This window comes from Arthrobacter sp. NicSoilB11 (assembly GCF_019977375.1).
GTDB lineage: Bacteria > Actinomycetota > Actinomycetes > Actinomycetales > Micrococcaceae > Arthrobacter.
On sequence record NZ_AP024657.1, the window covers coordinates 4,046,939 to 4,103,721 of the forward strand.

Consider the following 56,783-nt stretch of genomic DNA (forward strand, 5'->3'; position numbering starts at 1 on the left):
CAGCACGGATCCTGTACAGCGGACTGCCGCAGAGCGCAGCCGGTTCAGCATCATGGCGGACGACGGCGGCACATTCGGCCAGTGCGTCACGCACCGTGGCGGTGTGAGCCGGATCAGCGCCGGCTCGTCCACTGCCAACGTTCCCGGCCCCTTCTTCCGCTGGCTCGACACCGTCTGGGGCCGCCGGGCGGTGCGGACCCCCGAGGGCTACCCCGGCGAATTCACCCTGGGCTGGCTGGGCTGCCTGGGGTATGAGCTGAAACGCGAAACCGGCGGCAGCGATCTTTCCGCGCCCACGCCGGACGCAGCCCTGATCTTCGCGGGCCGAGCGGTGGTCCTGGACCACGCCGAAGGCACGGCCTGGCTCCTGGCCCTGGAGGCACCGGACGCCGGCGGGTGGCTGGTGGAGGCGCGGGCAGCCGTGGAAACCGCCGCGGACCCAACGCAGGAAGCCGGCGGCAGCACCGGCGTCGTGCGTCCCACCACACCGCCCACTTTCCGCAGCCGGGACACCGGGGAACGGTACCGGGAGAAGATTGCCGCCGCACAGCATCAGATCGCCCAGGGAAACACCTACGAAGTGTGCCTGACCACCACCCTCGAAGCCACTGTCCCGGCCGGCTCGCTGGATCCATGGGCCACCTACCTGTCGCTCCGCAGCAGGAACCCGGCCCCGTTCGCCAGTTACCTCCGGCTGGGAAACGTTGCCGTGGCCAGCACCTCGCCCGAGCGGTTCCTGAAGATAGGGTCCGACGGCGGAATGCGCGCCGAACCGATCAAGGGCACCCGGCGCCGGGCTGCCGACCCGCAGGAGGACAGCCGCCTGCGGACGGACCTGGCCACCTCCGTCAAGGACAGGGCCGAGAACATCATGATCGTGGACCTGCTGCGCAACGACCTCAGCCACTTTGCCATGCCTGGCTCCGTTACGGTCAGCAGGCTTTGCGCCATCGAGAGCTACGCCACCGTCCACCAGATGGTCAGCACCATCGACGCCCACCTCCTGCCCGGAGCACCACGGGCAGAGGCGGTGGCGGCCTGCTTCCCGGCCGGCTCCATGACGGGGGCTCCGAAGATCAGCACCATGGCCATCCTTGACGACCTGGAGGCAGGGCCGCGGGGGCTCTATTCAGGTGCCATCGGCTACTTCTCGCTCAACGCGGCGGCGGATCTCGCCGTCGCCATCAGGACCCTGGTGGTCAGCACGGCTGGCGACGGAACCGCGGAACTGTCGCTCGGCGTCGGCGGTGCCATCACCTCGGACTCCGACCCGGACGACGAATATGAGGAGATCCGCACCAAGGCCTACGGGGTGCTCTCCACCCTGGGGGCGGAGTTTCCCGAAGACTGACCCGGGTTTAGGGAGGCACGGCCGTCCTACTGCACCGTGGCCGTCAGCCGTGCCACGTTGTCCACATAGCGCGCGGCGAGCGGCCGGTTCAGCCAGTCTGCCAGCTTCAGCTCATGGGAGATGTCCCGGTAGGTGTCCTCCACCGCCCGCATCTTGTTCACGATGTCCTCGCCCAGGAGCATCACGGAGACCTCGAGGTTCAGCGAGAAGGACCTCATGTCCATGTTGCTGGAACCCAGGACGGCCACCTCGTCGTCGATGGTGAAGTGCTTGGCGTGCAGCACGAACGGCGCCTTGTAGAGGTAGATCCGCACACCGGCCTCAAGGAGCGCCTCATAGTAGGAGCGCTGGGCGTGGTGGACCAGGAACTGGTCGCCCTTCTCGGACACGAACAGCTCCACGTCGACGCCGCGCTGCGCTGCCGTGGTGATGGCGTACAGCAGTGAATCGTCCGGAACGAAATAGGGGCTGCAAATGGAGATCCGGTGCTGCGCGGAGTAGATGAGCGTGTTGAAGAGCCGGAGGTTGTTTTCCGTGATGAACCCGGGACCGCTGGGCACCACCTGGGCCGTGACGTGGCCGGGCTCCGGATTCGCGGGGAGCTGCAACTGGTGTTCCAGGGATTCGTCGGTCTCGCTCAGCCAGTCGGTGGCGAAGACGACGTTCAGGGTGGTCACGATGGGCCCGCGCAGGCACGCCATCAGCTCCACCCACTCGCGGCCGGCCTTGCGGTGGCGCGGGTTGTTGTAGGACGGCTCGATCAGGTTCTGCGACCCCGTGAAGGCGATTTCGCCGTCGATCACCATGATCTTGCGGTGGTTGCGCAGGTCCGGCCGGCGCCACTGGCCATGGATGGGCAGGAGGGGAAGCATCCGCTTCCACTGGATCTTGCCGGCCCTCAGGCGCTTCAGCAGCTTCCGGTAGCCCTTGATGCGCAGCGTGCCGATGTGGTCGAACAGGAGCCGCACTTCCACGCCCCGCTCGGCGGCCTCTTCCATGGCCGTGAGCAGGTCGTTGGTGACGTGGTCGGAGCTCATGATGTAGAACTCGGCGTTGACGAACTTCTTCGCCTTCCGCACCGCGTGGGTCATGGCCAGGATGGAATCCGGGTAGCCGGGGATGAGGTCAACGGAGTTGTTGTCCACCATGGGCAGCGAACCCAGGGTGCGGTTGAGCTCGGCGGCGGACTTGACCCACTCGGGGCCGGGGTAGTCGCTGTCCACGTCCGAGAGGGCGGTGATGCCGGCCCGCACCCGGTCGTTGACCTGCTCCTGCTGGGCGCGGCGGCGGCTGGACAGCTGGAAGTTTCCAAACAGCAGGAACAGCGCGATGCCCACGAATGGGATAAAGAAGATGCCCAGGAGCCAGGCCATCGCCGTGGTGGGCCGCCTGTTGCCGGGAATGATGCCCAGTGCCAGGACCCTGATGACAAGGTCGGCGAAGCCCAGGAGCACCACAACCCACGTCGGCGCGGTGCCGGCAAGCGAAAAAGGCCACAACACGTCAATAACTCCCGGGGAGGTTGGGCCCCGGGGAACGGTTTCCGGCCGGGGCGCTCTGCCCAGCTTATCCGCGGTGCCGCACTAAGCTGGTGCCATGAGCTCTCCAGCCCCCGTGGTTCTCGTTTTCCTTGACCCCGCCTTCCCCGACGGCAGGGTGGCGGATGCCTCCCAGCCCCAGCTGCTGGTCACGGACCTTGGCGTCACGCGCGGTGACGGCGTGTTCGAAACCATGCTGGCCGTTGGGGGAACGGTGCGGAAGATGCAGGCCCACCTGGACCGGCTTGCCGGATCCGCCGCGGCGCTGGACCTGGACATCCCGGACCAGGATGTGTGGCGGCGCGCCATTGCCGCTGCCGTTGCCCGGCACCGTTCGGAGAACCCGCCGGCAGACCCGGCGGCAGATGAACTGGTGGTCAAACTGGTGGTGACCCGCGGCGTGGAAGGCGCGCCCGCCCCCACGGCCTGGGTCCAGGCCTCACCGGCCGGAGCTGCCGCCCGCCGCCAGCGGGAAACGGGCGTCGACGTCATCCTCCTTGACCGCGGCTACGACAGTGAGGTGGCCGAACGGGCACCCTGGCTGCTTCTGGGCGCCAAGACGCTCTCCTACGCCGTCAACATGGCAGCGCTGCGCCACGCGCATAAACAGGGCGCCGACGACGTCATCTTCACGTCCTCCGATGGCCGGGTCCTGGAAGGGCCCACCTCCACGGTGCTGCTGGCGCATGTGGAGAAGTCCGACGACGGCACAACAGTGAAGCGCCTCATCACACCACAGCTGGACAGCGGCATCCTGCCTGGAACGTCACAGGGGGCTCTCTTTGCTGCCGCCAAGGCGGCGGGCTGGGAACTGGGCTACGGGCCGCTGGTGCCACAGGACCTCCTGGACGCAGACGCGGTCTGGCTGATCTCCAGTGTCCGCCTGCTGGCGCCCGTGAACCGGATTGACGGCAGGGAGATCGGCACCCCGTCTGTGCAAAAGGAACTGACCACCGAACTGAGCGGACTTTTCGCCGGCATCCATTAGCCCGCAACAGGCAGGGCCGGCCCTTTTCCCGCCCCGGCATCACCCGTAAGGTGTGCACCATGGACTCGCACAAGCTGCCGATCGAAAAACTGTCCTTTGACGACTGCTGGGAACTCCTTGACACCGACACGGTGGGCAGGCTGGCCATCGTGGTGGACGGACATCCGGAAATCTTCCCCGTGAATTACGTTGTCCACCTGCGCAGCATCGTCTTCCGCACGGCACCCGGCTCAAAACTGTGGGACGCGAAAATGGAACGCCCTGCCGCGCTGGAGATCGACGGCTACGACCCCACCACCGAACTGGCCTGGAGCGTGGTGGCGCGGGGCAATACCGGGATCATCGAAGACCAGGCCGTCAAAGATGCGGTGGACAGCCTTGGCCTGGAGCCGTGGCAGCCCGGCGAAAAGGCAAACTACGTCAGGCTGAACGCCAAGGCGCTGACCGGACGCAGGTTCCAGGTGAACCGGCCGGACGTCTGGAACACCCGCCTCCAGGACCGGCGCCGGGCGTCATTCGAATAGCGGCCGCTCAACGACCACGCCTTTACACGGCCGCTCCGTCAGGCGCTGGAGCCTGACGCCTGCCGTGAAAGCTGGGCTTCCAGCCCGGACAGCAGGATGGTGAGCCCTTGGTCAAGCTCCTTGGCGCCGTCGTAGTCAGCCAACGCCGGCGCCAGCGCACGCAGCCGGGGGAATTCCTTCGCGGGCAGCCGGTGGAGCCCCAGCCGCAGCAGCACCTCGTTCTCTTCCGGGTCCACCACGTACTCCTGCAGTTCGTTCAGGAGGTGCCCGTAGAGGAAGCCGTAGTAGGCGCGGTAGACGTGCAGCGCATCAGCCGGCTCGAATCCTGCCGCCACCAGCAGGGTCAGGATCTGCTCCAATGGCCGCAACGTGCCCAGCGGACGCATGCCCAGCGGCGTGGAGAGGGGCCGCGTCACCAGCAGGGGGACAACGTTGGGATGCTTGAGCGCCAGCATCCGCAGGTTGTGGGCGATGCTCCGAAGCTGCGCTTTCCAATCCGGGTCCTCCGGATGAATCGGAAGCTGGTTGAGCACCAGCTCAGAAACCCCGTCCAGCAGCGCCGCGCGGTTCTCGGCGTAGCGGTACAGGCTCATCGGGTCCCGGCCAAGCTCCTGCCCCAGGCGGCGCATGGTCAGTGCATCCAGTCCTTCGGCATCAACCAGTTCCAGGGCCTTGGCCAGCACGACCTCCCTGCTCAGCCTGGCCTTGGCGGGGGTGCGGCCGGAAGCGTGCGGGGGATTCATGGTGTTGTCCTAGCGGTGGAAGTGGCGGCCCGGATTAATCGAGACGGTTGCCTTACTTGTAGTCTACGGGTAAAGTCTACATCGTAGACAGGCGCTGACGACGCTGAGGCCCCGGATGCTTTTCACGGGACCCAACCTATAGATTCGATGGCCATGTGCAGGGCATCAAATCTTGCTGCTGTAGCCGAACGGCGGCGCCGAGCACTTAGCGAAGGGAAGCCATCATGGCACATTCGCAGTTCGATACTTTTCTCCACGAAGCCACCTACCCCGACCACGCCGCTGGTTCCAGCATGGACCGCGACCGCCTCTACGGCCTGTACACCAGCTGGTGCTTCCTCAACCAGCAGCCGGCCGGCACCGAGTCCACCTTCTGGGCAGCCATGAAGCACCGGATCCCGCCGCGCCGCAACGGGCTGCGCATGAAGGGTCCTGCCGCTGCGGACTACATCATGACCAGCTACCCGGGCCTGGTCTGAGACCCCCGGATTCGTAAGAGGCCACCGGGCAGCCGGGTGGTACATGATCAAATGCTGTGGCACGCCCGTGCCGCAGCATTTTTCATGCCCCGGGCTAGGCAGGGATGATCCGGAAGAGGAACCTGGTGCGGACCATCACCCAGAGCATCCCAAGGACCACGGCGTAGGCCACGGTGTTGAGGAGGATGCTTTGCTGCTGCAGGGCCGGGATGTTGGCCACGACGGCGATCAGCACCACGTGCATGATGAAGACGTACAGCGTGGCCCGTCCCAGCGGGACCAGGAACCAGCCCAGGGCCCGGTCCACCGGTTTCCAGTAAGCACTGAGGAATGCGTACGCAGCCACCACCAGGACCAGGACGTTGAGCAGCCGGCCCGGGGCCAGGTATGTCCGGCCGAAGAAGGCGTCATACATTGCCCGGTAGGACGCATCCGGCAGCAGCGCCAGTCGGACGTCATAGGCGTTGGCCAGGTAGGGGTTGCCCCAGGACAGGAAGGCCAAAGCGAATGCTGCCGTGGTGCAGGCAACCACCACCCACGTGTGGCGCGACAGCCACGCTGTGATGCTGCGCCGATGGTAGCCCGCAACCAGCCCAAGCACGAAAAGCACCTGCCACACCAGCAGCGGGAAGGAGTCCTCAAACTGCGAGGGCAGGATCCGGAACCTGGTCATGGCACCTGCCGCATACACGGCAACCGACACCGCCACGACCCAGATGGCCTTTCCGCGGTTCAGCGCCGCGAGGATCAGCGGGCTGACCAGCAACAGCACCACATAGAGCCCCATGACATTGAACTGCCAGGGACCGAACTGCAGCAGCACGATGGCCGGAAGCACCTGGGGCGGGACGGGGAACTGGAACAGCGATGACATGCCCGCATAGAGGTCGTAGGTCCGGCCGGCCCCGTTGTGCCCGGCGCCACCGGTCCCCTGGTCCACGAACGTGGTCAGGGCCTCGGTGTGGAAGAACGGGAGCAGGGACAGAAGGAAGACGCCGATCAGCACGGCCAGCGCCGTCAGGTAGAGCTTGCCGGCGCGGCGGGTCGTGAGGTCGACCACCTGCCCGAAGTCCTCCCTGGCCTTGGGTCCGTACACCATGCCCACCACCAGTCCGGAGAACAGGACGAACAGTTCCGCACCCGACACGAAGCCCACGGCCTCCTGGGTGAGCAGCTGGAACAGCGATGCCATGCCCAGGTGGTTCACCACCACAAAGACGATGGCCATCCCGCGCAGCAGATCGATGCGCGAGTCCCTGGCGGAGGGATCCTGGTAGCCCCAGGCCGTGGCTGCGTTGATCCGGCGGGGTATCTGCCACAGGGCCACCAGGAGGATGGCCATGGCGGCGGCAACAGTCCAGGCGGCAGCCCCGGAGAGCGTGTTGGCCCGGACGTAGGTGCTCCCGGATGCCACGTCGGTGACCGGCCCGGTGACCATTGGCGATGCCTTCAGCCTGTCCAGGGCCGCTTTGGCGATGCCCGCCTGTCCCGTGAGCAGCCAGCTGATGCTCGCCACGCCGGTATCCCTGGTGCTGGTGCGCTCGTCCCAGACAACGGCGGCCGTCCCGGCAAAAGCTGGGGAAGTGGCAGTTCCCACCACCTGGTCCCACCAGCCCGCCTTGATGTCCGCCTCCTGCGCGCCGCCGGACGCGGGGCTGTAGAAAGCAGAGGTCTGGAGGAGGAACGGCTTGTTGCGCCCCTCGGAATAGGTGCCGTAGAAGTTTTCGCCGCCGGAGGCCGTCAGCATGTCCTGGAGCTCGCCGGCCCTCGGCTGGGAGTTGACGGCGGGGCCGCCGGCCGTGTCGTCGTGATAGGCGGCCAGCCCCGCCCAGTCCACTGCGTCGTCGCCCGGGTAGTAAGGGGCGTAGGCGCTGTCGCTTGAGTTCCAGGCCCCGTCGCCGTTCGTGTCCAGGAGGGAAAAGCCTTCGGTTCCGGGCTGCGGGGCATCCCGGTTGCGGTCAAAGGGGTAGTCCTTGCCCAGGTAAGGCGCCCACACCAAGGTGGCCCGGCCGCCGTCGTACTTCTTGAACGCTGCCGCCACAGCCCTGAAGGCCTGCCGGTACGCGGCGGGCTGCTGGCCCCAGGCCACCCAGCTTGCATTCATGTCCGGGGCGAACCGGATCAGCAGCTGCCCCTTGAACCCGGACGTAAGGTCGCGCACCTGCGCTGCGAATGCTTCCGCTTCCGCGGTGCCGAGCTGGTCCAGGGGCACTGACGGCTTCACCGTGAGCAGGGCGTGGGCGCCTAGGGACGCGGCCTGCTGAAGGAAGCCGTCAAGGTCGTTCCGTTCCGCATCGCGGTAGGGGATGGTGATGTCGTGGCCGAAGACGGCCGGACTGGCACCAAGCCGGCCGCTGAAACCTGCGGCGGTGTCCTCGCCCCACTCGAGCACCGCGCCCAGCCAGGGCTTTCCCTTTTCCGGCGCAACGTCCGCCGCATGCGCCGGCGCAGCCGCCAGCAGGGCCAGGAGGCTGACGAGGGCCGCGGCCAGGAACGCCCCGATGGACGGCCGGCGGGTCCCCCGGATGGCGGCCTGGTGGCGCGATGTGTTTGCCCGCATGCTGACAGGACCCCCGGTGCTCATTGCTGTGACGACGGGGCGGCGCCCCGGTAAGAACTTTATCGGCCCTGCGGCCCCGGGCGGCACGTGGCCGGCCGCCCACCTGCGGCGATGTCCGCCGTCGCGCTTTCCTTCAACCCCGCGCCTCCCTTCAGCGCTGCTCAATTACGGAACATGACGACGGCGGCGGTGCGGCTTGGCGCGGCAGATGTTACGTTTTTGGGGAGTAATGAGTACCGGTGTGAAGCCCTGACTGGCCGGTCGGCAACCCTCCCTTTCGCGGCGGGGTGCCTCAGGTGAATACTCGGCATATCGACCGATTCGAGCTGCAAGCGTGAAAGAAGGAGATCCGTCGTGTCTGACGCACCTGCCCCTGACGAAAAATTGTCCTACCGCCTGATCACCGGCCCGGATGACCGTTCATTCTGCGAGCGGATCTCCACGGCCCTGGCCGACGGCTATGTGCTGCACGGCAGCCCGGCAGCCACCTTCAACGGCACCAGCGTGATCGTGGCGCAGGCAGTGGTCCTTCCGGCGGCAATCGCCTCGGCCGATGCCGCGGTTGCCACCGCAGTGGATGAACTGGACGCCGAATTTGAAGGCGAGTTCGACGGCGAGGGCCACGCATGAGCTACGCGGGAGACCTCACGCCCCAGGAAGCATGGGAGAAGCTGGAACAGGGCGCCATCCTGGTGGACGTCCGCACCGAGGGCGAATGGGCCCACATCGGCATTCCGGACACCAAGGCCACGGACAACGACCCCCTCTTCATCCAGTGGACCTTCCCCGGCGGCATCCCCAACCCCGACTTCATCAACGACCTCAGCCAGCAGGCGCCCGAGGACCGTTCAACCGAACTGGTGTTCCTGTGCCGCTCCGGCCAGCGGTCCATCGCGGCAGCCATCGCGGCCACCCGGGCCGGCTTCACCTCCTACAACGTGCTGGAGGGCTTTGAAGGCGAGCCGGACCGCTATGGCGAACGCACCGTCAACGGCTGGAAAAACCGCGGCCTTCCCACCAACCTCGGAAAGAACTAAGTGACCTTCAACCAAGACGCCCCCGGCTGGAACCCCGACACCCAGGCTGTCCGTGGCGGGCTGGACCGCACCAACTTCCAGGAAACGTCCGAGGCCATCTTCCTGAACTCCGGCTTCGTCTACGAATCCGCGGCAGCAGCTGAACGCGCCTTCACCGGCGAGGACGAACGCTTTGTCTACTCCCGCTACGGAAACCCGTCCGTGGCCACCTTCCAGGAGCGGCTCCGGCTGCTGGAAGGCACCGAAGCCTGCTTCGCGACGGCGTCGGGCATGTCCGCGGTGTTCACCGCGCTTGGTGCCCTGCTGGCTGCCGGCGACCGGGTGGTGGCCGCCCGGTCGCTGTTCGGTTCGTGCTTCGTGATTTTGAACGAGATCCTTCCCCGGTGGGGCGTGGAGACCGTCTTCGTGGACGGGCCGGACCTGGACCAGTGGCGCGAGGCCCTCTCCAAGCCCACCACCGCCGTCTTCTTCGAATCCCCGTCCAACCCGATGCAGGAGATCGTGGACATCGCCGCGGTCAGCGAACTTGCGCATGCCGCCGGCGCCAAGGTGGTGGCGGACAACGTCTTCGCCACTCCCCTGCTGCAGCGCTGCGGTGACCTGGGCGCCGACGTCATCGTCTACTCCGGCACCAAGCACATCGACGGCCAGGGCAGGGTCATGGGCGGCGCCATCCTGGGCACCAAGGAGTTCATCGACGGTCCCGTAAAACAGCTCATGCGCCACACCGGGCCTGCACTCTCGGCGTTCAACGCCTGGGTCCTGACCAAGGGCCTGGAGACCATGAGCCTGCGCGTGAACCATTCCTCCGCCACGGCGCTCCGGCTCGCAGAGTGGCTGGAAGAACAGCCCGCCGTGAGCTGGGTGAAGTACCCGTTGCTCAAGTCCCACCCGCAGTACGACCTGGCGGCACGGCAGATGAGCGCCGGCGGTACGGTCCTCACGCTTGAGCTGGCTCCCTCCGGCGGGCGCTCCGGCAAGGAAGCGGCCTTCGCACTGCTGGACGGGCTGCGCATCATCGACATCTCCAACAACCTTGGTGATTCGAAGTCCCTGATCACGCACCCCGCCACCACCACGCACCGCGCCATGGGGCCGGAAGGGCGCGCCGCCATTGGGCTCAGTGACGGCGTGGTACGGCTCTCGGTAGGGCTCGAGGACCCGGAGGACCTCCTCCGCGACCTGGAACAGGCACTCAAGCAGATCTAGCCGCGCGGGAAGCCCTAGCTCCTCTGGGTCCGGGCGACGCGCTTCCTCACTCTCGATGCGCAGATTCCCTGGCGCGCACCAAATATGGGCCGCGAGGAGGAATCTGCGCGTCGGGAATGGATATGCGCGTCGAAGGTCAGCTCTGGCGGACCCGCAGCAGTTCGGGCGTGCCCTCCACGTCAGCTAGATCCAGGGCATCCCGCATGGTCACATTGACGGCCTGCCGCACCACGGCGCCGAACCCCATGTCCTCCGGGGGCGGTCCCGCCAGCGCCTTGTCCCGGGCGCGGCGCTGTTCGGCGGCTCCTGTTCCGCGGGCGATGATGTCCTCCACCCCCTGCCGTGCCAGTGCCAGCTCCCCCTGTTCGGACAGGACGGGAGCCAGGTAATCCACCAGGGACCGGACCACGTCCGCGGCCGGTGCGGGCCGGAAATTCCCAAAATCCAGGAGTTCACCGCTTAGCCCGGCGCTGCTGGCCTGCCACGAGGCCATCCGGAGGAGGACGGTGGGAACCGGCGCAGGATCCACGTCGGCCTGCCATTCCCTGCTGGCGGATTCCACCAGCGCCCGAACCAGCACGGCAATGAGCGCTGCATCCTCGGCACGAAGGCAGACGTCCGCCACGCGAACCTCGACGGTGGGGTGGTTGCGGGACAGCCGGGCGTCGAAGTACAGCATGCCCTCATCGAGCATGACGCCGCTTTCCAGCAGCCGCGTCACCACGCGCCGGTAGGCAGGGTACGTCCCGTAAATACCGGCCGGGCCCGCCGTGGGCCACCGGTTCCAGGCCTGGGTGCGGTAGCTTTCAAACCCGGTCGGAACGCCGTTCCAGAAGGGTGAATTGGCGCTCAGGGCCGTCAGCACTGCCAGCTTGTCGCGGATCCGGTCCAGGACCGCCACGCCCTCTTCGGGCGATTCGATGAACGTGTGCACATGGAAGCCGCAGGTCAGCTGCTCCTGGGCGGTGAGGCCGAAGCGCTCCAGCATTTTGGCGTACCGGGGGTCGGGCGTCGTGTGGGTGGTGGAGGCCAAGGGCGAGGTGGCGAGGGCCGCCACCCTGGCGCCATGCTTCCTGGCGGCCTGGTCCGCCAGGGCGCGGCCCGCGCGGATCTGTTCGAGCAGGCTCCCGTATTCGAGGCACGGACGGGTCTGGGTCTCGATCTGCTCAAGCTTCAGCTCGGCACTCAAGCCCATCTCGTCGTCGTAATCCGCCTGTTTTCCGGAGTGGTGGACCTCCGGGTCCACGGGAAGATCGTCAGCCGCAACGCGGTGGCCGGCCAGGAGGGCGTCGGCCAGGGCAAGGGGTTCCCCGGACTCCGGATCAACGATCAGGAGTTCCTCCTCTACGCCAAAAGTACGCATACGAACATTCTGCGATACTTGTCCGGCATTCGAGGGGCCCCGGCGATTCATGACGAACCGTGAATGCTAGTCCTGGAAGTACTCCACCTTGGCGCCGATGGTGTTCAGGCGTTCCGCCAGGTCCTCGTAGCCACGCTCGATCACGTAGATGTTCCGCAGTTCGGATACGCCCCGGGCGGCGAGCATGGCCAGCAGCAGGCAGGCGGCCGGACGAAGTGCAGGCGGGCAGCCCACCTCGGCGGCGCGCCACTTGGTGGGCCCGTTGACGTAGATCCGGTGCGGATCCAGCAACTGCACCTGCGCCCCAAGCCTGTTCAGCTCTGTCAGGTAAATGGCCCGGTTCTCGTAGACCCAGTCGTGGATCATGGTCTGGCCATCGGCGTTCGCGGCAATGACGGCAAAGAACGGCAGGTTGTCGATGTTCAGCCCGGGGAACGGCATCGGATGGATCTTGTCCTCCGGGGCATGCAGCTCGGAGGGCTTGGTGGTCACGTCCACCAGCCGGGTGCGGCCGTTGCGGGCCATGTACTCGCCCGAAATTTCCAGCTTCTGCCCCATCTGGCCCAAGGTGGCCAACTCGATTTCCATGAACTCGATGGGCACCCGCCGCACCGTGACCTCGGAATTGGTGACGATGCCGGCCGTGATGAGGCTCATCGCCTCGATGGGATCCTCGGAGGGGAAGTACTCGATCTCCGCGTCAATGTCGGCCCGGCCCGTGATCTTCAGGGTGGTGGTGCCCACGCCCTCGATGGTGACGCCCAGCATCTGCAGGTAGAAGCACAGGTCCTGCACCATGTAATTGGGGCTGGCGTTGCGGATCACGGTGGTTCCCGGCCGGTGCGCCGCGGCCATGATGGCGTTCTCGGTGACGGTGTCCCCGCGTTCGGTGAGGACGAAGGAGCGGTCCTGCGCGTCCGCCGGCGGAGCCTGGACCGTGTAGAAACCGGCCGTGGCTTCCACGGCAAGGCCAAACTGGCGCAACGCCTGCATGTGCGGTTCCACGGTGCGGGTGCCGAGGTCGCAGCCGCCGGCGTAGGGCAGCCGGTACTCCCGCGACTCATCCAGAAGGGGACCCAGCAGCATGATGACGCTGCGGGTCCTGCGCGCCGCGTCAACGTCCATGGCTTCCAGGTCCAGGACGGCGGGACGGCGAAGACGCAGGTCAGTGTCGTTGAGCCAGGTGCACTCGACGCCGATGCTGGTCAGCACTTCGACAATGCGGTTGACTTCCTCGATCCGTGCCAGCCGGCGGAGCACGGTGGTGCCACGGTTGATCAGGCTGGCGCACAGCAGGGCGACGCCGGCGTTCTTGCTGCTGTTGACATCCACGGCACCGGAGAGGGTACGGCCGCCCTCCACCCGCAGGTGCGTCATCTGCGGCTTGCCGACGTTGACGATGCTGCGGTCGAAGATCTTTTCCAGCCTCTGGATCATCTTCAGGCTCAGGTTCTGCTTGCCCTGCTCCATCCGGGCAACGGCGCTCTGGCTGGTGCCGAGCTCGGCGGCCAACTGGCCCTGGGTCCAGCCCTTCTCGCTCCGGGCATCCCTCAACATGGCGGCAACGTGCTCAGCGGTCTCCTGCGTCATATCCGCAAATATATCATAGATGAGTTACGCGGGCCCTGATCGGCCACTGGTATGGGGCATCGGGAAAGCCTCTACCCACTGCATGCGATAGGAATCACCTGGGCCGGACCGCCAACATCAACTGCCCAGCCACACCATGTTCCAGGTCCCGGCGGCCAGGGCAGCAAATAGCGCGAGGCCGGCCACCAGGACACCGCCGGCCACCACCCCAAGGTCCAGCGCGCTGAACGTGGATTCCCGGGCCCAGGTCCGGTTGCCGCCGCCGAAACCGCGGGCTTCCATGGTCACAGCAAGCCGGGACGCGCGGCGGATGGCCTGTACCAGCAGCCCGAAACTCTGGCCCAGCGTGGCCTTCACCCGCTGGGCCACGCTGCCGCGCGAACCCACGCCACGCGCACGCCGGGCCATCCCGATGGTCTGCCATTCTTCAGCCATGAGCCCCACCAGGCGCATCGCGGCGAGCGTTCCCAGGACAAAGCGGTGCGGCAGGCGCGCCTTCTGCGCCAGCGCGTCGGCAAGGTCCGTGGGATCGGTGCAGCTCATCAGGAGCACGGCCGGAAGGGCGATCGCAAAGCCGCGCAGGAGGAAGCCGATGCCCAGCTGCAGGGAACCTTCGCTCATGGACCAGATCCCGGCGTCGAGCAGGATCCGGCCGCTGTCCGGGGCCAGGATGGAGGTGCTCCAGCCACCCACGGCAGCGGCAAGGATCAGCGGCCAGCCGCGCTGCCACAGCAGGGACAGGGTGAGCCCGGCCAGGGGAAAGAGCAGAAGCTCAAAGACCAGGGCCACGGACGCCGAAACCCAGTCGATGGACAGCGCCAGGACGGCGGTGATCAGCAGGACGGCAGCGAACTTGCTTAGTGGATTGGCGCGGACCAGGAGGGCATGGTTGCCGCCCAGGGTGAGTTGCTGCCTCATGGCGCCACCGCTTCCGCCGCGGCCATCCGCAGTTCGGCCCCGCCCAAGGCCTGGGTGAATTCGGCGTCATGGGTCACGGACACCACGGCAGTGCCGGCATCCAGGAGCTCGGACAGGAAGGACGCCAGCTCGGCCCATGTGTTGGCGTCCTGCCCGAACGTGGGTTCATCCAGGACCAGGACCTGCGGGCTGGCGGCAAGGACGGTGGCCACGGACAGCCGCCGCTTCTCGCCACCGGAGAGCGTGTAGGGGTTGGCGTCCACCAGCGCGGTGAGCCGCAGCCGCTCCAGCAGTTCGTCCACCCGATCCCCGCCGTGGCCCAGGTGCCGGGGGCCGAACAGCAGTTCGTCAAGCACCCTGCCGGTCACGAACTGGTGCTCCGGCTCCTGGAACACCGTCCCCACTCGGGAAATCAGCTGATCCGCCTTCCACCGGTACGGGTCAATGCCGGCACCGCGGCTCAGGTCCATGGTGGCGGAGACCTTTCCGGACACCGGTTCCAGCAGCCCTGCCAGGGTCAGGGCGAAAGTGGACTTACCGGCGCCGTTGGGACCCGTCACGGCGAGCGCCTGCCCGGCGCGCACCTGCGCGGCCAGGCCTTCCTGGACCGGTGACGGCGGAATCTTCCTTAAGCCCTTGCGTCGGGGACGTTCGCGGGCGACTGCCAACTGTTCGGCTGCGAGCAGGAGGTTTCCCGTGCCGGGGGCCGGGACCACCGCCCGGGCACGGGTTGCCGGGACGTAGCCGGGGACCCACACACCGGCGGCGGCCAGCATGGCCCGCGCCTCCGTGAGCACCTGGTCCGGCGGCCCGTCCAGGAGTACGGCAGGATCCGCGGCGGAGCCCGGCTGCAGGACCACGATCCGGTCCACCAGGTCCTTCCACACGGACACCCGGTGCTCCACCACCACCAGCGTGGCCCCGGTCTTGTCCAGGCACCGCGCCACGGCATCGCGGACCTCCAACACGCCGTCCGGGTCCAGGTTGGCGGTTGGCTCATCCAGGAGGATCAGGCCCGGGCGCATGGCCAGGATGCCGGCCAGCGCCAGGCGCTGCTTTTGCCCGCCGGACAGGGCCGACGTCGGGTGGTCCAGCGGCAGGTGGGACAGTCCGACGTCGGCAAGCGCCTCGTGCACGCGCGCCCAGATTGCTTCCCGTGGGACGGCAAGGTTTTCGGCACCGAAGGCGACGTCGTCCCCCACCCGCGACAGGACCACCTGCGTCTCGGGGTCCTGCTGCATAAGTCCGGCGCGCCCGCGCTGGGCGCGGGGCACGGCGCCGTCAACCAGCAGCGAACCCGACTCGTCGGCGTCCCCCGCCTCGCCGCCGTCGTCGTTGATGTCCCCCAGCACCCCTGCGAGCGCGTGCAGGAGCGTGGACTTCCCGGCGCCCGAGGGGCCGAGCAGGAGCACCCGCTCCCCCGGGCTGATGTCCAGGTCAAGCGCATGGACGGCAGGCTTGGCCCTGCCGGCGTGCCGCCATCCCCAGCCCCGGGCTGTGACGGCGGCAGGGCGGACGGTGCCGCCGTCACGCTGGGCTGGTGCCATCAGGAGAAGACAGGCTCCGTGGCGGCCTTGCGCGAAGCGAAGGAGCTCAGCACGCCGGTACGCGCCAGGCCGCGGGTGGCCAGCCAGGACAGGGCGCCGGCGAGAATGGCGCCGGAGAGGGTGGTCAGCACGATGTACGCCAGCTTGTCCGCACCGGAGTAGGCGATGTTCCAGCCCCACGGTGCGAATGAGTCATTCAGTCCGCAGAAGAATCCAGCCGCGGCGCCTGCCAGCAGGGAGACGGGCAGGTTGAACTTGCGGTAGACGAAGATGGCGAAGATGATTTCCGCGCCGAGGCCCTGGATGAAGCCGGAGAAGAGGACCGAGGCACCGTACTGGGAACCCATGAGGAGTTCCCCGGTGGCGGCCACGGTTTCACAGAACAGGGCGGCCCCGGGCTTGCGGATGATCAGCATTCCCAGCACGCCGGGAATCATCCAGCCGCCCGCCAGCAGCCCGGTCAGGGGCGGGTAGGCGGCATTCATGGGGGCAGAAAGCGCGGCTGCTCCCTGGTCCCACGCCCAGAAAATGACGCCGCCCGCGATGGCCACCAGCGCGGCGACCACGATGTCCACGACGCGCCAGGACTTACTGGTGGTCTTCTTGATTGCTGCAGTACTCATGTGATCCTCCTGGGAAACAGGAGGGGAAAGTGGACCCGGCTGACGGCTGTTGCCGTGCAGCCGCGGCACTTTGAGAACTCGACTCCCTTGCGCCGGTACTAACCGGATCAGGTTCGAGGGTCTGCGGCTGTCCGCACTCTCAGCGCCCACCTGCGGTGCCCGGCTTGTGCCAGGATGTCCGACGGCGGCGCTCCCCTGTCGTTATTAGTGGTGCTTTTGGATGGGTAAGGCTTTTTGAACTGCCCTTCCGGGCGTGGTCAAGTTTACACCTGGCGGGGGTAGATTGAGGGCCATGAGCGCCATTCCACCGGATGTGACCGGATTCGATCCTGATTCCGCCGACGCCCAGCTGGAGGGGTCACTGGAAGCGTCGATCGCCCGCATCGAGGCGGAGGTCCGGGAGCTCCAGTTCCCCGGCTTTTCGCTGGATGACGCGTTGAACCTGGGCCTGCTCCTGGTGGAGCTGGGCAAGGAGCGGTCCCTTCCCATCGCCATCGACATCACCAAGGGCGAGCAGGTCCTGTTCCACGTCGCGCTCCCGGGCGCCACGCCGGACAACGGGCACTGGATCCGCGCCAAGCAGCGCACTGCCGCCCGGTACGAGGTGCCGTCACTTTTGGTGGGGCTTCGCGGCCGGCTGGGCGGCGGCCGGATCGAGGACAACGCCTGGTTCGACCAATCCCGGTATGCAGCCCATGGCGGCGCCTTTCCGATCTACGTCACCGGCGTGGGCGCCGTGGCCACGCTGACCGTCTCCGGGTTGCCGCAGCTGCAGGACCATGACCTGGTGGTTGAGGCGCTGCGCGACATCCTGGGGTCGTCGCTGCGGGATTAGGCGCCGGTTGACCTGCCGCCAACAGGAAGCCTGCTTAGCTTTTATTAGTAATCATGCTTACTATATTGGTTCCCGGGTTTCGAGGAGGACAGGGCATGGGAGTCACCATGGGCGGTCCCGCGTTCGTTCCCGTCACCAGCGCGGCAGACCAAGGAGCACCATGAGAATCCCGGAATCCAGAGGCCCCCTCAGCAACGCCCTGTTCGCACTCCTTGCGCAGGCTCCGGCCGAAGCCGGGACGGGGCTGGACGGGCTGTACCACCTCGCGGCACGGCAGGTGGCCGGCACTAGTGACATCATCGGCGACGAGGACATCCAGCTGGCCCTCTTCTGCCTCTACGAGCTCCACTATTCCGGCCTGGCCGGCGTCTCCGACGACTGGGAGTGGGAGCCGGCGTTAATCCGGGTCCGGCAGCTGGTCGAGGCACCGTTTGAGGCAGCCCTCCGTACCGCCGCGCACCAGGCCGCCGCAGACTTCGAACTGCCTGCCGGTGCCCTGACCAGCGACCAGGTAGCCGACGTCCTGTTCGGCCTCGCAGCCACGGACACCGGGCCCAGCGTCTCCCGCTACGTCGCCAGGAAGGCGGGCCTGGACCAGCTCCGGGAGTTCCTGATCCACAAGTCGATGTACCAGCTGAAGGAAGCCGACCCGCATACATGGGCCATTCCGCGGCTCAGCGGACGGCCCAAGGCGGCCCTGGTGGAAATCCAGGCGGATGAATACGGCGGCGGCCGCCCCGAGCGCATGCACAGCGCGCTGTTCGCCCGGACCATGCGCGGTTTGGGCCTCGACGTCAGCTACGGCGCGTACGTGGATGCCGTCCCCGCCGTCTCCCTCGCGTCCGTCAACCTCATGTCGCTGTGCGGCCTGAACCGGCGGCTCCGGGGTGCCATCACCGGCCACCTGGCGATCTACGAGATGACCTCCTCCCAGCCCAACCGGTTCTACGGCAACGGATTCCGCCGGCACGGTTTCGGCGCGGACGTCACCCACTACTTCGATGAGCATGTGGAGGCCGACGCCGTCCACGAGCAGATCGCAGGCCGGGACCTCGCCGGCGGCCTCGTCGAAGCCGAACCGGAACTCCTCGCGGACGTCCTGTTTGGGGCCACTGCCGCCATGGCCCTCGACGGCCGGCTGTCCGCCCATCTGATGTCCTCATGGGAAGCCGGGGCATCATCGCTGCGGGCGGCCGTACCGGCGGCAGCATGACTACGACGAAAGCGGTGCAGGCATGAAACCCGGACAGCATGGAACAGGATCGGACATGGACCACGAATCCGCCGCGGGCTCCATCGTGGTCTGCCCGGACGGGCCCCTGATCGTCAGGGGTGATTTCGAGATCGTCACCCCATCCGGGGACGCGGTGCCCCGCGACCGCAGGACCGTTGCGTTGTGCCGCTGCGGCGCCTCGGCCATCAAGCCCTACTGCGACGGCACGCACAAGATGATCAAGTTCCGCACCGAGCCGCCCGCGAAGTAGTCCAACAAGCCATTTAGTCCAACAACCTGCCTGCAGCACGCCACGGCCTTGCCCGGACCGGCACGGGCGTACGGCTAGGCTGGAGGCAGTCCGTTTTCCGCCCGCAAGGAGTAATAGGAATGAACCTTTTCATCAAGCTGCTCGGAACCGGGGTGAGCCTCGGCGCAGGCCTGGCCGGCACCAAGCTGGTCAACACCATCTGGGAGAAGACCACCGGGCAGAAAGCCCCCACCGGCAAGAACGAGGATGTCCCCACCAGCCTGCGTTCGGCGTTGACCTTCGCGCTGATCTCGGCGTCGGTCAGCGCCATCATCCAGGTCCTGGCCAACCGCGGCACCCAGCGCGCCATCACCCGCTTCGCCAAGTCGCAGGACATCGTCTAGCTCCCGGCATTACCCGCCGCCGTCGGGGCTGTCTTTCCGGGCAGCCTCGGCGGCGGCTTTTTGCACCACGGCCTCCAGCTCGTCGGCCGTGAGCAGCTCCCGGTGCAGGTGCTTGGTGCGGTACCCCGCGCGGCCCACCATGTGCGCGGACACCGGTACGGTGAGCAGCTGGAAAATCCAGGCAACCACCAGGACAGGCCATACCCACCATGTCCGCATCTGCAGTCCAATAGCCGCCAGCAGCAGGAACAGGCCCAGGACCTGCGGTTTGGTGGCCGCGTGCATGCGGCTCAGCAGGTCGGGGAAGCGGAGCAGGCCGATGGCGGCGCCCAGGGACATGAGCGCCCCCACCACCATGAATACTGCCGAGACGGCGTCGATCCAGCCGTCGGGACCGGACAAGTCAGGATTCATCGGGCTTCACCCTTCGGTCCGCCACAAAACGGGCCACGGTGACGGACCCGATGAAGCCGATGATGGAAATGGCCACCACCAGCATGAGGTTGTTCAGGTGCCGGTTCACGGCCATGTCGATGCACAGGGCTCCGGCCAGGATGGCCAGGAGGACGTCGGCCGCCAGCACCCGGTCCAGCAATGACGGGCCGCGGGCGATCCGCATGATGGCACCGGCCGCAGCAAGCGAGAAGATGACGGCTGTAACAGCCAGGACAACATGCATCACGTGGCGGCCTCCATTCGGACGGCTTCGAGTTCCTCCGGGCTGCCCATGATGCGGATCAGGCCGGCCTCGATGGACCGGACTTCGTTCCGCAGGCCCTCCACGTCCTGCTTGGAGGCGATGTTGAGCGCGTGCAGGTAGAGGGTGGATGTGGAGCGGTCCACCTCGACCACCAGGGACCCCGGGATCAGGGAGATCACGTGGCCGGTGGCGGTGACGATCAGGTCCTGGTGGCTGCGCAGCCTCACAGCAACGACGGCGTTGGTCACCTTGGGGCCGCGGACCGTGGCCAGGTACAGCACCTGGGCGCTGGCCACCACCACTTTGCCCACGAAGGCAAGCGCGAAGGGAACCGCGTAAAGGATGTTGAACCGGCCGCTGAGCTCCACCGGCGGAAGGTAGAACAGCCGGGCCACGCCCACTGCCAGCAGGGCACCGAAGAGGAGGTTCCCGGGGCTGAAGTCCTGCCACAGGGCGCCCCAGACAATCACCAGCCAGACCAGGAGAGGCAGTTCCTGGCGCAGGGAGATGCGTTTGCGGCTCATCGCATACCTCCCACGGCAGGCGTGGCGGGAACCGGGACATCAGGGCCCAGGACTGACTGGATGTACGGGGTCCGGTCCAGCATGTCCCGCGCTGCCCGGTCCGAGAGCCCGAACAGCGGCCCGGCAAAGACGGTCAGGGCAACGCCCAGCGCCACCAGGCCCAGGGTGGGGCCCACCATGGTGCGCGGCAGGAGGGTCACGGTGTTCAGCTTGGCGCCCGGTCCCGACACCCGGGCCGGGCTGGCAAGGAGCACCGGATCCGGATGCTCAGCGTCGGTGGGCCTGCGCCAGAACGCGCGGTTCCAGACCCTGGCAACGGCCAGCAGGGTCAGGAGGCTCGTCACCACCCCGCCGATCACCAGGGCGTAGGCCAGTGGCGTGCCCAGCTCAACGCCGGCCTGCATCAGGCCCACCTTGCCGAGGAACCCCGAGAAGGGCGGGATGCCAGCGAGGTTCATGGCCGGAACGAAGAACAGCATCGCCAGCATGGGCGACAGTTTGGCCAGGCCGGCCAGCCGGTCCACGGAGGAACTCCCGCCCCGCCGTTCGATCAGGCCGGTGACCAGGAAGAGGCTGGTCTGGATGGTGATGTGGTGGGCCACGTAGAAAACCGCTGCGGCCAGCCCGGCAACGGAGGACATGGCCAGGCCGAACACCATGTACCCGATGTGGCTGACCAGGGTGAACGACAGGAGCCGCTTGATGTCGCTTTGGGCCAGGGCACCAAGGATGCCCACCACCATGGTCAGCAGCGCCGCCACCATCAGGGGGGTGTTGAGGGTGTCCCCGGGGAACAGCAGGGTCTCGGTCCGGACCATCGCGTACACACCCACCTTGGTGAGCAGCCCGGCGAACACGGCGGTGACGGGGGCCGGCGCCGTGGGGTAGGAGTCAGGGAGCCAGAAGGACAGGGGGAAGACGGCGGCCTTGATGCCGAAGGCCACCAGCAGCATGACGTGCAGAAGGGTCCTGGTGCCCTGGTCCAGGTCCCCGAGCTTGATGGCCAGATCCGCCATGTTCACCGTTCCGGTGGCGCCGTAGACCATGGCTATGGAGATCAGGAACAGCACCGAGGACACCACGGACACCACCACGTAGGTGACGCCGGCGCGGATGCGCGGCCCGGTGCCGCCCAGCGTCATCAGGACGTAGCTTGCCGTGAGCAGGATCTCGAAGCCCACGTATAGGTTGAAAAGGTCCCCGGACAGGAACGCGTTGGACACCCCCGCCACCAGGATCAGGTAGGTGGGGTGGAAGATCGAGACCGGGGCGTCCTGGTCGCCGTCGGCCATGCCCTGCCCGGTGGCATACACCAGCACGGCCAGGCTCACGGCGGAGGACACCACCAGCATCAGGGACGAGAACTGGTCCACCACCATCACGATGCCCCACGGCGGCAGCCAGCCGCCGATGGCCACGGCAGCGGTCCCGCCGTTCCACGCCGATGCCAGCAGGAGGCATTCGAGCGCCAGCGTCAGCGAGAGCAGGGCGATGCTCACCGCGCGCTGGGCCCGGGTATGCCGGATCAGCAGGAAGGTCAGGGCAGCGCCCAGGATGGGAAGTACGACGGCGAGCGGGGCAAAGCTTGCGATGTTCACTTTCCGCCTCCTTCCGGGCCGGAGTCGACGTTGAGTGAGCCGGGCTTTTCCTCCGCGGCAGCGTGTTCGGCGGGCATCTCCCGGCCGCCGGCCACAAGCGTGGCCACCGGCTGGTCCGTTTGCAGATCTGCGTTGTTGTTGGACGCTGCATGGTTTGAGACGTCCCGGCCGTCCGATCCCAGCATGGTGAGCGGGAACTCGGAGGTTTCCGCCGGAACTTCGGCGTCGTCCTCCGCGTCGAAGCTGGGGGTCGCCGCCACGCGGCGGTCTTCCAGGTCGTCCTGGATGTCGTCCTGGCGCGCCAGCAGCCAGGTGCGGTAGATGATGCCGAGCATGAACGCCGTGACGGCGAAGGAGATGACGATCGAGGTCAGGATCAGGGCCTGCGGGAGCGGGTCGCTGTAGTCCTGTGCCGGGGTGTCCTTGGCGAACAGCGGCGCCAGTCCTGCATAGCCCCCGGTGGCCAGGATCAGCAGGTTGGTGGCGTTGGCCAGGAGCATCAGCCCCAGCAGCACCCGGGTGAGGCTGCGTTCCAGGATGAGGTAGATGCCGCAGGCATACAGGGCGCCCATGACGATCAGCAGGGTCAGGTTGACGCTCATGCGTGGCCCTTTGCGGTGGTCTCGGCGGGGACGGTGTCGGGCTCCAGCGGGGGTTCCAGGTCCCGTTCAGCCTCCAGTTCCGGCTGCCCGGGACGGTCGATGTCCGGCTCGTCCTGGTGTGGGGCGGCCGCCGATCGTTCCTCCATGTGCTCGTCAATTTCGGCCCCGAGGCTGCGCAGCACGTCAAGCACCAGCCCCACCACCACGATGTACACCCCGATATCGAAGATCGTGGAGGTGACGAATTTGATGTCCCCGAAGACGGGCAGCCACACCTGGATGATGGCGGACTGGAACACCTGGCCGCCCAGCAGCAGGGGCACCACGCCGGACACGGCGGCCAGGGCCAGGCCGGTGCCCAGCAGCGCGCCGGCGCTCAGTGGCGCCGCCTCCCGCAGTTCGAAGCGTCCGCCTGCCAGGTAGCGGATGGTCAGCGCCAGGCCGGCGGTGAGGCCGCCGGCGAAACCGCCGCCCGGCAGGTTGTGGCCGGCCAGCAGCAGGTAGAGCGAGAAGATGATCATCGAGTGGAAGAGCAGCCGGGTGACCACTTCGAAGATGATGGAGCGCCGTTCGGGGGCCAGGGTGCGGCCCGCGACGATCCAGGGATCCCGGGCTGCGGCTGCGAACCTGCGGCTGATGGCCAGTGCCGCGCCGTCGCGGGAGCCGGGATCCACGCCGTGGGACCGTCCCACCGTGCCCTCGGCAACGGATGCGGACCGCTGCAGCCGGTCGCCGCGCCCGCGTACGAAGATCAGGCTGGCGACGCCGGTGGCGGCAAGCGCAAGGACGCTGATCTCGCCGAAGGTGTCCCAGGCGCGGATGTCCACCAGGGTCACGTTGACCACGTTCAGGCCGCCGCCGCCCTCGTAGGCAAGCTGCGGGAACTGCAGTGATACGGGCAGGGCGGTCCGGGCGCCCATGGCGAAAATGGCCGCGAACACCATGGTGGCGCCGAAACCCAAACCGATGATGACGCGCACCACCCGGTATTTGCCGCCGGTGCGGTCCCGCAGTTCCGGCGGGAGGCTGCGCATGGCAAGGACGAACGCCACCAGGATGATGGTCTCCACCAGCATCTGGGTCAGCGCCAGGTCCGGAGCGCCCTGCAGGGCGAACACCAGGGCGATGCCGTACCCGGTCACGGAGACCATCAGCACAGCGAGGAAGCGTTTGTTCGCCTTGACGGCGGCCAGGGCGCCGATCACGATGCCCACCCCGGCCACAAGCTGCAGCGGGGAGTTGGGATCCACCAGGTAGACGTTCTGCGGCAGGGGGTTGCCGCCCAGGAGGATGGCCGTGAGCGGCAGGACGAACGCCACGCTGAGGATCACGGCAAGGTAGAAGTACAGTGAGCCGCGCTGGGTCCGGCCGGTGATCCAGACGGCCACGTCGTCCAGGGCGCCGATGGTCAGCTGGTAGGCACGGTCGCCGTCCACCCAGGCCGGGACCAGGGACTGGACGCGGGCCACCGCGTTGCGGCCAAGATACATGGCCGCGCCAAGCACGAAGGTGACGGCCGTCAGCCCAAGCGCCGGGGTCAGCCCGTGCCACAGCGCAAGGTGGCCCGCCTGCGCGGCCGGAGTGCCGGCGTCGGGCGCTGTGGAAGCGAACAGCGCCGCGTACGGCTGGATCCAGGCGTCCACCGGCACGGGCCAGAGCCCGTACACGATGGTCAGGACGCTGAGGACGGCGGGGGCGGCGAGGAAGGAGGGCCGGATGGCTTTGAAGGGGATGGGGTCCACGCCGGGTTTGACCGCGAAGGCACCCCACATGAAGCGGGCGCTGTAGGCGAACGTGAGGATTGACCCCACCACCAGCCCAGCCAGGACCACCGTGCCCCACGGTCCGGAGTGCGGGTCCGCGGCGTGGTGCACGAACGCCTCCAGCACGGATTCCTTGGCGACGAAGCCGGCCAGCAGCGGAACGCCCGCCATGGACGCGGCACCGATGCCGGCCACGATGCCCAGCGCACGGGAGGAACGGAAGACCCCTGACAGCTTGCGCACGTCGCGGGTTCCGGACTGGTGATCGATGATGCCCACCACCAGGAAGAGCGTGGCCTTGAAGAGGCCGTGGGCCAGCAGCATGGCAAGGCCCGCCAGCGCGGCGTCGGGCGTTCCCAGGCCCACCGCCATGGTGAGGAAGCCCAGCTGGCTGACGGTGCCGTACGCGAGGATCAGCTTGATGTCGGTCTGCCGCAGTGCCCGGTAGCCGCCCACCAGCATGGTGGCCAGGCCCAGGCCCAGGACCACGGGCTGCCAGTACGCCGTCGCGGAGAATCCCGGAGCGAGGCGCGCCACCAGGTAGATGCCGGCCTTCACCATGGCGGCGGCATGCAGGTAGGCGCTGACGGGGGTGGGCGCGGCCATGGCGCCGGGGAGCCAGAAGTGGAACGGGACCAGCGCGGACTTGGTGATGGCACCCACCAGGATGAGCACGACGGCGGCACCCACCACGGCGCCGGACGGTCCGGACGCCAGTGTGGAAGCCTGCTCCAGGATGCTGGAGATACGGTACGTGCCCGCGGTGTAGCCCAGCATGATCAGGCCCACCAGCATGGCCAGGCCGCCGGCAGTGGTGACCATCAGTGCTTGGAGGGCGGACCGGCGGGCGGCAAGCCTGGTCCGGGCGAAGCCGATCAGCAGGTAGGACAGGATGGTGGTCAGTTCCCAGAAGATGAACAGCAGCAGCAGGTCATCGGCGGTGACCAGCCCGAACATGGCACCAGCGAAAGCCAGCAGCTGGGCGCCGAACTGGCCGAGGTCCTGGTCTTTCCGTTTGAAGTACCGGGCGCAATAAACCAGCACCAGGGCGCCGACGCCAAGCACCAGCAGTGACATCACCCAAGCCAGTGCGTCCATGCGGAAGGCGAATTCCAGGTGGAGGCTGGGGATCCAGTCCAAGGCCTCGGTGACGGCTCCTGACCCTGACCCTGAGTAGACGGGACCGTGCTGGAACACCAGCCAGCCGAAGGAAGCAGCCGGAACGGCAGCCAGCGCGTAAAAGGCGTTGCGGCCCCAGAGCCTGAAGAGGAAGGGCGCGAGGACAGCCACCGAAAAGTGCACGGCAAGGACTGTGATCACTGTATTCTCCGCAACGTCAGGAATTCGATTGTCAAAAGTTGGAGCAGGCGGCAAAAAGTAAGGTCCGGGAGGGCTCAGTTTATCAAGGCCCGTCGGGTGTCTTCCCCCGTCAGCGGCGCCACCGACGGCGGAACCCCGCCGTCAAAGGCCCGTGGTCCCAAGGGTGTTCGCCACCGGCGGATACGATGCATCGTATGAACAGCGCCAGCGCTCCGGGAGCAATGCAGCCTGCCTCGGAACTCGAAGCCGGAACCCGGAACTCCAGCAAGGGCCGCGTACTGGCCTGGGCTTCCTGGGACTGGGGCTCGGCGGCCTTCAACGCAGTGATGACCACCTTTGTCTTCACCGTCTACCTGACGTCCAAGGCTTTCGGCGGCGAGGACAGTGCCTCGGCGGTCCTGGGCGCCGCACTTGCCGTTGCCGGGTTCGCCATCGCCCTGCTGGCGCCCGTCACGGGCCAGCGTTCGGACGCGGGGGGCCGGCGGAAGCTGTGGCTGGGAGTCAACTCGGCCGCCGTCGCCATCCTGACGGCCCTGTGCTTCTTCGTATTCCCCCGCCCGGAATTCCTGCTCCTCGGGGTATCGCTGATCGCCCTGGGCAACGTGTTCTTTGAATTTGCCGGCGTGAACTACAACGCCATGCTGGCCCAGGTCTCCACGCCGCAAAACATCGGAAAGGTCAGCGGCCTGGGTTGGGCAGCCGGCTATCTTGGCGGCATCGTGGCACTCCTGATCGTCCTGCAGCTGTTCGTCCAGCCGGCCTTTGACTGGTTCGGCGCGTCCACCCGGGACAGCCTCAACATCAGGTTCGTTGCCGTCTTCTCCGCCCTGTGGTTCTTCGTCTTCGCCCTCCCCGTCCTGTTTGCCGTCCCCGAACTGCCCCGGTCCGCCCAGGCGGGCCGTCTGGGTTTTTTTGCCAGCTACGGACTGCTGTTCCGGCGCATCAAGGCGATCTATGCCACCAGCCCGCACACCATCTACTTCCTGCTGGCCAGTGCCGTGTTCCGTGACGGACTGGCCGCCGTCTTCACGTTTGGCGGCATCATCGCTGCCGGTACCTTCGGCTTTGCCCTGTCCCAGGTGATTTTCTTCGCCATTTTCGGAAACGTGGTGGCTGCCGTCGGGGCGGTCATTGGCGGATTCCTGGACGACAAGGTGGGCCCCAAGGCTGTCATCGCCGGGTCCCTGGCAGGCCTCCTGGTCGCCGGGTCGGCGATCCTGGCCCTGGGCAACGGGGACTATGTCTTCTTCGGCATGCAGTGGGCCGGGACCACCACGTTCTGGGTATTCGGGCTCTTCCTCTGCCTGTTCGTCGGGCCTGCCCAGTCCTCATCCCGCGCATACCTGGCCCGGCTCGCGCCGCACGGCGAATCCGGGGAGCTGTTCGGCCTCTACGCCACCACCGGACGGGCCGTCAGCTTCCTGGCGCCGGCGCTGTTCACCCTCTGCATCACCGTGGCCACCCCCCTGGTGCCGGCCGGGCAGGCACAGCGGTGGGGGATCCTGGGCATCATGGTGGTCCTCCTGGCAGGGCTCCTGGTGCTGCTGCCGGTGAAGTCGCCGGCCAAGGCACCCATCGCCGTGGTCCCCGCCGCCTGAAAACACCTTCCGGGCAACGTTCCAGGCCCCGGCCAAGTGTTGCCAGGCAGACTAGGCTTGACCTATGAACGTGGACGAAACCAACCTTCCCGGCCTGGGCCGCCGGAAGGATTTCATGACCGCCTCCGGACGCCGCATCGGTGTCGTGGAGCGGCGGGAAGGCCAGACGGAACTCATCGTTTCCACCTGGGACGACCCCGACACCTGCCAGGCTTCCATTCCGCTCACCAGCGACGAAGCCGCCACCCTGGGCAACCTCCTCGGCGGCACGCACCTGGCAATGAAGCTCGCGGAAGAGCACAAGGACGTTCCCGGGATTGTCACCCGGCAGTTCTCCATCGCCGCGGACTCCCCGTTCCAGAACCAGCCCATGGGCAAGGCCTGCATCCGCACCCGCTGCGGCGTGTCGATCGTGGCCATCATGCGCGAGGGCGAGGTGCTGCCGTCGCCGGGTCCCGACGTCGTGCTGCACCCCGGCGACCTGCTGGTGGCTGTGGGTACCCAGGAAGGCCTCGACTCAGCGGCCGATATCCTGCGCCACGGCTAAGCCCTATGGACCCGTTGGCCCTGACCCTCATTGAACTGGGGGCCGTTGTGTTCTGCCTGGGGCTGTTGGCCAGGCTGGCCGGACGGATCGGAATGTCGCCCATCCCGCTCTACCTGCTGGGCGGATTGGCTTTTGGTGCGGGCGGCATCGTCAAGCTGGAAGGCATGCACGAGTTCGCGCATCTCTCCGGCGAGATCGGTGTCATCCTGCTGCTGCTTATGCTCGGACTGGAATATACGGCGTCTGAGCTCTTCACCGGCCTGCGGCGCTCGTGGCAGGCCGGCGTCCTGGACCTGGTCCTTAACTTCCTGCCCGGCGCGGGACTGGCCCTGCTCCTGGGCTGGGGCGGCGTGGGCGCCATGGTCATGGGCGGCGTCACGTACATATCCTCATCCGGCATCGCCGCCAAGGTCATCACCGACCTCGGCCGGCTGGGAAACCGCGAGACACCAGTGGTGCTGTCCATCCTGGTGTTCGAGGACCTGGCCATGGCCGTCTACCTGCCCATCCTCACGGCAACGCTCGCGGGAGTAAGTTTCCTGGGCGGGCTCACCGCGGTGGGCATCGCCCTGGCGGTGGTCACCATGGTCCTCATGGTGGCGCTGCGGCACGGGCACCATGTTTCCAAGGCAGTGCACAGCGAGAATTCCGAAGTCTTCCTGCTCAACGTCCTGGGGGCCGCCCTGCTGGTGGCGGGGGCGGCATCGGCAATGCAGGTCTCCGCCGCGGTGGGGGCCTTCATGCTGGGCATCGCGATCTCGGGTTCCACGGCCCACAACGCCACCCGGATCCTTGAACCCCTGCGCGACCTGTTTGCCGCCATCTTCTTTGTGGCGTTCGGACTCAACACGGACCCGTCATCCATTCCCCCGGTCCTTGGCTGGGCCCTGGTACTTGCTGCGGCCACCACCGCCACCAAGATGGCCACCGGGATTTGGGCCGCCAAACGCGCCGGCATCGCCAGGCCCGGCCGGTTCCGCGCCGGCGCCGCGCTCGTGGCCCGCGGCGAATTCTCCATCGTGATCGCCGGCCTGGCCGTTGCATCGGGAGTGGTCCCGCGCGAGCTGGCGGCGCTGGCTACGGCCTACGTGCTGCTGATGGCGGTGCTGGGCCCGCTGGCCGCACGTTACGTGGAACCGCTGGCCAGGCCGTTTATCCGGAGGCCGGCCGTCGCCCCGCAGCTCTAGGCGTTGGGGGCGCGCCGGCGTCCGTGCCGGTTCTGCCGGACACTGCCGCAGCTGAACGCTGGTGCGGCTAAATGCTGGTGCGGCTAAATGCTGGTGCGGTGGAAGTTGAGGTGGCTGCGGCTTGCGGTCGGGCCGCGCTGGCCCTGGTACCGGTTGCCGTATTCGCCCTGGCCGTAGGGGTATTCCGCGGCCGAGCTGAGCCGGAAGAAGCACAGCTGCCCGATCTTCATCCCCGGCCACAGCTTGATGGGCAGCGTGGCCATGTTGGACAGCTCCAGGGTGACGTGGCCGGAAAATCCGGGGTCGATGAAACCTGCGGTGGAGTGCGTGAGCAGGCCCAGGCGGCCCAGGGATGATTTGCCTTCCAGGCGGGCCGCGATGTCGTCGGGCAGCGTCACGGTTTCATAGGTGGAACCCAGGACGAACTCCCCCGGGTGCAGGATAAAGGCCTCGTCCTGCTCCACTTCCACCAACCTCGTCAGCTCAGGCTGCTCCTGCGCGGGATCGATGTGCGCGTACTTGTGGTTGTCGAACAGGCGGAAGAACTTGTCGATCCGGACATCCACGGACGACGGCTGGACCATCGCAGGATCGAACGGTTCCAGCACGATCCGCTGGGAATCAATTTCGGCACGAATGTCGCGGTCAGAGATCAGCACCGTCCCAAATTACCGTATCGGTTATCCACAGCCGCACTTTCCCGTTGTTGCTGTGGCCTCGTGGGGCTAATGTTGCGAATGAAAGCCGCCGGAATGGTCTCCCGGATGGCGTAACAGGGCTGGGGATGTTTGTGAATAAATTGGTGGCACCCTCTTTCATTGGCGTGCTCTGTGCGTGGGCACTGGTCTCCTCGTCGGCAGCAGCGCCTCCCGCGCCGCTGCCGTTCAGCCAGGCGGATTCGGCTGGCATCTCGCTGGCGGCTCCCGTGGTTCGGGGCGGAACATCCGTCGATGGTGACGGTTCCGAAGGACGCCTCACCCCTGCCGTGGACCCGGACATCCGGGTGGCCTCGCCCCTGCCGGCGGCCACAGCCACGCCAACTGCAGCGTCCGCGCCCGTGACAGCCGCTCCTGCAACTACTGCGCTTGTGCCCTCCACGGAAACGTCACCGGTGGCATCACCAACTGCCGTTCCGGCGGAGCCCGCACCCCAGACGGTGTCCGTCCCTCCGTTGTGGGCGCCGGACCAGGAACTGGCTTCGCCGCCGGCCACCCGGCTGGCCACCCCTGAGTCCGGCACCGCGCTTCCCTCCACGGAGGCACTGGTCCCGGACTCGAATGCTGCAGCCATCCTCACCGTGTTCACCAGGATCAACGAATACCGGGTGGCCAACGGCCTGAACAAGGTCAAGTACCACCCCACGGTGGCGGGCATGTCGCAGGAATGGTCGGACAGCATCGCCGGCCGTGACGTGATCGAGCACCGGGCAAGTTTCTGGACCGATCCCCGCGCCCTCAGCCCCAACAACGGCGCCGGCGAGGTGATCGCCATCCGTACCGACCGCGACGCCGCCCAGCTGGTGGAATGGTGGAAGGGGTCGCCGGGCCACAACGCCATGCTCCTCGATCCACGGTTCAACGTGATGGGTGCCGGCATTTCCTACACCAACTCCACCTACCAGATCTGGGGCGTGGTGAACTTCTTCGGCTACACCACGCTGCCGGCGGGGACCCTGGATTCCCCGGGCGGCCGGGGATCAGGGGACGCTTTCCCGCCGCCGGCGCCTAGCCTGTGCGATGCACCCGCCAAGCACATGCCGCCCACGCTTAATCTCGCCGCCGCCGCGATCACAGGCCCGGCCGACATCGTGTCCGTCGACTCCGCAGGGCAGCTGCTGGACAGGGCATCCACCGGACCCCGCACCTATGCTCCGGCCAGGGTGATCGGCGCAGGGTTCAGCGGAGCGAAGGAAGTCTTTGTCACGGACTGGGACCGTGACGGCACATATGACGTCCTCACCCAGTGGACCGGCGGCGACCTCACACTGCACCGGGGCATCGCCGGGGGTGGGTTCCAGGCCGCCATCACTCTCGGTAAGGGCGGCTGGAACACGCTGACCCTGGCCGTGGGCGGCTGGTGCGCCAACAACCGGATGCCCCAGATCCTGGCCCTGGACGGGGCCGGGAACCTGTTCCTCTACGCCAACAAGGGCACCGGCGACATCGCGGAGCGGGCCACCGTTGCCACCGGTGTTTACGCTTCCCGGCTTTCGATGGTGGACTATGACGCCGATGGCTTCCAGGACGTGCTGGCGCTGAAAGCGGACGGCAGCGTGCAGCTCTACCGCGGGTGGGGCACCACCGCACTACGTGCAGAGACGCGGCCCACCGTGGCCACCGGCTGGACGGACGTTACGGGAATCCGGGCGCTGCGCAACGTCACTGGGCTGAACTCCACGGGCGTGGCGCTCCGCCGCGCCAACGACACCGTGCAGTACTGGGACCTGACCGCGGGAAGCCTTGCCTCGCCGTCGAACCTTGCCGGACCCTGGACCGGGCAGCGGCTGGCCCAGTAGGCCGGGACTGCCGGCATGGGCTCAGATGGCCGGTTGGAGCTCCAGCACGTGCTTCAGCCGGTCCAGTTGGGCCACATCCGCGCTGACACGGCGCTGCAGCATACCGTCCAGGAAGCCGAACCTGCTGAAGAAACCGAGGCGCCCCTCGCGTTTGGCTTCCATGGCGAACCGGACCCGGGTTCCCGCGTCTTCGGTGCTCAGGTAATAGCCGCCCCAGCGGGTTGCCGGCCCGGACACAACGTGGAACTGGATTTCTGCGCCGGGGCGCACGTTGGTGATTTCCAGGTCCGCGGGAATGCTCAGGCCCGAACGGCCCGCCACCATTTTCCGGTAGACAGCCCCCGCAGCCTCGGCCGGCCCCTGCACGAGCTTCACGCTGCGGACATCGTTGCGCCAGGAGGGAAGATTGGTGGCGTCGAGGAGGTACTGGTAGACGGCCATGGCGTCGCGTTCTATGAGGACCTCGTACTCTGCGATTGCCATGAAGATAGTTCCTGTGGTTGACGTGGGCTGCCACAATAGCTGCCTCCCCCAACGCGGCCGCTACCCGGATCAGGTTAGCCAGCGCCCGGCGCCCAGACCCAGCCGACAGCGCCGACGTTATTGAAGAGTTACTGGATGACGTCCCGCGTTCAGGACACGAAAGCCGCGCAGCTTCGGGGTTGGCGGGGAGCCCGCAGATCTGCGCTAAGCTAAGTTCTGCCCCGCGCGAGTGGCGGCATGCGGCTGTAGCTCAATGGTAGAGCGCTAGCTTCCCAAGCTTGATACGCGGGTTCGATTCCCGTCAGCCGCTCTGTTTTCCCTCTTCCCACAGCTTTGCAACCCCCGGCGCGTATTAGGTACAGGGGTGTAGGGTCGGTAGTCAGGAACCTTTTCGGTTCCGCTACAGGAGCAATCATGGCTGACAAGTCCCCGCGTCAAACGGCATCAAAAAAGTCCGGCAAGTCCCTCAAGGAAAAGCGCGCAGACAAGAAGGCCGCCGCTGCGCCGGCCAGCTCCCTGGACATCACATCCAGCAAGGCCGCTAAGAAGAAGTGACAGGCCAACAGGCCCAGCTGAGCCTGGGCGTCCTGGCCACTACGCGGAAACCGGACGAGCGCCGGGTTCCCATCCATCCCCTGCATTTTGAGCGGATCGACCCCGAACTCCGCGGACGCATCATCCTGGAACAGGGCTACGGCGAGCGCTTCGGTGTTCCGGACAGCCACCTCTCCACCTTGGTGGGAAGAATGGCGGACAGGGAAGAGCTACTGGCCGCGGCCGACGTCGTGCTCCTGCCCAAACCCCAGCCGGAAGACCTTGCCGACATGCGCGATGGGCAGGTCCTCTGGGGGTGGCCGCACTGCGTCCAGGACCGTGCCATCACCCAACTCGCCATTGACAAGAAGCTCACCCTCATCGCCTTTGAGGCGATGAACCACTGGGCCAGCGACGGCGGGTTCGGCCTGCACGTGTTCCACAAGAACAACGAACTTGCCGGCTACTGTTCGGTCCTGCACGCGCTGGCCCTGACCGGTTCCACCGGGGACTACGGGCGCCGCCTCAGTGCCATGGTGATCGGTTTCGGCGCCACCGCCCGCGGGGCTGTGACGGCACTGAACGCACACGGCGTCCACGACGTCCAGGTGCTCACCAACCGCGGTGTGGCTGCGGTGGGTGCCCCTATCCATTCGGTGAACATCGTGCAGTTTGACCACGACGCCGAGGCCCCCTTCCTGAGCCAGGTCATCACCGAGCGGGGCCGGGTTCCGCTGGCCCCGTTCCTCGCCGAAAGCGACATCGTGGTCAACTGCACGCTGCAGGACCCCAACAACCCGCTGACGTACCTGCGGCCAGAGGACCTGGCGGGATTCCGCCCGGGCAGCCTCATCATCGATGTCTCCTGTGATGAGGGCATGGGATTCAGCTGGGCCCGCTCCACCACGTTTGCCGATCCGATGTTTACGGTCGGGGACCACATCAACTACTACGCGGTGGACCACAGCCCCTCCTACCTCTGGAACTCCTCCAGCTGGGAGATCAGCCAGGCCCTGCAGCCGTTCCTCGAAACCGTGATGGCCGGTCCTGACGCCTGGGAAGGCAATGACACCATCGCGCGGGCCATCGAGATCCGTGACGGGGTCATCCGCAATGAAGCCGTGCTCCAGTTCCAGGAGCGCTCCCCGGAGTATCCGCACCAGGTTCTTCACATGGCGGACCGGCTGGCGCAGTCCTAGGCACCTGCGTGGCGGCTGACGATCCTCACCGGGTGGCCGCCTTTCAGGTCCATCCGGAGCTTCAATCCACCCTTGCGCGCCAGGACCACCGCCACCGTCATGGCCGCCAGCGCGGGAACACCGCCGGATACCAGCAGGGCAACGTGGGGATCGGCATGTTCGGCGATCCAGCCCAGCATGGGGCCGCCCAGCGCCTGGCCCCCGATCAGCACCATGATGTACAGGCTCATCACGCGGCCGCGGATGGCCATGTTGGAACTGACCTGCACCAGCTGGTTTGAGCCGGTAAGGAACATCAGGCACCAGAACCCGGACAGGACCATCACGGCCCCGAACCACACCATGGACGGGGCGAGGGTTGCGAGGCAGAGCATCAGGCCATACATCCCCGCGCAGAACACCACGGACCGCAGGCGGAGCTGCCGACGGCGGGTGGACGCCACGGCGCCGGACAGGGCACCCAGTGCCACCAGGGCGTTGAGGAGTCCGTACCCGCCGGCGCCCACCTGGAAGATGTGGTCCGCGTAGGCGGCAAGCAGCACCGGCAGGCTCATGGCGAAGACCGAGATGAACCCTGCCATGAGCCATGGCCAGTAGATGGTGGGCTTGCTCAGGGCGTAGCGCAGCCCTTCCCGGAGCATGCCCTTGCTCTTGGGCGTCGGGGCGCTGACGTACAGCTGGTCCTTGCGCAGGAGCAGGAGCATGGTCACCGTTGAGCAGCAGGCCAGGGCGTTCGCCGCGAACGCCCAGCCCGCCCCTACTGCCGTCAGGAGCAGGCCCGCGATCGCAGGGCCGATCAGCCCGCCCAGCTGGAAGGTGGTGGAGTTGACGCTGATGGCGTTCCGCAGATACTTGGGGCCGACGAGTTCATTGACGAACACCTGCCGTGCGGGCTGGTCAAGGACGGTCACCAGGCCCAGGACGCAGGCGATGACATAGACATGCCAGACCATGATGACGCCGGTGAGGGCCAGCAGGGCCAGTGATGCAGCCAGGATGGCGGCCACAGCCTGGCACAGGATGAGGATTTTCCGCTTGGCGAACCGGTCGGCGATCATGCCGCCCCACGGGCCAAGCAGCAGGGAGGGCATGAACTGCAGGGCCACCGTGAATCCGACGGCCGTCACCGATCCCGAGAGCTGCAGCACCAGCCAGTCCTGGGCGATGCGCTGCATCCAGATGGCAATGACGGCGATGAAGTGGCCCACGGCGAAGATCCGGAAGTTGGGCACTTTCAACGAGATGAAGGTGTGCTTCCAGGGGAGCTTTTCGGCGACGACGGCGAGCGGCTGGGTCTGGTTGTCCGGCGGCGGTGTGCCCGCGGCGTCGATGACTGGTTGGGAGACGGAGGCCGACGAAGGCGGTGGGGGTGCCACAGGAGTGTCCTCAAATTGCGGGCGGTCTGGGATGTCTTTAACGCTAGGCTGGCGGAGCAGATTATGGAGGCGTATGGTCCCTATAACTCGTATTGCGAAACGCAATAACCCATCCAGAGTGGAAGGCCCGGGAACCCACAATGTTTGAACCAGCCCAGCTGCGTTCCTTCCTCGCGGTGGCGGACACCCTGAGTTTCACCAAGGCCGCCGAGCGCCTGGGCCTGGCCCAGCCCACCATCAGCCAGCACATCCGAAAACTTGAAGCGGCCGCCAAACGCAGCCTGATTGCCCGGGATACCCGGGACGTCAGGCTCACGGACAACGGCGACGCCATGGCGGGTTTTGCCCGCAACATCCTGTCCGCGCACGACGCCGCCGCGCGCTACTTCTCCGGCTCGGCAATGCGCGGCCGCCTGAGGTTCGGCACCGCGGACGACCTCGCCATCACCGGGCTGCCCCGGATCCTGCGTGAATTCCGGCAGATCTACCCGCAGATCAACCTGGAACTGACCGTTGGGCAAAGCGACCAGCTGTACCGGAAGCTCAACGCCGGACAGCTGGACCTGGTGTTCGTGAAATGGGTTGCCGGCGCAAAGGACGGCACCGTGGTCCAGCACGATTCCTTCTCCTGGGTGGGGCTGGAGCAGACGGTGCTGGAGCCTGGGACGCCCGTGCCCTTGATCGCCTACCCTTCCCCGAGCCTCAGCCGAAAGCTGGCCATCGATGCGCTGGAAGCCCATGGCAGGACCTGGCGGATTACCTGCACCACCCGCCAGATCAGCGGCGTGCTTGCGGCAGTCCGGGCCGGCATCGGCGTGGCCGTGATGCCGACGTCGCTGGTGCCTGAGGACCTGAAAATCATCACGCGCCGGTTCGATCTTCCGGCGGTGGGGGATGTGGATTTCACGCTGATCCGCAACCCGTTGGCCAACGCCGAGGTGATCGACGCCCTCACCCAATCGATCGTCGGAAGGACCATTAACCGCCAAACTTAACTCCCTACCGGCACAAATTCCTGCATTTAGGGGAGTTAGGGGGCCCGTGTCCATTGATAGGGGAGGTGCCATCCCCTATGCTCAATTACCAAGGTCAAGCAGCAGGCCGGTTCACTAAAACAAGCGCGCATCCGCATGCCGGAAAGCCGCGCTTGGGACAGGCAGCCAATGACGACAGCCAGGAACATCCATCTCGGTTCAGCGCACGCGCGCCCGTACAACACCGCACGGCCGTCCACCCGCCAGAACACCCTCGGAACCGGACACGCCTCCGTGGACTCCGGCTACGTGGGAAAACCCACTTGCGACAAATGCCGTACGGACGAGTTCGTCTACCTCGAATCGTACATTCCGCCCACCTACCGGCGTGACGGAACCGTAGCCACTCTTGGCGAAGTGGCGTACACCTGCACCCGCTGCGAGGAATTCTCGGCCCACAGCGTCCCGGCCACCTGGACACCACCGGGCTGGTATCTGGGCTAGCGAGACCGGCTAAACACACTGCTCTAAAGAGGCAAGGCCCTAAAGAAACAAGGCCGGGCAGCCACCGTTCGGTGGCTGCCCGGCCTTTCCTTGCGCCTGGCTCCGGCGCGCGGGTTTCAAGGGATCAGAGCCTCAATGGCTCAGATCAGCGCGTCCGACAGGTGGTTCGGGGTGCCGAACCGGTGTGCCGTGATGCTGACGGCCTGCTCGTGCAGGAACGGAAGCAGTTCCACGCGCCCGGCCTCTGTGACGGCGTGGGCATAGATGGCCACGTCCGGCCGGCCGCCGGTCGCATCGGCGAGCGCGGAAGCGTCGCCGCCGATCAGGCGGATGCGCGCACCGGACAGTTTGCCCGCGGAGGCGAGGCCCGCCGCCGAAGCCAGCCAGCCGGCGTCGGACTCCACCACTACGTCGATATCAAGGGCGGTGAGCACGGAGCGCAGCTGGGCGGGAAGTTCGACGGCGGTGGACACGGTGACTGCCGAACCCGCCAGCACGCCGGCCGCCACAGTCCGGACGAGGTGCGCCAGCGGCGCGCCTTCGGAGAGCCGGATGGTGACCGGCAGGCTCCGGTAGCGGAAGATGTTGCGCTCGGCGCTGAGTCCGGAGACGTCCTTGGCGGTGCCGAACTCCTCGGCCCACGCTTCGGCGTCGGAGGCCAGTGCGCGCTGGACGGATTCGAGCTCGGCGGGCTGCAGGGCGGGGCCGGCGGCGTTGACGATGCGCCGCACGCCGGGGTGGGTGACAGCGGCATTCGCCGAGGCCGTTCCCGGCGCCCAATCGCCGAGCCCGGCCAGGTAGTTGGGGCCGCCGGCCTTGGTTCCGGCGCCGACGGCGGACTTCTTCCAGCCGCCGAACGGCTGGCGCTGCACGATCGCGCCGGTGATGCCGCGGTTCACATAGAGGTTGCCGGCCTGGATGGTGTCCAGCCAGATGCCCAGCTCCTCGGAGTTCAGCGAGTGCAGGCCTGCGGTGAGGCCGTACTCGATCTGGTTCTGGATGGCGATGGCCTCTTCCAGCGTGTCAGCGGTCATCACACCCAGGACCGGGCCGAAGAACTCGGTCAGGTGGAAGTAGGAGCCGCGCTTGACGCCGTACCGCACGCCGGGGCTCCACAGCCGCCCGGTGTCATCCAGCTTCCGCGGTTCCACGGCCCAGTTCTCGCCGTCGCCCAGGGTGGTCAGGGCGTTGAGGAGTTTGCCGTTGGCGGGCTCGATGATGGGGCCCATCTGGCTGGTGGGGTCCTGCGGGTAGCCCACCTTCAGGGACGTCACGGCGTCAATCAGCTGGTTGTGGAAGCGCTTGGACTTGGCAACCGAGCCCACAAGGATCACCAGCGAGGCCGCGGAGCACTTCTGGCCGGCATGGCCGAACGCGGAGTAGGCCGCATCCTTGGCCGCCAGGTCCAGGTCTGCGCTGGGCGTGACGATGATGGCATTTTTGCCGCTCGTTTCAGCAAGCAGCGGCAGGTCCTTGCGGAAGGAACGGAACAGCTCGGCGGTTTCGTAGCCGCCGGTGAGGATCACGCGGTCCACGGACGGGTGGCTGATCAGCTGCCGGCCCAGTTCCCGCTCCCCCAGCTGCACCATGGTCAGCACGCCCTTGGGCACGCCGGCTTCCCACAGGGCTTCGATCATCACGGCGCCGCTGCGTGCGGCCTGCTTGGCAGGCTTGATGACGACGGCGGAGCCGGCGGCGAGTGCCGCGAGGGTGGACCCTGCGGGGATGGCGACCGGGAAGTTCCAGGGCGGCGTGACAACGGTGAGCTTGGCTGGGACGAACGTGGCGCCGTCGACCGTGTCCAGCTTCCGCGCGGACTCGGCGTAGTAGTGGGCGAAGTCCACGGCTTCGCTGACCTCGGGGTCGCCCTGGTCGATCGTCTTGCCGGTCTCGCTGGCCATGACCTCCAGGAGGTCGGCCCGGCGGGCTTCCAGGATCTCTCCGGCCCGGTGCAGGATCTCGGCGCGTTCGTTGCCGGAGAGTTCTCCCCAGGCCTTGCCCTTTTCCACGGCGTTGGCGATGGCCGCGTTGAGGGTTGCTTCGTCGTTGATGAACGCGGCCTTGACCGACGCGTTGCCCAGGGTGGAGGCCGGGACGCGTTCCAGGATGGCGCGGCCCCAGGTGCGGTTGGCCGGCAGCGCGGGATCGGTGTCCGGGGTGTTCTTGAAACCGGCGTGCGGCATGGGCTCCGGCGGGAGGTTGCGGTCCTGGCGGCGGTTGGGCAGCGGCACGCTGTTGTCCAGGGCGTCGAGCGAGGACAGGAAGCGCTGCTTTTCGCGCTCGAAGAGGCCTTCGTTTTCGCTGAGTTCGAAGACGGCGGACATGAAGTTTTCCTGGCTGGCACCTTCTTCCAGGCGGCGGATCAGGTAGGCGATGGCGACGTCGAACTCGGAGGGGTGCACCACGGGGGTGTAGAGCAGCAGGGAGCCCACGTCCTTCTTGACGGCCTCTGCCTGGCCCTGCGCCATGCCCAGCAGCATCTCGAACTCGATGCCGGACTCCACGCCGCGCTGCTTGGCCAGGAGCCAGGCGAAGGCGATGTCGAACAGGTTGTGGCCGGCCACGCCGATCCGGATGTTCTGGATCCGGTCCGGGTGCAGCGCGTAGTTGATGACCCGCTTGTAGCTCGTGTCCGAGTCCTGCTTGGTGCCCCAGGTGGCCAGCGGCCAGTCATGCAGGGAGGCCTCCACCTGCTCCATGGGCAGGTTGGCACCCTTGACCACGCGGACCTTGATGCCCGCGCCGCCCTTGGCGCGGCGCTCGGCGGCCCAGTCCTGCAGGCGGATCATGGCGGAGAGTGCGTCCGGGAGGTAGGCCTGGAGCACGATGCCGGCTTCGAGGTCCTTGAACTCGGGCTTGTCCAGGATCCTGGTGAAGACCGCGATGGTCATGTCCAGGTCCTTGTACTCCTCCATGTCCAGGTTGATGAACTTGGCCTTCTTCCCCGCACCGGCGAAGGAGTTTGCGCGTTGGAAGAGCGGGGTGAGCTTTTCGACGACGTGTTCCACGGCTTCATCGAACGCCCAGGCAGAGTGCGGGGCCACGGTGGAGGAGACCTTGATGGAAACGTAGTCGACGTCGGGACGGGCCAGCAGCGTGTGCGTGCCCTCGAGCCGGCGGGACGCCTCGTGCTCCCCCAGGACTGCCTCGCCGAGGAGGTTGACGTTGAGCTTGATGCCGTCCTTGCGGATCTTGGCGATGGCCGGGCCCAGCTTGGCGTCGGTGGCGTCAACGATGAGGTGGCCCACCATTTCACGGAGCACCCTGCGGGCGATGGGGATGACCACCTGCGGCACGACGGGGGCCATGGTGCCGCCGAGGGCCACGGCGCTGCGCATGTACCAGGGCAGGAAGGCCGGGACCTTGGGGGCGAGCTTGGCCAGGTTGCGGGCCGCCACGTTCAGGTCCTCGGGACGGACCACGCCGTCCACGAAGCCCACTGTGAAGTCCAGGCCGTTCGGGTCCTTCAGCACGCCTGCCAGCTGCTCGGCGGAAGCGTCCACGGGGACCTTGGCGGCCTCGGTGAGCCAGCGCCGGACCAAGGCGACAGACTCATTGGCGAGGGCCTTTGCCTGGGGGACGTCGACGTCGACGGTCTGCGGTGCGGTACCGGCTGAAGTTGCTGGTTCCATTGCAACGTGGGTCATGATTTTTCCCGATCTTTCGTGCCGTGGGAGAAGGTCTTTCCATCAGTATGAGCTTCTGCTCACATAAGATAAAGCGATCTTTTCCAACCAATACAGGTTAGGAATACCGATGTTTTGAGGACCTGGTTCCGCCCCCGCACGCCCGCTCACCTTTGACGCCCGAAACCTCAACGCCCGCTCACTTCCGGCAACAAACAGCGAACCCCCGCTCACTGGGTGAGCGGGGGTTCGCTGCGGGACGCCCATAAGTGAGCGGGGGTTCCCGGAAAACCCGCCGGATGTGAGCGGGCGTCCCGGAGGTGGGCTAGGCGAGGGGGCGGTGCAGCTCCACGAGCTCCTCATGGCGCGGGCTGTTGGGGTTCATCAGCGAGTGCTTGCGGCCGTAGCCGAAGTAGATGGCCAGGCCGATGATCAGCCACACCACGAACCGCAGCCAGGTCTCCCAGTGCAGCTGCAGCATCAGGAAGGCCGAGGCAAGGACGCCGAAGGCCGGAACCAGGGGCATCAGCGGCAGGCGGAACGTGCGTGGGGCGTCGGGGCGCTTGTAGCGGAAGATGATCACGGACAGGCAGACGACGACGAACGCGGCCAGGATGCCGATATTGGTCAGGTCAGCGACCGCCTTGATGGGGAACACGCCGGCAAGGAAAGCGGACGCGATGCCGCCGATCCAGGTGACGCGCTGCGGGGTGCCGTGGCGGTCAGTCTTGGAGAACCAGCCGGGGAGCAGGCCGTCGCGGCTCATGGAGAACCAGACGCGGGTAACGCCCAGGAGGAACGTCAGCATCACGGTGAGGATGGACAGCACGGCGAACACAGAGATGATGGTGGCGATGACCGGGAGCCCCACGGAGGTGAAGGCCGAGGCGAAGCCCGCCTTGGGGTCGATGTCCTTGTAGTTCTGCATGCCGGTGAGGACCAGGGTGGCGGCAACGTAAAGCAGCATGGCGATGATGAGCGAAAGCACGATGGCCTTGGGCATGTGCTTCTTGCCGTCCTTGGCTTCCTCTGCCGCGGTGCTCATGGCGTCGTAGCCGAACACGGCGAAGAAGACTGTGGCGGAGCCTGCCACCACGGGACCGAAGCCGCTGGGCATGAACGGGTTGTAGTTGTTGGTGTCGATGTAGAAGATGCCCAGCCCGATGATGAAGAGGATCAGGATGACCTTGATGGCCACGGCCACGAGTTCGAACCGGCCGAACGCCTTGGTGCCGCGGGAGAGGATCCAGGTCACCAGCAGGCAGACCAGGATGGCGGGAATGTTGACGATGCCGCCCTTGCCCTCGTCTGCGGTGGAGGTCATCCAGGTGGGCAAATGGATGCCGATGCCGGCGAGGAAGGCGTCAAGGTAGCCGGAGATGCCGATGGCCACCACCGCCACAATGGCAATGTATTCCAGCAGCAGGTCCCAGCCGATGAACCAGCCGATCACCTCGCCGAGCGCTACGTAGCCATAGGTGTAGGCGGAGCCGGCGCGCGGGATCATGCCCGCGAACTCCGCGTAGGACAGGGCTGCGGCCGCTGAGGCCAGGCCTGCGATCAGGAAGGAAATCAGTACCGCGGGCCCCACCCCGGGTGTTCCTTCGCTGCCGGCGGCCACCAGTCCCGCGAGGGAAAAGATGCCGACGCCGATGATTCCGCCAACGCCGATGGCGGTGAGCTGCCACAGGCCAAGGGACTTGAACAGTCCGCTGTGCTTGTTTTCTTCTTCGATGTCATCAATAGGCTTGCGCCGCATGATCGATTGGCTCATATCTTTACTGCTCATCAGGAACTCCTGCTTGGGGTGCGACCCCGCCGCGGCACGCCAAGGAAACTGGCTGTGACGGGGGTAACTCGGTTTCAACAGTATGCGTGCGCGGTTGCGTTAGATAAAGTGACTACTTCTAACCTATATTCATTAGTTTCAGTTAGGAATCCATCATGCTTGACGTCCGCAGGCTTCGGCTGCTCCGCGAGTTAAGCATCCGGGGGACGCTGGCAGAGGTGGCTGAGGCACTGCAGTACAGCCCGTCGTCGGTATCCCAGCAGCTGGCCCTGCTGGAGAAGGAAGTGGGCGTGGAACTGCTCCGGAAGACCGGGCGGCGGGTGCAGCTGACACCCCAGGCGGAGGTGCTCGTGGCGCACACGGCGCAGCTGCTGGAAACCATGGAGCAGGCCGAAGCGGACCTGGCCGCGTCCCTGACCACAGTCACGGGGACGGTGCGGATTGCCGTGTTCCAGTCCGCGGCGCTGGCCCTGATGCCGGACACCCTCACCCGCATGGCCACCGCCTACCCCGAGGTCCGGATCGAGATGATCCAGCGCGAGCCCGAGACCGCGCTGCATGAGACATGGGCGCGCGACTTCGACCTGGTCATCGCCGAGCAATACCCCGGGCACGCCGCCCCGCGCTATCCGGAGCTGGACCGGGTAAAGCTGACCACCGACGCTATCCGGCTGGCGGTCCCCCCGGCGTCCGACGGCGGCCCGGCCATTCGCGGAATCGAGGACACGGCGCACCTCGCCTGGGTCATGGAACCGAGGGGTGCCGCATCGCGCCATTGGGCGGAACAGGCCTGCCGCAGCGCCGGCTTCGAGCCCGATGTCCGCTTTGAGACCGCAGACCTGCAGGCCCAGGCACGCCTGATCGAGTCCGGCAATGCCGTGGCCCTGATGCCGGACCTGGTGTGGACCGGCCGTGGCACCACGGCCCAGCTGCTGGAGCTTCCCGGCAAGCCGCACCGCACCATCTTCACCTCGGTCCGCCGCTCCAGCGCCCAGCGCCCGGCCATCCTGGCCGCCCGGGAGACCCTGGCGGCGGCCGCCGCCGCAGTGGCAAGGGACGACGCCGGGTGACCGGCCGCCGTCGTACGCACCCTTCCCTGCGCCGCCACACAGCACGTCGTTGCGCAGGTGCGCACCCTGCGCAGCGATCCCCGGCATCACTGCGCAGCAGCGTACGTGACTCTTGTGTTTCCTGCGTCACTGCGGGCAGAAGGCCGCAGGTCTAGACTGGAGCCGTTATGAATCGAACAATGTTCAAGTCCAAAATCCACCGGGCCACCGTCACGCACGCCGACCTGCACTACGTTGGGTCGGTCACCGTGGACCTTGACCTGCTCGAGGCCGCCGACATCCTCCCCGGCGAGCTGGTGTCCATTGTGGATGTCACCAACGGCGCACGGCTTGAGACCTACACCATTGCCGGCGAGCGCGGCTCCGGCGTGATCGGCATCAATGGTGCAGCGGCGCATCTCATGCACGAGAACGACATTGTCATCCTCATCACCTACGCCCAGATGACCACCGAAGAGGCCAAGGCCTACGAGCCCCGCGTGGTCCATGTGGACGAAAACAACCGGATGATCCAGCTGGGCAACGATCCCGCAGAGGGCCTCACCCCCGGGATGATGCGCCCCCCTTTCGCGCTTAACAACGCCACCCTGTAACCGGAGCGTGCAACCCGGTCCTTTACTCCAGTGCGCCCAAAAGGCTGATCCTTGCTAGGGGTGCTGGCCGGGTTCTTCGTGGTCTGGTGCATCATCCTGGTGGGATGGTTCGTGGGCCGGCGGAGGATCCTGGGCGACAACGCCCGGCCCGTACTCAGCGGCCTCACCTTCTTCGTCGCCAGCCCGGCGCTGCTCTTCGAAACCCTCAGCAAGGCCCGGCTGCAGGAAGTGTTCGCCGAACCGCTGCTGGTTACCGCGGCGGCGGCCATCACCACCGCCGCCATCTTCTTCGCCCTCGCCAGGTTATGGCTGAAGCGGGCGCTCCCCGAATCGCTGATGTCCGCCATGTCAGCATCCCTGGCCAACTCGGCGAACCTGGGTATTCCCATCGCGGTATATGTCCTGGGCGACGCCAGCTACGTGGCCCCGCTGCTGATCTTCCAGCTGGCGTTCTTCACCCCGACGTTCCTGATGATCCTTGACTCGAGCACCAGCACGCACCGCACCACTGCCCTGGGCTTCTTCCTGATGATCCTGCGGAACCCCATGATTGTGGGCTCCGGCCTGGGGCTGCTGGTGGCCGGCACCGGATTCCAGGTTCCGGCGCTGGTGATGGAACCCATCCACCTCATTGGCGGCGCGGCGATTCCCGCCATGCTGATCGCTTTCGGGATGAGCCTGAACGGCACCCGCCCGCTGCAGGCCTCGGCCGGGCGGCGCGTGGACACCCTGCTGGCGAGCGGCTTCAAGCTGGTGGTCCAGCCGGCCCTTGCCTATGTTTTCGCGCGCTTCGCGCTGGGGATGGACGGCCATGCCCTGTTCGCGGTGGTGGTCACGTCGGCCCTGCCCACCGCGCAGAACGTGTTCGTGGCCGCCAGCCGGTACCAGACGGGGCTCACCGTGGCGAAGGACACCGTGCTGATCACCACCGTGGTGGCAGTGCCGGCGATGATCGGCGTCGCGCTTTTGTTGGCATAAGCCTGTGAATCTGTTGAACCGCACACCCAGCTTGGAGGGCTGATGAACACTGTTCTTGACACCGTGGTGATCGGCGGCGGCGCCATGGGCTCCGCCGCCGCGTGGGCGTTGTCCCGCCGCGGCCGGCAGGTAACGCTGGTGGAGCAGTTCGGTCCCGGGCACAGGATCGGCGCATCCCACGGGGCAACACGGAACCTGAACCCGGGCTACCACCGGCCCGAGTACGTGGACATGCTGGCCGAGGGGCTGGCCCTGTGGGACGAGCTGGAGCAGGAAAGCGGCACACAGCTGCTGGCGCGCACCGGGATCGTCAACCACGGCCCCGGCGGGGACCTCCAAAAGGTTTCGGCTGCCCTCACCGCTGCCGGGATCCGTGCCGAGTTCCTGGACCCTGCCGAGGCGCATGAACGGTGGCGCGGCATCCGCTTCGACCAGCAGGTCCTGCACATGCCCGACGGCGGCCAGCTCAATCCGGAAGCCGCGTTGCCCGCCTTCCAGCGGCTGGCGTCCGCCCGGGGCGCCGAGATCAGGCACCACACCAAGGTGGTGGACTTTGTGGTGCTCGACGACGGCGTGCGGCTGACGCTCGAATCGGTTGCGGGCACCGAGGTGGTTACGGCAGCGCAGGCAGTGGTGACGGCAGGCGGCTGGACCGGGAAGCTGCTGGATATTCTCTCCGGCAACGCGTCAGGCGTGGACGCTGGCGGGATCCGCCTACCCCGCCTCCGGGTGACGCAGGAGCAGCCTGCGCATTTCCGGGTGGCGGACGCCGGCGCCGTGTGGCCCGGCTTCAACCACTATCCGGGCCCGGACTACCGGGGCTGGTACTCCCCTGTCTATGGCATGCAGACTCCGGGCGAGGGCATCAAGGCCGGCTGGCATGGGGTGGGACCCGTGGTGGACCCGGACCACCGCGACTTCCGGCCCGAACCGACGCAGCTGGCAGCGCTGCAGGACTACGCGCGGCAGTGGCTGCCCGGCGTCGACCCCGATGACCTCGGGGCCATCAGCTGCACGTACACCACCACCCCGGACGAGGACTTCATCCTGGACCGGGTGGGGCCTGTCGTGATCGGCGCCGGCTTCTCCGGGCACGGCTTCAAGTTCACCCCCGTCATCGGACGGATCCTGGCCGACCTTGCCACCGGGGCCCGGCCCGCGCCGTCGATCTTCCGAGCCTCCCGGTAGTCATCCCCCGGCGGGCATCGCGCCAGCCGGCATTCCACTAGACGGCGCGGCCATGGCTGGAGCCGCCTTCGGGGCTGGACACGGGTTCCGGATCGACAGGTTCCTCCACAGGTTCTGCGGCAGGCTCCGCTGTTTCGGCCTTGACGGCGGGCATGGCCAGCACCCCCGCGACGGTCAGCAACCCGGCCACCAGCGCAGCCAGGAACACAGCCCCGGACGCGGCCACCACGGTTGCGGGGTCCCCCTCGCCGCCGCTGCTGCGGCCGTAGATGGCGTTGGCCACGGCACCGAACACGGCCACGCCCAGCGCACTGCCGATGGAGCGGGCGAACATGTTGGTGCTGGTCACCACGCCGCGTTCGTGCCAGGGGACGCTGGATTGGGCGGCGATCAGGGTTGGCGTGGCCAGCAGGCCCAGGCCGAGCCCGACGACGAAGCAGCTGACGGCGATCAGCGCAACGTTGGGGGCGCCGGCGGTCAGCGACAGGATCAGCAGGCCCGCCACGGAAATGGCGATGCCGATCAGGGCCGTGGACTTGAAGCCGATGCGCAGGTAGAACCTGCCGGCCTGCGAAGCGCTGAGGGGCCAGCCGAGGGTCAGGGCTGCCAGGGCCAGGCCGGCCACCAGGGGCGAGGAAGACAGTGCTCCCTCCAGGAAGGTGGGCACGTAGGAGGTGAGGCCGATCATCACCGTGCCAACCCCGAAGGACACCAGGGCGGTAGTGGCCAGCAGGCGCCGCGATACCACCCAGGAGGGCAGGATGGGTTCGGCCGCGCGCCGCTCCACCAGGAGGAACGCGGCCAGCAGGACTGCGCCCACCACGAAGACGCCAATGCTGATGGGCGAATTCCAGGCCCAGGCCTGGCCGCCCTGGAGGGCGCCGAGGATCAGCAGGCCAAGGGAGCCGGCCAGGAGCACGGCGCCGGCGTAGTCCACCTTGTGCTTGGCGCGTTCCACGTTTTCGTGGAGCGTGCGGACCAGCATCCACCCGGCCAGCAGGCAGAGCGGGACGTTGACCAGGAAGATGCCGCGCCAGATGCCCAGCGCGGAGAAAATGCCGCCCAGGCTGGGGCCAACCACCGAGGAAACAGCCCACACGCTGGCCAGGTAGCCCTGGACCTTGGCGCGCTCCTGCAGGGTGTAGATGTCGCCCGCGATGGTGATGGACACCGGAAGCACCGCGCCGGCGCCCAGTCCCTGCAGGGCCCGGAAGGCGATCAGCGACGGCATGCTCCAGGCGAAGCCGCACAGCACGGAGCCCAGCAGGAACAGGCCAATGCCGGTCAGGATGATGGGCTTGCGGCCCGCCATGTCCGAAAGTTTCCCGTAGATGGGTACCGTGACTGCCTGCGCCAGCAGGTAGGCGGAGAACAGCCAGGGGAAGGACGAAAAGCCGCCCACGTCACGGACGATCGACGGCACGGCCGTGGCCACGATGGTGGAGTCGATGGCCACGAGTCCCGTGGACAGCATCAGTGCGATGAGGATGGGTCCGCGTTCGGACCGGAACCCCACTCCCTGGGCGCGGGCGGTCGTCATCAGTCTCGTTTCAGTAATGTGGGTCCCTGTTACCTCCACTCTACGTACCCACGACGGGAGCCGACTATCTCCTGTCCTGGTGTTCGTCCAGCAGCCGGGCACAGCGGATGAAACCCAGGTGCGAGTAGGCCTGCGGATGGTTGCCCAGGTGGGTCTCGGTGCCGGGGTCGTATTCCTCGGGGAGCAGCCCGGTGGGGCCGAAAAGGTTCACCAGCTGGTCAAAAAGGTCCCAGGCCTCATCGATGCGGCCCACGGCCACGTACGCCTCGATCAGCCAGGTGGTGCAGATGTGGAACCCGCCCTCCAGGCCCGGCAGCCCGTCGTCGTACCTGTAGCGGAAGACCGTTGGCCCCACCCGCAGCTCCCGCTCCACAGCGGTGACGGTGTCCAGGAAACGCTGGTCCGTGACGTCCAGCAGGCCGGAGAGACCGATGTGAAGGACGGCGGCATCCAGGTCCGGGCTGTCGTAGGCAACAGTGTAGGACTTCGCGGACTCGTCCCAGCCCTCACGGAGCACTTCCGCACGGATCGTGGCTGCCGCCGGCGCCCAGGCCGGGTCCGGCTCCCGGCCGTGCCGCGCCGCGGTCCGCAGCGCGCGGTCCAGGGTCACCCAGCACATCACCTTTGAATACACGTGATGCCGTGCCGCCCGCCGGGCTTCCCAGATCCCGTGGTCCGGCTCATGCCAGCGGGCCAGGACCGCCGAGGCCATCTGGATCATCAGCTCCCAGTGGTCGTCGGCGAGCGCGCCCTCGCGTTCACTCAGCGAGTGGATGAGTTCGGCCACCGGCCCAAAGACGTCCAGCTGGACCTGGTGGTCCGCCGCGTTTCCGATCCGCACCGGACGGGAGCCCGCGTACCCGGGAAGGCTGTCGACCACGGCTTCCGTGGACAGCGGCGCGCCCGTCACCGAGTAAAGGGGGTGCAGCCATTCGGGGCCGGGTGCGTGTTCGAGGATCCGGCCCAGCCAGCCCAGGAATCCGGCTGCCTCCGCCGTGGAGCCCAGGTCCACCAGCGCATTGACGGTCATGGAGGCATCCCGCAGCCAGCAGTACCGGTAATCCCAGTTCCTGGTCCCGCCGATTCCCTCGGGCAGGGAAGTGGTGGGGGCCGCGAGTACGGCGCCCGTGGGTTCATGCACCAGGGCGCGGAGCACCAGTGCCGACCGCCGTACCAGCGAGGGCTTGACCGATGGCAGGGAAAGGTTCTGCACCCACTGCCGGGCATGGAGCGCCACCCGGGCCCGCCGTTCCGTCTCCCCGCCGGGGTCCGCGGACTGCGGTTCGGTGTCCCCGCAGCGGAGGTTGAGTACCACGGGCCCGTCCTGGAGGTTGACGGATGCCGTTGCCGTGGCATGGCGGCCGTCCGAGGTGATGCTGAACGCGGCGCCCGGCGCGAACAGGATGATGGGCTCCGAGGTGCCCAGCACATGCAGTTCCCCGCCCCGCGCCTCCATGCTGAACGGGGCGTTGGCGTAGTCCGGCCGCGGAGCAAACGTGATCCTGGCTGCGCCGTGGCCCGTCAGCACCCGGACCAGGCTGGTGATGCCTTCCGGTGCGGGCTCCAGGTAGTCGGTGACCGTGACGTCCGCCCAGCGGGTTTCGACAATCATGGTGCTGTCCACGTAGCGCTGTCCCAGCACTTGGGAGGCTTTGACCGGTTCCACCGAGAAGTGCCCGGCGGCATCGCCGCCCAAAATGTGGGCGAACAGTGAACCGGAGTCCGGCAGAGGGTGGCTCATCCAGCAGATCTTCGCGTCGGGCGTCAGCAGCGCGGTGGAGGAGCCGTTGCCGATCATCGAGTGGCGTTCAAGGCCAACCGCGTCCTCCCCGAACAGCCACGCCCGCCGCAGTTCGAAGAGGAACGCCAGGACGCGGGCGAAGGATTGGGGGTCGCGGAGGCGGTGCGGTGCTGCCGTCTCGCCCGGGCCCACGTGCAGCCCGAGGTCGGGCCCGCGCAGGGTGGCGATGGCCAGTTCGTCGCTGGCGGCGTCCCCGGCGAACATGGCCGCGCTGGCCCCCAGCCGGGACCTGAGGGTCTCCAAGGCCTCGCCCTTGGACGGTTCCACCACGGACAGGTCCAGCACGGAGCCGTCCACAATGAAGAACAGCCCGTGGGCAGCAGCGATCTGCCGGGAAATTTCCGTCACGGTGGCCACCACGTCCGGCCGGGCCGGCCGGGTGTGCACCGAAACTGCCACCGGTTTGCGTTCGATCCAGATGCCCTCGTGGAAGCCGACGGCCTCGTTGAGGGCGGCATTGACCTTTTGCAGGACGGACTCGGTGGCCAGGGTCTGCGCGTGGGCGAACCCCATGTCCGCTTCGGCGCCGTGCGAACCGATGAGGTGCACCTCCGCGGGCAGCCGTGACACCGCTGCCAGGTCACGCAGTGAGCGGCCCGAGATGATCGCCGCATGGGTATTGGGCAGCGCTGCCAGCGCACGAAGCGCAATGGCCGCGCTGCCCAGCGGGAGCGTCTCGGTGGAAATGCCTTCGGCGTCGCACAGCGTTCCGCCGTAATTGCAGGCCACCAGGAGGCTGGGGACGCGGGCCAGCACCTTGAGTTCCGTGAGCAGGGCGGGGGTCAGCCCGTTGTCCGCCGCATCGGACTGGATGAAGGCGCGCAGCATGTCCAGCGGAAGGGACCGTGTGAGCAGCGCGGAATCCGCCACGCTCTGGTTCAATGGCGTCGGCATCCAAAACCCCTTTGAGGCAGGGCCAGGCCGGGAACACAGCCGCACGGACGGTCCGCGGGCTACCGGTTGGCGCCCCGGGGTTCCGGGTGGATGACCCGGGGCACATCCCATCCTCAGCCCGGGCAGTTACCCCCGGAAGTCCCCTTCATTGCGTATGTGTAAAAGTCCGACCGGCCGAGTGGCGTTGCATGTTGCGCACCGCCGGCAAACCACAGCGGCTACACCCGGACCAGCCCGGCCGCCTCGGCCAGGAGTTCCACGGACCGCAGGCGCGCCTCCGTCCCCGGGCTCTGGTGCGCCACGATGAGTTCGTCTGCATCGGCGTGCTTTCCAAAGCTGTCCAGGTAGTCAATGACGACGTCGGGCGTCCCCACTGCGGAGTACGTCATCATTTGTGCCATGTGGCGTCCCTGCGGCGAGTCCAGGATCATGTCCGCCTCGTCGTCGGTGAATTCGCGGCCGCCGCCGAAGAACAGGGAGACGCGGGCGCGCTTGGTGGCCTGGAACATGGCCTGCGCCTCGGACGCGGAGTCGGCGGCGATGACGTTGACGCCGGCGATCACGTGCGGCGCGTCCAGCTGGGCGGACGGCTTGAACTCGCTGCGGTAGATGGCCACCGCGTCCTGCAAAGCGGCGGGGGCGAAGTGCGAGGCGAAGGCGTAGGGCAGGCCCAGCTGCGCGGCCAGGCGGGCGCCGAACAGGGACGACCCCAGGATGTACAGCGGCACGTTGGTCCCCTTGCCCGGGGTGGCCTCGACGCCCTCGATGCGGGTGGGGCCGGTCAGGTAGCCCTGCAGTTCAAGGACGTCCTGCGGGAAGCTGTCGGCGGACATCGGGTCCCGGCGCAGCGCCCGCATGGTGTTCTGGTCACTGCCCGGAGCCCGGCCCAGGCCCAGGTCGATCCGTCCGGGGTGCAGCGTTTCCAGGGTGCCGAACTGCTCTGCGATGGTCAGCGGGGAATGGTTGGGCAGCATGACGCCGCCGGCGCCCAGCCGGATGCTTTCGGTGTGCGCCGCCACATGGGCGATCAGCACGCTGGTGGCGGAGGAGGCGATGGAGGACATGTTGTGGTGCTCGGCGTACCAGACGCGCCGGTAGCCCAGCTTCTCGGCGCTCTGCGCCATGGCCACGCTGCCTGCGAAACTCTCCGCCGCCGTCTGGCCTTTGCCAATGGTTGCCAGGTCAAGGATGGAGAGGGGAAGAGTCACGTCAGGTGCCGGCCTTTCAAAATGTTTCGTAGGGGGGTGCCGGCCGGATTGCGGCGGGCACGTGATGCATAACGACGGCGGGCCCCGCCTTATTTCTGTGAGCTGGGGAATACTCAGCATACTGATGAGGTTGCCGCCCCTATGAGCCATGATTCAACGAAGCAGCTGGAACTGTCCGCAACGATCGACCTCAAGGACCTGGGAACCGTGCACCGGCTGGGTTTTGGTGCCATGCGCATTGTGGGTGACGGCGTCTGGGGTGAGCCCGCAGACCGGCAGGCCGCCGTGGCCGTGGTGCGCCGCGCCGTCGAACTCGGCGTGGATTTCATTGACACCGCCGACTCGTACGGCCCCAACATCAGCGAGGAAATCATTGCCGAGGCCCTCCACCCCTACAAGGAGGGGCTGAAGATCGCCACGAAGGTGGGCTTCACACGCACGGGGCCCAACAAATGGGTTCCCGTTGGCCGGCCGGAATACCTGCGCCAGCAGACGGAACTGAGCCTGCGCAAGCTGAAGGTGGACACACTGGACCTGCTGCAGCTGCACCGCATCGATCCCAAGGTGGACGCCGAGGAGCAGTTCGGCGTGCTGCGGGAGCTCCAGGACGAAGGCAAGGTCCGCGCCCTGGGCCTGTCCCAGGTGGGCGTGGCCGAACTCGAAGCCGCCGGAAAGCACTTCACGGTGTCCACCGTCCAGAACCGCTACAACCTGACGGACCGCAGCTCCGAGGACGTGCTGCGCTACTCCGAGGAGAACGGAATCGGATTCATCCCGTGGGCGCCGATCTCCGCCGGCGAGCTCGCCCGGCCCGGCGGACCGCTGGATGAGGCCGCCAAGCGCCTTGGCGCCACCACCTCCCAGGTGGCCCTGGCCTGGCTGCTGCGCCGCTCCCCCGTGATGATGCCCATCCCCGGCACCGGCTCCGTGCAGCACCTCGAAGAGAACATGGCCGCCGCAGGCATCACGCTCGATGACGATACGTACGCGGAGCTTGAAGCGGCCGGCAAGTAGAGCATCAGAGACAGGAGAAACACCATGGCAAACATTTTGATGGTCGTCTCGGCCGCGGATTCCCTCACCATGAAGGACGGCAGCGAGCACCCCACCGGCTACTGGGCAGAGGAACTGGTGGTGGCCCACCAGACCCTGACGCAGGCCGGCAACACCGTCCACGTCGCAACCCCCGGCGGCCGGAAGCCCACCGTGGACCAAGTCAGCCTGGCTGCCGAATCGGCCGGTGGCGAGGACCGGGCACAGGGCTTCCGGGACTACCTGGAAAAGATCGACGGCGAGCTGGCGCACCCGCTGGTGCTGGCCGACGTCGACGCCGCAGCGTATGACGCCGTGGTGATGCCCGGCGGCCACGGCCCCATGGCGGACCTGTACCAGGACGCCGACCTGGGACGCCTGCTGGTGTCAGCCAACAGGGACGGCAAGATCATTGCGCCGTTCTGCCACGGTCCGGCGGGGCTGCTGAGTGCAACGGACGACGACGGCGGGTTCGCTTTCAAGGGCCGGCGTTTGACGGTCTTCACCAACGAGGAGGAGCTGGGCGGCGGGACCGGGGAGAACACCCCGTGGCTGGTGGAGGATGCGCTGAAGGAGAAGGGCGCGGTGATCGAAAACGGTGCCGCCTGGTCCTCCAACGTGGTCCGCGACGGCAACCTCATCACCGGGCAGAACCCGCAGTCCAGCGAGGACGTGGCCAAGGAAGTCCTGGCTGCACTGAGCTAGTTCAGCAAGCACAAACGGCCATAAAAGAGGGGACCAGTTCGCAATGAGCTGGTCCCCTCCTTGCGGCGCGCGTCATTGGGCGCCGGCCTTCAGACGACCCCCTGGTCAGACGGCGCAGCCCCCGTTCCCGATCGTGGGATCGATGGCCATGATCTGCTTCTGGATGTCCGCCAGTTGGGTTTGCAGGCTGGCTACCAGGAGTTTCTGCACCTTGATCGGATCCGCGTAGTTCCCCTTCTTGGCTTGGAGGGCCCGAAGAGTGTCCTGGGCAGCGGTAACCTGGGCGTCCACCGTGCTCAGCTGGCTTTGGAGGGCTGCGAGGTTTGCTTCCGCCGCGCTGATCTCCCCGTTGAGACTGCTGAGCTGGTCCAGTAAAGGCTTGACCCGGCCCTGCAGGTCAAGAACGTTGGCTTCGGCTTCGGCGATCTGGGCATTGAGCGACGAAATCCGGGCCACCAGGTCGTCCCCGATCTTGTTGAGCGATGCGATCTCCGCCGTTTTGGTGCCAACCGCGGTGTTTGCGGCGTCCAGGGTGGCCTGCAGTGCCGGAAGCTGAGCCTGAAGCGCTGAAATCTCAGCGTTCTTGCCGTCCACCGCGCCGTTGGCCGCCGCCAGAACATCCTTTGCCTGGGTCAAGGTGCCATTCAACCCGTCGAGGATTGCCCGCTGGTCTGTGATGGCCTGTTGGGCCTGCGCCACGTTTTCGGTGAGGGTGGGCAGGGCCGCTTCGAGGCCCGCCACCACCTGCTGCTGGGCCGTCACCGCGTCAGCAGCATCCTTCGCTGCCTGCTCCAGGGCCGGAAGCTGGCCCTGCAGGGTGGTGAGCTCCCCCTGTTTGGTGGTGACAGCCGCGTTGGCTTGGTTCACGGCATCCTGGAGTGCCGGCACCTGGGCCTTAAGGGTGGCAATGTCGTTCTGTTTTGCCGTCACCGCTGCATTCGCTGCATCCAGTGCTGCCTGCAGCGGCGCAGCGTTCTGCTGCAGGGTGCTGCTTTCCTGCTGCTTGGCCAGCAGCTGGGAGTTCAGGCTGTCCACCTGCTTTTGGAGGGTAGCCAGGTCGCCCTGAAGGCCGGAGATGGTGGCGCTCTTATCGGCGATCTGGCTGTTCACGCCATTCAACTGGACCTGGAGGCCATCGCGTTGGGCCTGGAGAGTTCGTTTCTTGATGGAATTTCCATTGATGGCGGCAATTTGACTGTCCAGGTCAGCGATCTGCCTCGTGAGATCGGCCTGCTGTGTCTGCAGTGCAGTCAGGTCGTTCTGGGCTTGGGCCAGCTCGGTCTGCTTCGAGGCGATCTGGCTGTTCACCGTGGCAATCTGGCCCTGGAGGCTGGTGATGCCGGCATTAACCGCGGCAATCTTGGCGGTGTTGTCGCTGACAGCCTTTGCTGCGGCCGCCGCATTGGTCTGGAGGGTCTGCAGGTCCGTCTGGGCTTTGGCGATCTCGGCGTTCTTGGCATCGAGGGCCGCCTTGGCAGTGGTGGCTGTGGACTGCAGGGTAGTGAGCTCGGCCTGTGCCGTCGCGATCTGGTCCTTTTTGCCGGTGACGGCAGCGTTGGCGGCTGCAGCGGTTTCCTGCAGCCCGGCCAGTGTCGCCTTCGCAGTATCCACCTTGTCCTGTTGGGCCTGCAGCTCTGCTGCCGCAGTGTTTCCGGCTGCCACCAGCGCGTTCAGCTGGGTTTCGGCGTTGGCGACGGCCTGCTGCGCATCGTCCACGGCAGCGGCGGCCTGCAGCGCCTGCGCGGCCAGGGCTGTCAACTGATCTTGGGCCTGCTGGATCTGGATTTCCTTGGTGGCCAGGTCAGAGGCTGCCTGGTCCGCGGCCTGCTGCAGCGCGGAGAGCTCCGTCTGGGCGGCTGCGATGGCCTGGCTGTTGGCCACCAGGGCTGCTGCCACCTGGTCGGCCTGGGCCTGAAGGTCCGCGGAGGCGGCCTTTGCAGTTGCCAGTTCCTCCTGCAGCGGTGCCAGCTGGCTCTCCACGTCTGCCTTCTTGCCCTGAAGGTCGGTGATGGCCGTTTTCGCCGCCGCTACCTGCGTGGTGAGGCCTTCCTGCTCAGCGGTCACCTTGTCCAGTTCTGCCTGCGCTGCCGTTGCCTGGCTGTCCAGCTGCGTCTCCTGGGCAGCGAGGTCAGCCAGCGCCTTCTCCGCGTCGGCTTTCTGCGCTGCCAAGGCATCCGCCTGGGCCTGCAGTTTGGCCTTGTCGGCCTGCAAGGCAGCGATCGCGTCGGCGTTCTTCTTGGCGGCTGCTTTAAGAAGGTTCTCCTGGACGGCGCCACGGTGCGCCAGCTGGTTGACCACGCCGTTGCACATGCCGGTGCTGGAGGTTGTAGCGGCAACGGCAGGCTGGACCAGAACCATGCTGGTGGTGAGCAGCCCGGGCAGGACAACGGCGGCGGCCAGGCGCCGGGAAAGGGGGGACTTGGACGGGGAAGTGCGCATGCGAGCTCCTGTTGAGACCATTGCGGCGGCCAACTCTGGCCGCCTCATGGCCCAACCGTAGAGTCCGCCATAGGCGGAGAACACGCGTAGTCACCACCTGTCTTTTCCGGCCGGGTACTCGTTTTCTGACGGATCTGTGACGCGCCATGGGGGCAGTGGCCCGGGCCGGGGTGAATATGACTGCCGCGGTCCTCCGGTTAACCGCCGTTACTCCCTGTATCCCCGGGTTTCGCGGCCTTTGATTCCACCGCGGCGGCTGCCGGATAGTTGCTGCAACGCGCACATTCCGTTGCATCTCCACCCCCTTTCCAAGGAGGAATCATGGCCATCAAGCCCAAGCCGCCCGCCGTCGTTGCCCTGGCCGTCTCAGCCCTGCTGGGACTGGCTGCCTGCTCCGATCCCGGCGCCTCGGCGGCGACGGCACCGTCGTCGTCCGCCACCAACGCCAGTGGCAAGACCTTCAACCTGTCCCCGGATCAGAACCGCATCACAGCGACCAAAGACCCGTCGGCGGCGGCCCTGGTGCCGGAGGCCATCAAGGCCGACGGCAAGCTCACGGTGGTGACCACCGGCGGGGCGGCGCCGCTCAGCCTGTTCGCCACGGACAACAAGACCCTGATTGGCAGCGAGGTGGACATCGCCTACGCGGTGGGCGAGGCGCTGGGCCTGGACGTGGAGGTCCTGCCTGTGGCGTGGGCAGACTGGCCGCTGGGCGTGGAGTCTGCCAAGTACGAGGCCGTGCTTTCCAACGTGACCGTCACCGAGGCGCGGAAGGAGAAGTTCGATTTCGCCACCTACCGAAATGACCTGCTGGGCTTTTACGCCAAGAACGACTCCAGCATCGGTGAGATCAAGGAAGCCAAGGATGTAGCCGGCAAGAAGATCATCGTTGGATCCGGCACCAACCAGGAAGCCATCCTGGTGCGCTGGGACGAGGAGAACAAGAAGAACGGCCTGGCGCCGGTCCAGTTCCAGTATTACGACGACGACTCCGCCTCGAGCCTGGCCCTTCAGTCAGGACGTGCGGACCTGACGTTCGGCCCCAACGCGGCTGCCGCCTACAAGGCAGCGCAGGACGGAAAGACGAAGCAGGTGGGCACATTGAACGGCGGCTGGCCGCTGACGGCACAGATCGCCTTCACCACCAAGAAGGGCAACGGCCTGGCGGTGGCCGCCCAGGCTGCGCTGAACCACCTGATCGAGGACGGCACCTACGCGAAAATCCTGGACCGCTGGGGCCTCTCCTCCGAGGCCATCCAGAAGTCCGAGCTGAACCCGGCGGGCCTGCCCAAGAAATAAGGCAGCCTGCCGACGAAGGAATCCC

49 protein-coding genes, 1 tRNA gene and 2 riboswitches (1 of these 52 cut by a window edge) are annotated in these 56,783 nt (G+C 66.9%); of the genes, 27 read left to right on the top strand and 23 right to left on the bottom strand.

Annotation, left to right across the window (positions count from 1 at the left end; genetic code table 11):
* Window positions 1-1,351, top strand: the 3' portion of a protein-coding gene (pabB, locus tag LDO14_RS18880; RefSeq protein ID WP_018769995.1) for an aminodeoxychorismate synthase component I. The gene continues 719 nt to the left of window position 1, outside the view; 1,351 of the gene's 2,070 nt are visible here — the last part of the coding sequence; its start codon lies beyond the left edge, outside the window; it ends in the stop codon at window positions 1,349-1,351.
* Window positions 1,352-1,377: 26 nt separating this feature from the next.
* On the opposite strand, the gene cls is transcribed toward pabB, so the two are convergent.
* The gene (gene cls, locus LDO14_RS18885) at window positions 1,378-2,850 is read right to left on the bottom strand and encodes a cardiolipin synthase (RefSeq protein ID WP_018769994.1); all 1,473 of its coding nucleotides are present in this window, start codon (window positions 2,848-2,850) and stop codon (window positions 1,378-1,380) included.
* A 97-nt stretch (window positions 2,851-2,947) separates the two neighbouring features.
* Here cls and LDO14_RS18890 point away from each other — a divergent pair, with 97 nt between their 5' ends.
* Window positions 2,948-3,877: an aminodeoxychorismate lyase gene (locus LDO14_RS18890; RefSeq protein ID WP_026265884.1), complete on the top strand. Its 930-nt coding sequence runs from the start codon at window positions 2,948-2,950 to the stop codon at window positions 3,875-3,877.
* Between the two features lie 59 nt (window positions 3,878-3,936).
* Complete coding sequence (locus LDO14_RS18895; RefSeq protein WP_018769992.1) at window positions 3,937-4,401, top strand: pyridoxamine 5'-phosphate oxidase family protein; 465 nt, start codon at window positions 3,937-3,939, stop codon at window positions 4,399-4,401.
* 38 nt (window positions 4,402-4,439) lie between these two features.
* Here the strand turns inward: LDO14_RS18895 and LDO14_RS18900 are convergent, their stop codons facing one another.
* The gene (locus tag LDO14_RS18900; RefSeq protein ID WP_018769991.1) at window positions 4,440-5,144 is read right to left on the bottom strand and encodes a TetR/AcrR family transcriptional regulator C-terminal domain-containing protein; all 705 of its coding nucleotides are present in this window, start codon (window positions 5,142-5,144) and stop codon (window positions 4,440-4,442) included.
* Window positions 5,145-5,368: 224 nt separating this feature from the next.
* Between LDO14_RS18900 and LDO14_RS18905 the strand changes: the two genes are divergently transcribed.
* Entirely contained in the window at window positions 5,369-5,623 is a 255-nt protein-coding gene (locus tag LDO14_RS18905) for a hypothetical protein (protein ID WP_018769990.1), read from the top strand.
* Between the two features lie 94 nt (window positions 5,624-5,717).
* On the opposite strand, the gene opgC is transcribed toward LDO14_RS18905, so the two are convergent.
* Entirely contained in the window at window positions 5,718-8,183 is a 2,466-nt protein-coding gene (opgC, locus tag LDO14_RS18910; protein ID WP_018769989.1) for an OpgC domain-containing protein, read from the bottom strand.
* Between the two features lie 225 nt (window positions 8,184-8,408).
* Window positions 8,409-8,524, top strand: a riboswitch (SAM riboswitch).
* A 13-nt stretch (window positions 8,525-8,537) separates the two neighbouring features.
* Between opgC and LDO14_RS18915 the strand changes: the two genes are divergently transcribed.
* From LDO14_RS18915 to LDO14_RS18925, 3 genes are read left to right on the top strand one after another with little or no spacing between them, the layout of a single operon-like run.
* A complete protein-coding gene (locus tag LDO14_RS18915) occupies window positions 8,538-8,813 on the top strand; it encodes a DUF1737 domain-containing protein (protein WP_018769988.1) in 276 nt (91 codons plus the stop codon).
* On the top strand, window positions 8,810-9,220 hold the full coding sequence (locus LDO14_RS18920; protein ID WP_018769987.1) for a rhodanese-like domain-containing protein: 411 nt from the start codon (window positions 8,810-8,812) through the stop codon (window positions 9,218-9,220). Before LDO14_RS18915 ends, LDO14_RS18920 begins: the two co-directional genes overlap by 4 nt.
* A complete protein-coding gene (locus LDO14_RS18925) occupies window positions 9,221-10,429 on the top strand; it encodes an O-succinylhomoserine sulfhydrylase (RefSeq protein WP_056391915.1) in 1,209 nt (402 codons plus the stop codon). It begins immediately after the preceding gene.
* A 136-nt stretch (window positions 10,430-10,565) separates the two neighbouring features.
* Here the strand turns inward: LDO14_RS18925 and LDO14_RS18930 are convergent, their stop codons facing one another.
* From LDO14_RS18930 to LDO14_RS18950, 5 genes are all read right to left on the bottom strand, one after another.
* Window positions 10,566-11,792 carry a glutamate--cysteine ligase gene (locus tag LDO14_RS18930; protein WP_056391918.1) on the bottom strand — a complete coding sequence of 409 codons (1,227 nt, stop codon included), beginning with the start codon at window positions 11,790-11,792 and terminating at the stop codon, window positions 10,566-10,568.
* 66 nt (window positions 11,793-11,858) lie between these two features.
* The gene (locus tag LDO14_RS18935) at window positions 11,859-13,382 is read right to left on the bottom strand and encodes a UDP-N-acetylglucosamine 1-carboxyvinyltransferase (protein ID WP_018769984.1); all 1,524 of its coding nucleotides are present in this window, start codon (window positions 13,380-13,382) and stop codon (window positions 11,859-11,861) included.
* A 117-nt stretch (window positions 13,383-13,499) separates the two neighbouring features.
* Window positions 13,500-14,300, bottom strand: a complete 801-nt coding sequence (locus LDO14_RS18940; RefSeq protein ID WP_018769983.1) for an energy-coupling factor transporter transmembrane component T — start codon at window positions 14,298-14,300, stop codon at window positions 13,500-13,502.
* Entirely contained in the window at window positions 14,297-15,847 is a 1,551-nt protein-coding gene (locus LDO14_RS18945; protein WP_018769982.1) for an ATP-binding cassette domain-containing protein, read from the bottom strand. Before LDO14_RS18945 ends, LDO14_RS18940 begins: the two co-directional genes overlap by 4 nt.
* Window positions 15,847-16,470, bottom strand: a complete 624-nt coding sequence (locus LDO14_RS18950; RefSeq protein ID WP_018769981.1) for an ECF transporter S component — start codon at window positions 16,468-16,470, stop codon at window positions 15,847-15,849. Before LDO14_RS18950 ends, LDO14_RS18945 begins: the two co-directional genes overlap by 1 nt.
* Before the next feature lie 66 nt (window positions 16,471-16,536).
* Window positions 16,537-16,677, bottom strand: a riboswitch (TPP riboswitch).
* A gap of 85 nt (window positions 16,678-16,762) precedes the next feature.
* Here LDO14_RS18950 and LDO14_RS18955 point away from each other — a divergent pair.
* The 4 genes from LDO14_RS18955 (at window position 16,763) to LDO14_RS18970 (ending at window position 19,172) form a co-directional block, all read left to right on the top strand.
* Window positions 16,763-17,305: a heme-degrading domain-containing protein gene (locus tag LDO14_RS18955; RefSeq protein WP_018769980.1), complete on the top strand. Its 543-nt coding sequence runs from the start codon at window positions 16,763-16,765 to the stop codon at window positions 17,303-17,305.
* A gap of 160 nt (window positions 17,306-17,465) precedes the next feature.
* Window positions 17,466-18,518: an iron-containing redox enzyme family protein gene (locus tag LDO14_RS18960; protein ID WP_018769979.1), complete on the top strand. Its 1,053-nt coding sequence runs from the start codon at window positions 17,466-17,468 to the stop codon at window positions 18,516-18,518.
* Window positions 18,519-18,573: 55 nt separating this feature from the next.
* Window positions 18,574-18,789, top strand: a complete 216-nt coding sequence (locus LDO14_RS18965) for a CDGSH iron-sulfur domain-containing protein (protein WP_056391927.1) — start codon at window positions 18,574-18,576, stop codon at window positions 18,787-18,789.
* Between the two features lie 119 nt (window positions 18,790-18,908).
* Complete coding sequence (locus tag LDO14_RS18970; protein ID WP_018769977.1) at window positions 18,909-19,172, top strand: DUF4235 domain-containing protein; 264 nt, start codon at window positions 18,909-18,911, stop codon at window positions 19,170-19,172.
* A gap of 9 nt (window positions 19,173-19,181) precedes the next feature.
* On the opposite strand, the gene mnhG is transcribed toward LDO14_RS18970, so the two are convergent.
* From mnhG to LDO14_RS19000, 6 genes are read right to left on the bottom strand one after another with little or no spacing between them, the layout of a single operon-like run.
* The gene (mnhG, locus tag LDO14_RS18975) at window positions 19,182-19,586 is read right to left on the bottom strand and encodes a monovalent cation/H(+) antiporter subunit G (protein WP_018769976.1); all 405 of its coding nucleotides are present in this window, start codon (window positions 19,584-19,586) and stop codon (window positions 19,182-19,184) included.
* On the bottom strand, window positions 19,576-19,854 hold the full coding sequence (locus LDO14_RS18980; protein WP_026265883.1) for a monovalent cation/H+ antiporter complex subunit F: 279 nt from the start codon (window positions 19,852-19,854) through the stop codon (window positions 19,576-19,578). Before LDO14_RS18980 ends, mnhG begins: the two co-directional genes overlap by 11 nt.
* Entirely contained in the window at window positions 19,851-20,396 is a 546-nt protein-coding gene (locus tag LDO14_RS18985) for a Na+/H+ antiporter subunit E (RefSeq protein WP_018769974.1), read from the bottom strand. Before LDO14_RS18985 ends, LDO14_RS18980 begins: the two co-directional genes overlap by 4 nt.
* A complete protein-coding gene (locus LDO14_RS18990) occupies window positions 20,393-21,994 on the bottom strand; it encodes a Na+/H+ antiporter subunit D (RefSeq protein ID WP_018769973.1) in 1,602 nt (533 codons plus the stop codon). The genes LDO14_RS18985 and LDO14_RS18990 overlap by 4 nt, the downstream gene beginning before the upstream one ends.
* Complete coding sequence (locus tag LDO14_RS18995; protein ID WP_018769972.1) at window positions 21,991-22,596, bottom strand: Na(+)/H(+) antiporter subunit C; 606 nt, start codon at window positions 22,594-22,596, stop codon at window positions 21,991-21,993. Before LDO14_RS18995 ends, LDO14_RS18990 begins: the two co-directional genes overlap by 4 nt.
* On the bottom strand, window positions 22,593-25,679 hold the full coding sequence (locus LDO14_RS19000) for a Na+/H+ antiporter subunit A (protein ID WP_223992901.1): 3,087 nt from the start codon (window positions 25,677-25,679) through the stop codon (window positions 22,593-22,595). Before LDO14_RS19000 ends, LDO14_RS18995 begins: the two co-directional genes overlap by 4 nt.
* A gap of 194 nt (window positions 25,680-25,873) precedes the next feature.
* On the opposite strand from LDO14_RS19000, the gene LDO14_RS19005 reads away from it, so the two are divergent.
* The 3 genes from LDO14_RS19005 (at window position 25,874) to LDO14_RS19015 (ending at window position 29,011) form a co-directional block, all read left to right on the top strand.
* Window positions 25,874-27,277: an MFS transporter gene (locus LDO14_RS19005; protein WP_223992902.1), complete on the top strand. Its 1,404-nt coding sequence runs from the start codon at window positions 25,874-25,876 to the stop codon at window positions 27,275-27,277.
* A gap of 64 nt (window positions 27,278-27,341) precedes the next feature.
* The gene (locus tag LDO14_RS19010; protein WP_018769969.1) at window positions 27,342-27,824 is read left to right on the top strand and encodes a TrkA C-terminal domain-containing protein; all 483 of its coding nucleotides are present in this window, start codon (window positions 27,342-27,344) and stop codon (window positions 27,822-27,824) included.
* A 5-nt stretch (window positions 27,825-27,829) separates the two neighbouring features.
* Window positions 27,830-29,011: a cation:proton antiporter gene (locus tag LDO14_RS19015; RefSeq protein WP_026265881.1), complete on the top strand. Its 1,182-nt coding sequence runs from the start codon at window positions 27,830-27,832 to the stop codon at window positions 29,009-29,011.
* 83 nt (window positions 29,012-29,094) lie between these two features.
* Here LDO14_RS19015 and dcd read toward each other — a convergent pair whose 3' ends face one another.
* Entirely contained in the window at window positions 29,095-29,670 is a 576-nt protein-coding gene (gene dcd, locus LDO14_RS19020) for a dCTP deaminase (protein WP_018769967.1), read from the bottom strand.
* Window positions 29,671-29,795: 125 nt separating this feature from the next.
* Between dcd and LDO14_RS19025 the strand changes: the two genes are divergently transcribed.
* Window positions 29,796-31,526 carry a CAP domain-containing protein gene (locus LDO14_RS19025; protein ID WP_082581761.1) on the top strand — a complete coding sequence of 577 codons (1,731 nt, stop codon included), beginning with the start codon at window positions 29,796-29,798 and terminating at the stop codon, window positions 31,524-31,526.
* A 21-nt stretch (window positions 31,527-31,547) separates the two neighbouring features.
* On the opposite strand, the gene LDO14_RS19030 is transcribed toward LDO14_RS19025, so the two are convergent.
* Window positions 31,548-32,009 carry an SRPBCC family protein gene (locus tag LDO14_RS19030; RefSeq protein ID WP_056391937.1) on the bottom strand — a complete coding sequence of 154 codons (462 nt, stop codon included), beginning with the start codon at window positions 32,007-32,009 and terminating at the stop codon, window positions 31,548-31,550.
* A gap of 239 nt (window positions 32,010-32,248) precedes the next feature.
* Here LDO14_RS19030 and LDO14_RS19035 point away from each other — a divergent pair.
* The 3 genes from LDO14_RS19035 (at window position 32,249) to LDO14_RS19045 (ending at window position 33,742) form a co-directional block, all read left to right on the top strand.
* A tRNA-Gly gene (locus LDO14_RS19035) sits at window positions 32,249-32,319 on the top strand.
* A gap of 104 nt (window positions 32,320-32,423) precedes the next feature.
* Window positions 32,424-32,564: a hypothetical protein gene (locus LDO14_RS19040; RefSeq protein ID WP_018769964.1), complete on the top strand. Its 141-nt coding sequence runs from the start codon at window positions 32,424-32,426 to the stop codon at window positions 32,562-32,564.
* Window positions 32,561-33,742: a N(5)-(carboxyethyl)ornithine synthase gene (locus LDO14_RS19045; RefSeq protein WP_056391939.1), complete on the top strand. Its 1,182-nt coding sequence runs from the start codon at window positions 32,561-32,563 to the stop codon at window positions 33,740-33,742. Before LDO14_RS19040 ends, LDO14_RS19045 begins: the two co-directional genes overlap by 4 nt.
* Here LDO14_RS19045 and LDO14_RS19050 read toward each other — a convergent pair.
* On the bottom strand, window positions 33,739-35,118 hold the full coding sequence (locus tag LDO14_RS19050) for an MFS transporter (protein WP_018769962.1): 1,380 nt from the start codon (window positions 35,116-35,118) through the stop codon (window positions 33,739-33,741). The genes LDO14_RS19045 and LDO14_RS19050 overlap by 4 nt on opposite strands.
* A gap of 140 nt (window positions 35,119-35,258) precedes the next feature.
* Here LDO14_RS19050 and LDO14_RS19055 point away from each other — a divergent pair, with 140 nt between their 5' ends.
* Together LDO14_RS19055 and LDO14_RS19060 are read left to right on the top strand one after the other, a co-directional pair.
* A complete protein-coding gene (locus LDO14_RS19055) occupies window positions 35,259-36,113 on the top strand; it encodes a LysR substrate-binding domain-containing protein (protein ID WP_018769961.1) in 855 nt (284 codons plus the stop codon).
* A gap of 168 nt (window positions 36,114-36,281) precedes the next feature.
* Complete coding sequence (locus tag LDO14_RS19060) at window positions 36,282-36,596, top strand: hypothetical protein (protein ID WP_018769960.1); 315 nt, start codon at window positions 36,282-36,284, stop codon at window positions 36,594-36,596.
* Between the two features lie 140 nt (window positions 36,597-36,736).
* On the opposite strand, the gene LDO14_RS19065 is transcribed toward LDO14_RS19060, so the two are convergent.
* A complete protein-coding gene (locus tag LDO14_RS19065) occupies window positions 36,737-40,243 on the bottom strand; it encodes a bifunctional proline dehydrogenase/L-glutamate gamma-semialdehyde dehydrogenase (RefSeq protein ID WP_223992904.1) in 3,507 nt (1,168 codons plus the stop codon).
* Between the two features lie 304 nt (window positions 40,244-40,547).
* Entirely contained in the window at window positions 40,548-42,011 is a 1,464-nt protein-coding gene (locus LDO14_RS19070; RefSeq protein ID WP_026265879.1) for an amino acid permease, read from the bottom strand.
* 155 nt (window positions 42,012-42,166) lie between these two features.
* On the opposite strand from LDO14_RS19070, the gene LDO14_RS19075 reads away from it, so the two are divergent.
* The 4 genes from LDO14_RS19075 to LDO14_RS19090 all read left to right on the top strand — a co-directional run bounded on the left by LDO14_RS19075 (window position 42,167) and on the right by LDO14_RS19090 (window position 45,840).
* Entirely contained in the window at window positions 42,167-43,081 is a 915-nt protein-coding gene (locus LDO14_RS19075) for a LysR substrate-binding domain-containing protein (RefSeq protein WP_018769957.1), read from the top strand.
* Between the two features lie 167 nt (window positions 43,082-43,248).
* Window positions 43,249-43,674, top strand: a complete 426-nt coding sequence (panD, locus tag LDO14_RS19080) for an aspartate 1-decarboxylase (RefSeq protein ID WP_026265878.1) — start codon at window positions 43,249-43,251, stop codon at window positions 43,672-43,674.
* 51 nt (window positions 43,675-43,725) lie between these two features.
* A complete protein-coding gene (locus tag LDO14_RS19085) occupies window positions 43,726-44,652 on the top strand; it encodes an AEC family transporter (RefSeq protein WP_223992906.1) in 927 nt (308 codons plus the stop codon).
* 42 nt (window positions 44,653-44,694) lie between these two features.
* A complete protein-coding gene (locus LDO14_RS19090) occupies window positions 44,695-45,840 on the top strand; it encodes an FAD-dependent oxidoreductase (RefSeq protein WP_223992908.1) in 1,146 nt (381 codons plus the stop codon).
* Between the two features lie 37 nt (window positions 45,841-45,877).
* Here LDO14_RS19090 and LDO14_RS19095 read toward each other — a convergent pair whose 3' ends face one another.
* The 3 genes from LDO14_RS19095 to LDO14_RS19105 all read right to left on the bottom strand — a co-directional run bounded on the left by LDO14_RS19095 (window position 45,878) and on the right by LDO14_RS19105 (window position 51,283).
* The gene (locus LDO14_RS19095) at window positions 45,878-47,380 is read right to left on the bottom strand and encodes an MFS transporter (protein ID WP_223992910.1); all 1,503 of its coding nucleotides are present in this window, start codon (window positions 47,378-47,380) and stop codon (window positions 45,878-45,880) included.
* A gap of 64 nt (window positions 47,381-47,444) precedes the next feature.
* Window positions 47,445-50,075, bottom strand: a complete 2,631-nt coding sequence (locus LDO14_RS19100; protein ID WP_056391950.1) for a trehalase-like domain-containing protein — start codon at window positions 50,073-50,075, stop codon at window positions 47,445-47,447.
* Window positions 50,076-50,293: 218 nt separating this feature from the next.
* Entirely contained in the window at window positions 50,294-51,283 is a 990-nt protein-coding gene (locus tag LDO14_RS19105; protein ID WP_223992913.1) for an LLM class flavin-dependent oxidoreductase, read from the bottom strand.
* A 141-nt stretch (window positions 51,284-51,424) separates the two neighbouring features.
* On the opposite strand from LDO14_RS19105, the gene LDO14_RS19110 reads away from it, so the two are divergent.
* Window positions 51,425-52,297 carry an aldo/keto reductase gene (locus LDO14_RS19110; protein WP_018769950.1) on the top strand — a complete coding sequence of 291 codons (873 nt, stop codon included), beginning with the start codon at window positions 51,425-51,427 and terminating at the stop codon, window positions 52,295-52,297.
* A 24-nt stretch (window positions 52,298-52,321) separates the two neighbouring features.
* On the top strand, window positions 52,322-53,020 hold the full coding sequence (locus LDO14_RS19115; protein WP_223992915.1) for a type 1 glutamine amidotransferase domain-containing protein: 699 nt from the start codon (window positions 52,322-52,324) through the stop codon (window positions 53,018-53,020).
* Window positions 53,021-53,125: 105 nt separating this feature from the next.
* Here the strand turns inward: LDO14_RS19115 and LDO14_RS19120 are convergent, their stop codons facing one another.
* Window positions 53,126-55,459 carry a hypothetical protein gene (locus tag LDO14_RS19120; protein WP_020608497.1) on the bottom strand — a complete coding sequence of 778 codons (2,334 nt, stop codon included), beginning with the start codon at window positions 55,457-55,459 and terminating at the stop codon, window positions 53,126-53,128.
* Between the two features lie 321 nt (window positions 55,460-55,780).
* Between LDO14_RS19120 and LDO14_RS19125 the strand changes: the two genes are divergently transcribed.
* On the top strand, window positions 55,781-56,758 hold the full coding sequence (locus LDO14_RS19125) for an ABC transporter substrate-binding protein (RefSeq protein WP_223992917.1): 978 nt from the start codon (window positions 55,781-55,783) through the stop codon (window positions 56,756-56,758).
* Window positions 56,759-56,783 lie beyond the last annotated feature (25 nt).

Bases quoted from the DNA above. Each gene is read 5' to 3' on its own strand.
- LDO14_RS18890 (WP_026265884.1), top strand. From the start codon at position 2,948: ATGAGCTCTCCAGCCCCCGTGGTTCTCGTTTTCCTTGACCCCGCCTTC.
- LDO14_RS18895 (WP_018769992.1), top strand. From the start codon at position 3,937: ATGGACTCGCACAAGCTGCCGATCGAAAAACTGTCCTTTGACGACTGC.
- LDO14_RS18900 (WP_018769991.1), bottom strand. From the start codon at position 5,144: ATGAATCCCCCGCACGCTTCCGGCCGCACCCCCGCCAAGGCCAGGCTG.
- LDO14_RS18905 (WP_018769990.1), top strand. From the start codon at position 5,369: ATGGCACATTCGCAGTTCGATACTTTTCTCCACGAAGCCACCTACCCC.
- opgC (WP_018769989.1), bottom strand. From the start codon at position 8,183: ATGCGGGCAAACACATCGCGCCACCAGGCCGCCATCCGGGGGACCCGC.
- LDO14_RS18920 (WP_018769987.1), top strand. From the start codon at position 8,810: ATGAGCTACGCGGGAGACCTCACGCCCCAGGAAGCATGGGAGAAGCTG.
- LDO14_RS18930 (WP_056391918.1), bottom strand. From the start codon at position 11,792: ATGCGTACTTTTGGCGTAGAGGAGGAACTCCTGATCGTTGATCCGGAG.
- LDO14_RS18935 (WP_018769984.1), bottom strand. From the start codon at position 13,382: ATGACGCAGGAGACCGCTGAGCACGTTGCCGCCATGTTGAGGGATGCC.
- LDO14_RS18940 (WP_018769983.1), bottom strand. From the start codon at position 14,300: ATGAGGCAGCAACTCACCCTGGGCGGCAACCATGCCCTCCTGGTCCGC.
- LDO14_RS18945 (WP_018769982.1), bottom strand. From the start codon at position 15,847: ATGGCACCAGCCCAGCGTGACGGCGGCACCGTCCGCCCTGCCGCCGTC.
- LDO14_RS18950 (WP_018769981.1), bottom strand. From the start codon at position 16,470: ATGAGTACTGCAGCAATCAAGAAGACCACCAGTAAGTCCTGGCGCGTC.
- LDO14_RS18955 (WP_018769980.1), top strand. From the start codon at position 16,763: ATGAGCGCCATTCCACCGGATGTGACCGGATTCGATCCTGATTCCGCC.
- LDO14_RS18960 (WP_018769979.1), top strand. From the start codon at position 17,466: ATGAGAATCCCGGAATCCAGAGGCCCCCTCAGCAACGCCCTGTTCGCA.
- LDO14_RS18965 (WP_056391927.1), top strand. From the start codon at position 18,574: ATGGACCACGAATCCGCCGCGGGCTCCATCGTGGTCTGCCCGGACGGG.
- LDO14_RS18970 (WP_018769977.1), top strand. From the start codon at position 18,909: ATGAACCTTTTCATCAAGCTGCTCGGAACCGGGGTGAGCCTCGGCGCA.
- mnhG (WP_018769976.1), bottom strand. From the start codon at position 19,586: ATGAATCCTGACTTGTCCGGTCCCGACGGCTGGATCGACGCCGTCTCG.
- LDO14_RS18985 (WP_018769974.1), bottom strand. From the start codon at position 20,396: ATGAGCCGCAAACGCATCTCCCTGCGCCAGGAACTGCCTCTCCTGGTC.
- LDO14_RS18995 (WP_018769972.1), bottom strand. From the start codon at position 22,596: ATGAGCGTCAACCTGACCCTGCTGATCGTCATGGGCGCCCTGTATGCC.
- LDO14_RS19005 (WP_223992902.1), top strand. From the start codon at position 25,874: ATGAACAGCGCCAGCGCTCCGGGAGCAATGCAGCCTGCCTCGGAACTC.
- LDO14_RS19010 (WP_018769969.1), top strand. From the start codon at position 27,342: ATGAACGTGGACGAAACCAACCTTCCCGGCCTGGGCCGCCGGAAGGAT.
- LDO14_RS19015 (WP_026265881.1), top strand. From the start codon at position 27,830: ATGGACCCGTTGGCCCTGACCCTCATTGAACTGGGGGCCGTTGTGTTC.
- LDO14_RS19025 (WP_082581761.1), top strand. From the start codon at position 29,796: ATGTTTGTGAATAAATTGGTGGCACCCTCTTTCATTGGCGTGCTCTGT.
- LDO14_RS19030 (WP_056391937.1), bottom strand. From the start codon at position 32,009: ATGGCAATCGCAGAGTACGAGGTCCTCATAGAACGCGACGCCATGGCC.
- LDO14_RS19040 (WP_018769964.1), top strand. From the start codon at position 32,424: ATGGCTGACAAGTCCCCGCGTCAAACGGCATCAAAAAAGTCCGGCAAG.
- LDO14_RS19055 (WP_018769961.1), top strand. From the start codon at position 35,259: ATGTTTGAACCAGCCCAGCTGCGTTCCTTCCTCGCGGTGGCGGACACC.
- LDO14_RS19060 (WP_018769960.1), top strand. From the start codon at position 36,282: ATGACGACAGCCAGGAACATCCATCTCGGTTCAGCGCACGCGCGCCCG.
- LDO14_RS19065 (WP_223992904.1), bottom strand. From the start codon at position 40,243: ATGACCCACGTTGCAATGGAACCAGCAACTTCAGCCGGTACCGCACCG.
- LDO14_RS19070 (WP_026265879.1), bottom strand. From the start codon at position 42,011: ATGAGCAGTAAAGATATGAGCCAATCGATCATGCGGCGCAAGCCTATT.
- LDO14_RS19075 (WP_018769957.1), top strand. From the start codon at position 42,167: ATGCTTGACGTCCGCAGGCTTCGGCTGCTCCGCGAGTTAAGCATCCGG.
- panD (WP_026265878.1), top strand. From the start codon at position 43,249: ATGAATCGAACAATGTTCAAGTCCAAAATCCACCGGGCCACCGTCACG.
- LDO14_RS19090 (WP_223992908.1), top strand. From the start codon at position 44,695: ATGAACACTGTTCTTGACACCGTGGTGATCGGCGGCGGCGCCATGGGC.
- LDO14_RS19095 (WP_223992910.1), bottom strand. From the start codon at position 47,380: ATGACGACCGCCCGCGCCCAGGGAGTGGGGTTCCGGTCCGAACGCGGA.
- LDO14_RS19100 (WP_056391950.1), bottom strand. From the start codon at position 50,075: ATGCCGACGCCATTGAACCAGAGCGTGGCGGATTCCGCGCTGCTCACA.
- LDO14_RS19110 (WP_018769950.1), top strand. From the start codon at position 51,425: ATGAGCCATGATTCAACGAAGCAGCTGGAACTGTCCGCAACGATCGAC.
- LDO14_RS19115 (WP_223992915.1), top strand. From the start codon at position 52,322: ATGGCAAACATTTTGATGGTCGTCTCGGCCGCGGATTCCCTCACCATG.
- LDO14_RS19120 (WP_020608497.1), bottom strand. From the start codon at position 55,459: ATGCGCACTTCCCCGTCCAAGTCCCCCCTTTCCCGGCGCCTGGCCGCC.
- LDO14_RS19125 (WP_223992917.1), top strand. From the start codon at position 55,781: ATGGCCATCAAGCCCAAGCCGCCCGCCGTCGTTGCCCTGGCCGTCTCA.